The sequence below is a fragment of the Pseudomonas viridiflava genome (assembly GCF_003702045.1).
Classification (GTDB): Bacteria; Pseudomonadota; Gammaproteobacteria; order Pseudomonadales; family Pseudomonadaceae; genus Aquipseudomonas; species Aquipseudomonas viridiflava_C.
In genome coordinates, this window is sequence record NZ_RBTP01000069.1 from 283266 (window position 1) to 340936 (window position 57671).

General features: G+C 58.2%; 51 protein-coding genes and 2 pseudogenes (3 of these 53 running past the window's edge). 32 read left to right on the top strand and 21 right to left on the bottom strand.

The window, feature by feature from the left end:
• A protein-coding gene (gene rnpA / locus ALP40_RS22055) for a ribonuclease P protein component (RefSeq protein ID WP_147478351.1) crosses the window boundary here: on the top strand, window positions 1-5 show its end. Its footprint begins 397 nt before the window's first position; only the last 5 of its 402 coding nucleotides appear in the window; its start codon lies off the left edge, out of view; it ends in the stop codon at window positions 3-5.
• Window positions 1-243: the 3' portion of a membrane protein insertion efficiency factor YidD gene (gene yidD / locus ALP40_RS22060; protein ID WP_004882449.1), read on the top strand. The gene continues 3 nt to the left of window position 1, outside the view; 243 of the gene's 246 nt are visible here — the last part of the coding sequence; its start codon lies off the left edge, out of view; the stop codon is at window positions 241-243. Before rnpA ends, yidD begins: the two co-directional genes overlap by 8 nt.
• Window positions 244-245: 2 nt before the next feature.
• On the top strand, window positions 246-1931 hold the full coding sequence (gene yidC, locus ALP40_RS22065) for a membrane protein insertase YidC (protein ID WP_122210279.1): 1686 nt from the start codon (window positions 246-248) through the stop codon (window positions 1929-1931).
• A 78-nt stretch (window positions 1932-2009) separates the two neighbouring features.
• Window positions 2010-3380, top strand: coding sequence for a tRNA uridine-5-carboxymethylaminomethyl(34) synthesis GTPase MnmE (gene mnmE / locus ALP40_RS22070; RefSeq protein WP_122210280.1), 1371 nt, complete (start codon window positions 2010-2012; stop codon window positions 3378-3380).
• A gap of 613 nt (window positions 3381-3993) precedes the next feature.
• Window positions 3994-5886, top strand: coding sequence for a tRNA uridine-5-carboxymethylaminomethyl(34) synthesis enzyme MnmG (mnmG, locus tag ALP40_RS22075; RefSeq protein ID WP_122210390.1), 1893 nt, complete (start codon window positions 3994-3996; stop codon window positions 5884-5886).
• Window positions 5883-6539 (top strand): 16S rRNA (guanine(527)-N(7))-methyltransferase RsmG, encoded by a 657-nt coding sequence (gene rsmG, locus ALP40_RS22080; protein ID WP_181115376.1) that lies wholly within the window; start codon window positions 5883-5885, stop codon window positions 6537-6539. The genes mnmG and rsmG overlap by 4 nt, the downstream gene beginning before the upstream one ends.
• Window positions 6540-6557: 18 nt before the next feature.
• Window positions 6558-7349, top strand: a complete 792-nt coding sequence (locus tag ALP40_RS22085) for a ParA family protein (protein WP_083184967.1) — start codon at window positions 6558-6560, stop codon at window positions 7347-7349.
• 9 nt (window positions 7350-7358) lie between these two features.
• Complete coding sequence (locus tag ALP40_RS22090; protein WP_122210282.1) at window positions 7359-8231, top strand: ParB/RepB/Spo0J family partition protein; 873 nt, start codon at window positions 7359-7361, stop codon at window positions 8229-8231.
• Between the two features lie 146 nt (window positions 8232-8377).
• The gene (locus ALP40_RS22095) at window positions 8378-8785 is read left to right on the top strand and encodes a F0F1 ATP synthase subunit I (RefSeq protein WP_004882442.1); all 408 of its coding nucleotides are present in this window, start codon (window positions 8378-8380) and stop codon (window positions 8783-8785) included.
• Window positions 8786-8801: 16 nt separating this feature from the next.
• Window positions 8802-9671: a F0F1 ATP synthase subunit A gene (gene atpB, locus ALP40_RS22100; protein WP_122210283.1), complete on the top strand. Its 870-nt coding sequence runs from the start codon at window positions 8802-8804 to the stop codon at window positions 9669-9671.
• A 139-nt stretch (window positions 9672-9810) separates the two neighbouring features.
• Window positions 9811-10068 (top strand): F0F1 ATP synthase subunit C, encoded by a 258-nt coding sequence (gene atpE / locus ALP40_RS22105; RefSeq protein ID WP_002555987.1) that lies wholly within the window; start codon window positions 9811-9813, stop codon window positions 10066-10068.
• Between the two features lie 57 nt (window positions 10069-10125).
• Window positions 10126-10596 carry a F0F1 ATP synthase subunit B gene (locus ALP40_RS22110; protein ID WP_004882440.1) on the top strand — a complete coding sequence of 157 codons (471 nt, stop codon included), beginning with the start codon at window positions 10126-10128 and terminating at the stop codon, window positions 10594-10596.
• Between the two features lie 12 nt (window positions 10597-10608).
• Window positions 10609-11145: a F0F1 ATP synthase subunit delta gene (locus ALP40_RS22115; protein WP_122210284.1), complete on the top strand. Its 537-nt coding sequence runs from the start codon at window positions 10609-10611 to the stop codon at window positions 11143-11145.
• Between the two features lie 21 nt (window positions 11146-11166).
• The gene (gene atpA / locus ALP40_RS22120; RefSeq protein ID WP_025996048.1) at window positions 11167-12711 is read left to right on the top strand and encodes a F0F1 ATP synthase subunit alpha; all 1545 of its coding nucleotides are present in this window, start codon (window positions 11167-11169) and stop codon (window positions 12709-12711) included.
• 50 nt (window positions 12712-12761) lie between these two features.
• A complete protein-coding gene (atpG, locus tag ALP40_RS22125) occupies window positions 12762-13622 on the top strand; it encodes a F0F1 ATP synthase subunit gamma (protein ID WP_004882437.1) in 861 nt (286 codons plus the stop codon).
• 27 nt (window positions 13623-13649) lie between these two features.
• Window positions 13650-15029 (top strand): F0F1 ATP synthase subunit beta, encoded by a 1380-nt coding sequence (atpD, locus tag ALP40_RS22130; protein WP_025996049.1) that lies wholly within the window; start codon window positions 13650-13652, stop codon window positions 15027-15029.
• 44 nt (window positions 15030-15073) lie between these two features.
• A complete protein-coding gene (locus tag ALP40_RS22135; protein ID WP_004882435.1) occupies window positions 15074-15499 on the top strand; it encodes a F0F1 ATP synthase subunit epsilon in 426 nt (141 codons plus the stop codon).
• Between the two features lie 122 nt (window positions 15500-15621).
• Entirely contained in the window at window positions 15622-16989 is a 1368-nt protein-coding gene (gene glmU / locus ALP40_RS22140; RefSeq protein WP_122210285.1) for a bifunctional UDP-N-acetylglucosamine diphosphorylase/glucosamine-1-phosphate N-acetyltransferase GlmU, read from the top strand.
• A 335-nt stretch (window positions 16990-17324) separates the two neighbouring features.
• Window positions 17325-18092: a DeoR/GlpR family DNA-binding transcription regulator gene (locus ALP40_RS22145; RefSeq protein ID WP_122210286.1), complete on the top strand. Its 768-nt coding sequence runs from the start codon at window positions 17325-17327 to the stop codon at window positions 18090-18092.
• A 9-nt stretch (window positions 18093-18101) separates the two neighbouring features.
• Window positions 18102-19937 (top strand): glutamine--fructose-6-phosphate transaminase (isomerizing), encoded by a 1836-nt coding sequence (gene glmS, locus ALP40_RS22150; protein ID WP_122210287.1) that lies wholly within the window; start codon window positions 18102-18104, stop codon window positions 19935-19937.
• A 237-nt stretch (window positions 19938-20174) separates the two neighbouring features.
• A pseudogene (locus ALP40_RS22155) lies at window positions 20175-20798 on the top strand (glutathione S-transferase family protein).
• 279 nt (window positions 20799-21077) lie between these two features.
• On the opposite strand, the gene ALP40_RS22160 reads toward ALP40_RS22155, so the two are convergent.
• On the bottom strand, window positions 21078-21491 hold the full coding sequence (locus ALP40_RS22160) for a VOC family protein (RefSeq protein ID WP_122210288.1): 414 nt from the start codon (window positions 21489-21491) through the stop codon (window positions 21078-21080).
• A 55-nt stretch (window positions 21492-21546) separates the two neighbouring features.
• Between ALP40_RS22160 and ALP40_RS22165 the strand changes: the two genes are divergently transcribed.
• Window positions 21547-22470, top strand: coding sequence for a LysR family transcriptional regulator (locus ALP40_RS22165; RefSeq protein ID WP_122210289.1), 924 nt, complete (start codon window positions 21547-21549; stop codon window positions 22468-22470).
• Between the two features lie 251 nt (window positions 22471-22721).
• Here ALP40_RS22165 and ALP40_RS22170 read toward each other — a convergent pair whose 3' ends face one another.
• From ALP40_RS22170 to ALP40_RS22200, 7 genes are all read right to left on the bottom strand, one after another.
• The gene (locus tag ALP40_RS22170; protein WP_122210290.1) at window positions 22722-23762 is read right to left on the bottom strand and encodes an iron ABC transporter permease; all 1041 of its coding nucleotides are present in this window, start codon (window positions 23760-23762) and stop codon (window positions 22722-22724) included.
• The gene (locus ALP40_RS22175) at window positions 23759-24718 is read right to left on the bottom strand and encodes an ABC transporter substrate-binding protein (RefSeq protein WP_183136073.1); all 960 of its coding nucleotides are present in this window, start codon (window positions 24716-24718) and stop codon (window positions 23759-23761) included. The genes ALP40_RS22170 and ALP40_RS22175 overlap by 4 nt, the downstream gene beginning before the upstream one ends.
• 1 nt (window position 24719) lies before the next feature.
• The gene (locus tag ALP40_RS22180) at window positions 24720-25499 is read right to left on the bottom strand and encodes an ABC transporter ATP-binding protein (protein ID WP_122210291.1); all 780 of its coding nucleotides are present in this window, start codon (window positions 25497-25499) and stop codon (window positions 24720-24722) included.
• On the bottom strand, window positions 25499-27646 hold the full coding sequence (locus ALP40_RS22185; protein ID WP_259640740.1) for a TonB-dependent siderophore receptor: 2148 nt from the start codon (window positions 27644-27646) through the stop codon (window positions 25499-25501). Before ALP40_RS22185 ends, ALP40_RS22180 begins: the two co-directional genes overlap by 1 nt.
• Before the next feature lie 168 nt (window positions 27647-27814).
• Window positions 27815-28759 carry a class I SAM-dependent methyltransferase gene (locus ALP40_RS22190; RefSeq protein ID WP_122210292.1) on the bottom strand — a complete coding sequence of 315 codons (945 nt, stop codon included), beginning with the start codon at window positions 28757-28759 and terminating at the stop codon, window positions 27815-27817.
• Window positions 28756-30207 carry an iron-containing redox enzyme family protein gene (locus ALP40_RS22195; protein ID WP_122210293.1) on the bottom strand — a complete coding sequence of 484 codons (1452 nt, stop codon included), beginning with the start codon at window positions 30205-30207 and terminating at the stop codon, window positions 28756-28758. The genes ALP40_RS22190 and ALP40_RS22195 overlap by 4 nt, the downstream gene beginning before the upstream one ends.
• A gap of 176 nt (window positions 30208-30383) precedes the next feature.
• Entirely contained in the window at window positions 30384-30908 is a 525-nt protein-coding gene (locus ALP40_RS22200) for a CinA family protein (RefSeq protein ID WP_122210294.1), read from the bottom strand.
• Between the two features lie 242 nt (window positions 30909-31150).
• Here ALP40_RS22200 and ALP40_RS22205 point away from each other — a divergent pair, with 242 nt between their 5' ends.
• Window positions 31151-31666 (top strand): DUF4142 domain-containing protein, encoded by a 516-nt coding sequence (locus ALP40_RS22205; protein ID WP_122210295.1) that lies wholly within the window; start codon window positions 31151-31153, stop codon window positions 31664-31666.
• Between the two features lie 186 nt (window positions 31667-31852).
• Here the strand turns inward: ALP40_RS22205 and ALP40_RS22210 are convergent, their stop codons facing one another.
• Window positions 31853-32038, bottom strand: coding sequence for a hypothetical protein (locus tag ALP40_RS22210; RefSeq protein WP_122210296.1), 186 nt, complete (start codon window positions 32036-32038; stop codon window positions 31853-31855).
• 36 nt (window positions 32039-32074) lie between these two features.
• Window positions 32075-32956: a manganese catalase family protein gene (locus ALP40_RS22215; RefSeq protein ID WP_122210297.1), complete on the bottom strand. Its 882-nt coding sequence runs from the start codon at window positions 32954-32956 to the stop codon at window positions 32075-32077.
• 429 nt (window positions 32957-33385) lie between these two features.
• Here ALP40_RS22215 and ALP40_RS22220 point away from each other — a divergent pair, with 429 nt between their 5' ends.
• The 5 genes and pseudogenes from ALP40_RS22220 (at window position 33386) to ALP40_RS22235 (ending at window position 38566) form a co-directional block, all read left to right on the top strand.
• Window positions 33386-33610, top strand: a complete 225-nt coding sequence (locus tag ALP40_RS22220) for a DUF6555 family protein (protein ID WP_122210298.1) — start codon at window positions 33386-33388, stop codon at window positions 33608-33610.
• A gap of 101 nt (window positions 33611-33711) precedes the next feature.
• Window positions 33712-33933 carry a hypothetical protein gene (locus ALP40_RS22225; RefSeq protein ID WP_122210393.1) on the top strand — a complete coding sequence of 74 codons (222 nt, stop codon included), beginning with the start codon at window positions 33712-33714 and terminating at the stop codon, window positions 33931-33933.
• Between the two features lie 1372 nt (window positions 33934-35305).
• Window positions 35306-35422: pseudogene (locus tag ALP40_RS26250) on the top strand (HAMP domain-containing protein); the annotation flags it as partial.
• A 159-nt stretch (window positions 35423-35581) separates the two neighbouring features.
• Window positions 35582-36292 carry a methyl-accepting chemotaxis protein gene (locus ALP40_RS26255; RefSeq protein WP_409077537.1) on the top strand — a complete coding sequence of 237 codons (711 nt, stop codon included), beginning with the start codon at window positions 35582-35584 and terminating at the stop codon, window positions 36290-36292.
• A 360-nt stretch (window positions 36293-36652) separates the two neighbouring features.
• On the top strand, window positions 36653-38566 hold the full coding sequence (locus ALP40_RS22235; RefSeq protein WP_122210300.1) for a methyl-accepting chemotaxis protein: 1914 nt from the start codon (window positions 36653-36655) through the stop codon (window positions 38564-38566).
• 211 nt (window positions 38567-38777) lie between these two features.
• Here ALP40_RS22235 and ALP40_RS22240 read toward each other — a convergent pair whose 3' ends face one another.
• Window positions 38778-39566 carry an ABC transporter substrate-binding protein gene (locus tag ALP40_RS22240; RefSeq protein WP_122210301.1) on the bottom strand — a complete coding sequence of 263 codons (789 nt, stop codon included), beginning with the start codon at window positions 39564-39566 and terminating at the stop codon, window positions 38778-38780.
• 255 nt (window positions 39567-39821) lie between these two features.
• On the opposite strand from ALP40_RS22240, the gene ALP40_RS22245 reads away from it, so the two are divergent.
• The 4 genes from ALP40_RS22245 to ALP40_RS22260 are packed head-to-tail and all read left to right on the top strand — an operon-like array spanning window position 39822 to window position 44655.
• A complete protein-coding gene (locus tag ALP40_RS22245; RefSeq protein WP_122210302.1) occupies window positions 39822-41576 on the top strand; it encodes an ABC transporter permease subunit in 1755 nt (584 codons plus the stop codon).
• 24 nt (window positions 41577-41600) lie between these two features.
• Complete coding sequence (locus ALP40_RS22250) at window positions 41601-42902, top strand: AAA-associated domain-containing protein (protein WP_122210303.1); 1302 nt, start codon at window positions 41601-41603, stop codon at window positions 42900-42902.
• 50 nt (window positions 42903-42952) lie between these two features.
• On the top strand, window positions 42953-44017 hold the full coding sequence (locus ALP40_RS22255; RefSeq protein WP_122210304.1) for a sensor histidine kinase: 1065 nt from the start codon (window positions 42953-42955) through the stop codon (window positions 44015-44017).
• Window positions 44017-44655, top strand: a complete 639-nt coding sequence (locus ALP40_RS22260) for a response regulator transcription factor (protein ID WP_122210305.1) — start codon at window positions 44017-44019, stop codon at window positions 44653-44655. Before ALP40_RS22255 ends, ALP40_RS22260 begins: the two co-directional genes overlap by 1 nt.
• 28 nt (window positions 44656-44683) lie before the next feature.
• Here the strand turns inward: ALP40_RS22260 and ALP40_RS22265 are convergent, their stop codons facing one another.
• The 10 genes from ALP40_RS22265 to ALP40_RS22310 form a co-directional block, all read right to left on the bottom strand.
• Window positions 44684-46567 carry an acyltransferase family protein gene (locus ALP40_RS22265; protein WP_122210306.1) on the bottom strand — a complete coding sequence of 628 codons (1884 nt, stop codon included), beginning with the start codon at window positions 46565-46567 and terminating at the stop codon, window positions 44684-44686.
• A gap of 244 nt (window positions 46568-46811) precedes the next feature.
• The gene (locus tag ALP40_RS22270; RefSeq protein WP_122210307.1) at window positions 46812-48149 is read right to left on the bottom strand and encodes a hypothetical protein; all 1338 of its coding nucleotides are present in this window, start codon (window positions 48147-48149) and stop codon (window positions 46812-46814) included.
• Between the two features lie 11 nt (window positions 48150-48160).
• Window positions 48161-49462, bottom strand: a complete 1302-nt coding sequence (locus ALP40_RS22275) for a hypothetical protein (RefSeq protein WP_122210308.1) — start codon at window positions 49460-49462, stop codon at window positions 48161-48163.
• 497 nt (window positions 49463-49959) lie between these two features.
• Window positions 49960-51579 carry a glucan biosynthesis protein D gene (locus ALP40_RS22280; protein WP_122210309.1) on the bottom strand — a complete coding sequence of 540 codons (1620 nt, stop codon included), beginning with the start codon at window positions 51577-51579 and terminating at the stop codon, window positions 49960-49962.
• A gap of 364 nt (window positions 51580-51943) precedes the next feature.
• The gene (locus tag ALP40_RS22285; protein WP_122210310.1) at window positions 51944-52873 is read right to left on the bottom strand and encodes a phosphatidate cytidylyltransferase; all 930 of its coding nucleotides are present in this window, start codon (window positions 52871-52873) and stop codon (window positions 51944-51946) included.
• Window positions 52873-53493 (bottom strand): 1-acyl-sn-glycerol-3-phosphate acyltransferase, encoded by a 621-nt coding sequence (locus ALP40_RS22290; RefSeq protein ID WP_122210311.1) that lies wholly within the window; start codon window positions 53491-53493, stop codon window positions 52873-52875. Before ALP40_RS22290 ends, ALP40_RS22285 begins: the two co-directional genes overlap by 1 nt.
• An 8-nt stretch (window positions 53494-53501) precedes the next feature.
• Window positions 53502-53957 (bottom strand): hypothetical protein, encoded by a 456-nt coding sequence (locus ALP40_RS22295; protein ID WP_122210312.1) that lies wholly within the window; start codon window positions 53955-53957, stop codon window positions 53502-53504.
• Window positions 53958-54120: 163 nt separating this feature from the next.
• The gene (locus ALP40_RS22300; RefSeq protein WP_122210313.1) at window positions 54121-55476 is read right to left on the bottom strand and encodes a phosphatase PAP2/dual specificity phosphatase family protein; all 1356 of its coding nucleotides are present in this window, start codon (window positions 55474-55476) and stop codon (window positions 54121-54123) included.
• A complete protein-coding gene (locus ALP40_RS22305; RefSeq protein WP_122210314.1) occupies window positions 55473-57230 on the bottom strand; it encodes a bifunctional alpha/beta hydrolase/class I SAM-dependent methyltransferase in 1758 nt (585 codons plus the stop codon). Before ALP40_RS22305 ends, ALP40_RS22300 begins: the two co-directional genes overlap by 4 nt.
• Window positions 57231-57263: 33 nt before the next feature.
• Window positions 57264-57671: the 3' portion of a CDP-alcohol phosphatidyltransferase family protein gene (locus ALP40_RS22310; protein ID WP_122210315.1), read on the bottom strand. Its footprint extends 210 nt past the window's final position; 408 of the gene's 618 nt are visible here — the last part of the coding sequence; its start codon lies beyond the right edge, outside the window; the stop codon is at window positions 57264-57266.

A 57671-nucleotide genomic window follows, 5' to 3' on the forward strand; every position in this document is an offset into this window, starting at 1 on the left:
CGTAAACTGGCGCTCGTTCCGATCCAGTTTTATCGCTATGCCATTAGCCCGCTGATGGCCAGTCACTGTCGTTTCTACCCCAGTTGCTCCTGCTACGCGTATGAAGCCATCGATAATCATGGCCTTCTACGCGGCGGCTGGCTGGCAATGCGCCGCTTGGGTCGCTGTCATCCGTGGAATCCCGGTGGTTATGACCCGGTTCCACCTGTCCCCACCTCCCGTTCTTCTTCGATGGCCGAGTAATCATGGATATTAAACGCACGATCCTGATCGTCGCCCTGGCAATCGTGACCTACGTCGGGGTTCTGAAATGGAACCAGGACTACGGTCAGGCAGCCATGCCGACCCAGAGTGTTGCAACCAGCAATTCCGCACCGGGCATTCCGGATACGGCTGCTGGTAATAATGGTTCTGCCAGCGCCGATGTTCCTAGCGCCAATGCAACCAATGCCGCGGCTCCTCTTGAGACTCCGGCCGTAGCCAGCAAAGACCTTATCCAGGTCAAGACCGATGTGCTCGATCTTGCGATCGATCCGGTAGGTGGTGACGTTGTTCAACTCCGTCTGCCTCTTTATCCGCGCCGTCAGGACCGTCCCGATGTCCCGTTTCAGTTGTTTGACAACGGCGGCGAACGTACTTTTCTGGCACAAAGTGGCCTGACAGGCACCAACGGTCCCGATGCTCGCGCTGCCGGTCGTCCGGTTTACACGTCTGCGCAAAAGACTTATCAACTGGCTGACGGCCAGAACGATATGGTCGTTGACCTGAAGTTTTCGGAAAACGGCGTCAATTACATCAAGCGCTTCACGTTTAAACGCGGTCTCTACGACCTGGTCGTGACTTACGTTGTGGATAACCAGAGCGCGCAGCCTTGGTCCGGTAACCTGTTCGCGCAACTGAAGCGCGACGCCAGTTCCGATCCATCGTCGACCACAGCGACCGGTACCGCCACTTATCTGGGTGCGGCACTGTGGACTGCTGCGGAGCCCTACAAAAAAGTGTCGATGAAAGATATCGACAAGGGCCAGGTCAAAGAAACCGTTCAAGGTGGCTGGGTTGCCTGGTTGCAACACTACTTCGTGACCGCGTGGATTCCTGATCACAATGTAAGCAACGTGGTTCAGACCCGCAAAGACAGCCAGGGCAATTACATCATCGGGTTCACCAGCCCGACATTGACTGTCGCTCCGGGTGCCCAGGGCGAAACGACCGCTACCCTGTACGCAGGTCCAAAAAGCCAGGCGGTACTCAAAGAGTTATCCCCAGGTCTGGAACTGACAGTCGACTATGGCTTTCTGTGGTTCATTGCTCAGCCTATCTTCTGGCTGCTGCAACACATCCACGCAATTCTTGGCAACTGGGGCTGGTCGATCATCGTCCTGACCATGTTGATCAAGGGCCTGTTCTTCCCTCTATCGGCGGCCAGTTACAAATCGATGGCCCGCATGCGCGCAGTGGCTCCAAAGCTTGCGCTGCTGAAGGAACAACATGGCGATGATCGCCAGAAAATGTCCCAGGCCATGATGGAGCTGTACAAGAAAGAGAAGATCAACCCGCTGGGTGGATGCTTGCCGATTCTTGTGCAGATGCCGGTTTTCCTTTCGCTGTACTGGGTACTCCTGGAAAGCGTGGAAATGCGTCAGGCTCCTTGGATCTTGTGGATAACCGACCTGTCGATTAAAGACCCGTTCTTCATTCTGCCGATCATCATGGGCGCAACCATGTTTATTCAGCAGCGTCTGAACCCGACTCCGCCGGATCCGATGCAGGCCAAGGTCATGAAAATGATGCCAATCATCTTCACGTTCTTCTTCCTGTGGTTCCCTGCCGGTCTGGTTCTGTACTGGGTCGTGAACAACACCCTGTCGATCGCACAGCAGGCCTACATCACTCGCAAGATCGAAGCGGCTACCAAGAAAGCGGCTGCTTGACCTAACCTGTGAATAAGTTCTACAAAGCGCCCCCTCGTGGGGCGTTTTGCTATCTGTCAGTTGTCCAGGAGCCGGACCATGAACGTCCCTCGTGAAACCATCGCCGCTATCGCCACAGCTCAAGGCCGTGGCGGCGTCGGCATCGTCCGTATCTCGGGTCCTTTGGCCAGCAAGGCGGCACACGCCATCATCGGCCGTACACCCAAACCTCGTTATGCCCATTACGGGCCGTTCGCCGATGCATCCGGCCAAGTGCTGGATGAAGGAATTGCCCTGTTTTTCCCGGGTCCCAACTCCTTTACCGGCGAAGACGTACTGGAGTTACAGGGGCACGGCGGTCCAATCGTGCTGGACATGCTGCTGCAGCGTTGTCTTGAATTGGGCAGCCGCCTGGCACGTCCCGGGGAATTCAGCGAACGAGCATTTCTCAACGACAAGCTGGATCTGGCACAGGCTGAAGCCATTGCTGACTTGATCGAGGCAAGTTCTGCACAGGCTGCACGTAACGCATTACGATCGTTGCAAGGCGCGTTTTCGCAGCGTGTGGATAAGTTGACCGAGAAATTGATCAGCTTGCGTATCTATGTCGAGGCGGCGATCGACTTTCCGGAAGAAGAAATCGACTTTCTCGCCGATGGTCATGTGTTGAGCATGCTTGATGGCGTGCGCGCTGAGTTATCCACAGTACTGCGTGAAGCCGGCCAAGGCGCGTTGTTGCGTGATGGCATGACGGTAGTGATTGCAGGAAGGCCCAACGCCGGCAAATCCAGCCTGCTCAATGCCCTTGCAGGACGCGAAGCTGCGATTGTGACCGAGATCGCAGGCACCACGCGCGATGTGCTGCGCGAACATATCCACATCGATGGCATGCCGTTGCATGTAGTTGATACGGCGGGCTTGCGAGATACGCAGGACCAGGTCGAAATGATCGGCGTGCAACGTGCCCTCAAGGCTATTGGCGAGGCTGACAGGATTCTGCTGGTTGTCGACGCTACCGCTCCAGAAGCGAGCAATCCTTTTGCGCTATGGCCCGAATTTCTCGAACAACGGCCAGACCCGGCCAAGGTCACACTGATTCGAAACAAGTCGGACCTGAGTGGCGACGTCATTGGCTTGGAAACCAGCCCGGATGGCCATGTCACCCTCAGCCTCAGTGCCAAGGCAGGAGGGGAGGGACTTGAATTGCTGCGTGAGCACCTCAAGGCTTGTATGGGCTATGAGCAAACATCCGAAAGCAGCTTCAGCGCCCGACGTCGTCACCTTGAAGCGCTGCGCCACGCCAGCGACTCCCTTGAGCACGGCAGAGCACAATTGACGCTTGCAGGCGCTGGAGAGCTGTTGGCTGAGGACCTGCGTCAGGCGCAGCAGGCATTGGGCGAGATCACCGGTGCGTTTAGCTCTGATGATCTGCTGGGCCGAATCTTTTCCAGCTTCTGTATCGGAAAATAGTGCTTTAAAAGCTGACGCGCATCGACGTAGCGCGCGTCAGCTGTTTCTTTGCAGCTTCAGATAAGCTGTCACACCTCAGCAACCTTACGTATACCCCCTCCCGCAAAGGCTCAATCTTTCAAAAATTGATCGCCTTTGCGTAGCCGTGGGCACCTGATACACCCACCTCGGAATCATTACGCCACTCAATCTCGACGTTGCCAGACAAGAATCTGCTATTTTTTCAGAATTAAGCCCTGTGTATAACCAACCTTTAGCTCGGTTGATAACCGGGGGTGAAAGCTGAAGATAAACCCGCCTGTGGACAAGTAGTACTTTAATCCACAGGCTCAGGACAGTTATCCCAACCCCTCAACGGCACATGACCACAGACTTTTGAATCGCTGTACATAAAGTAGATAGAGGCGTGTAGCGATCTATCCACAGAAAATAAGCTCAGTAAGAATAAACATAAAAACAAGGCTTTATAAACTTTCTTTCCTTTTTATTTTCTTTATCCGCGAGTTTTCCACAGCTGGTTAAATTTTGTGCAACGGGTTTCATTCAGGTGGGGGAAGTCCCTATACTTGTCAGCTATCCCAATTTCCCATCGACAACAGGCACGAGGTGCGTGGTGGATTTCCCTTCCCGTTTTGAAGTGATCGTCATCGGTGGCGGTCATGCCGGTACCGAGGCCGCACTTGCGTCGGCACGCATGGGTGTAAAAACCCTGCTGTTGACGCATAACGTGGAAACCCTCGGTCAGATGAGCTGCAACCCCGCCATTGGTGGCATAGGCAAGAGTCATCTGGTCAAAGAAATCGATGCCCTTGGCGGCGCGATGGCTATGGCCACTGACAAAGGCGGTATTCAGTTTCGCGTGCTCAACAGCCGTAAAGGTCCGGCCGTACGGGCAACCCGTGCGCAGGCCGACCGCGTGCTGTACAAAGCCGCGATTCGCGAAACCCTGGAAAATCAGCCGAACCTGTGGATATTTCAGCAATCCTGCGACGACTTGATCGTCGAGCAGGATCAGGTTCGCGGTGTGGTCACCCAGATGGGGCTGCGCTTCATGGCCGATTCCGTGGTATTGACCACCGGCACATTCTTGGGCGGTCTTATCCACATCGGTATGCAGAACTATTCCGGTGGCCGCGCTGGTGACCCACCATCCATCGCGCTCGCACGCCGTTTGCGCGAACTGCCGTTACGTGTGGGGCGCTTGAAAACAGGCACGCCGCCACGTATCGATGGTCGATCTGTCGATTTCTCGGTAATGACCGAACAGCCGGGTGATACACCGATTCCCGTCATGTCGTTCATGGGGTCCAAGGAACAACATCCTGCACAGGTGAGTTGCTGGATTACCCACACCAATGCGCGGACACACGAAATCATCGCGTCCAACCTTGATCGCTCACCCATGTATTCCGGTGTGATCGAAGGGATTGGTCCGCGCTATTGCCCATCGATCGAAGACAAGATCCATCGCTTTGCCGACAAGGAAAGCCATCAGGTCTTCATTGAGCCGGAGGGTCTGACCACCCACGAGCTGTACCCGAACGGCATCTCAACATCGCTCCCGTTCGACGTGCAGTTACAGATCGTTCGCTCGATTCGCGGCATGGAGAATGCGCACATTGTTCGCCCGGGCTACGCCATCGAGTATGACTACTTCGATCCACGCGATCTGAAGTACAGCCTCGAAACCAAGGTGATTGGCGGTCTGTTTTTCGCAGGCCAGATCAACGGCACAACCGGTTACGAAGAAGCGGGCGCTCAAGGTTTGCTGGCCGGTACCAACGCGGCGCTGCGTGCGCAAGGTCGAGACAGTTGGTGTCCGCGTCGCGATGAAGCCTACATCGGGGTATTGGTCGACGACCTGATCACCTTGGGTACGCAAGAGCCTTACCGGATGTTCACTTCTCGCGCCGAATACCGTCTGATCCTGCGTGAAGACAACGCCGATCTGCGTCTGACTGAAAAAGGTCGGGAACTGGGACTGGTCGATGACGCACGCTGGGCTGCGTTTTGCACCAAACGTGAAAACATCGCACTGGAAGAACAGCGTCTGAAAAGTACCTGGGTTCGTCCAGGAACCGAGCAAGGCGATGCCATTGCCGCGCATTTCGGCACGCCGCTGACCCACGAATACAATCTGCTCAACCTGCTGACACGTCCGGAAGTGGATTACGCCAGTCTGATTTCCCTCACGGGTGAGGGCTGCAGTGATCCACAGGTCGCCGAGCAGGTGGAGATCAAGACCAAATACGCCGGTTACATCGATCGTCAACAGGACGAAATCGCCCGTTTGCGTGCGAGCGAAGACACAAAACTGCCTGAAGACATCGACTACGCCGGGATTTCCGGTCTGTCGAAAGAAATTCAAAGCAAGCTGGGGATAACTCGTCCCGAAACCCTCGGGCAGGCTTCGCGCATTCCAGGCGTCACGCCAGCAGCGATTTCTCTGTTGATGATTCACTTGAAAAAACGCGGCGCCGGCCGTCAGTTGGAGCAAAGCGCTTGAGTTCTATGGTCACTCCGCAACACGCCGAAGAGTTATCCACAGGCGCACGCGCTATGGGCATAGAGCTCACTCCGGGCCAGCACGAGCAATTGCTGGCCTATCTGGCGCTCTTGATCAAGTGGAACAAGGCTTACAACCTCACTGCTGTGCGTAACCCCGACGAGATGGTGTCCCGGCATCTGCTCGACAGCCTGAGTGTGATTTCTTTCATGGAAGGCGGTGCCGAGGGCGAGCGCTGGCTCGACGTGGGCAGCGGTGGGGGCATGCCCGGTATCCCGATGGCAATCATGTTTCCACAAATGAACGTCTCGCTGCTGGACAGCAACGGCAAAAAGACTCGCTTCCAGACCCAGGTCAAACTGGAGCTGAAGCTGGATAACCTCGAAGTTATCCACAGCCGGGCCGAGACGTACCAGCCTGAGGTACCGTTCAACGGAATCATTTCCCGTGCGTTCAGCAGTCTGGAAGACTTCACCGGATGGACTCGCCACATGGGTGACACCCAGACACGCTGGCTGGCGATGAAAGGGCTGCATCCTGCCGACGAACTGGTAGCATTGCCCTCGGATTTTCACCTCGATAGCGCACAAGCCTTGACCGTTCCAGGTTGCCAAGGCCAACGCCATCTGCTGATACTGCGCCGCACGGCATGATTGGGAACACAAGCGATAATGGCTAAGGTATTCGCGATAGCGAACCAGAAAGGTGGGGTAGGCAAGACCACCACATGTATCAACCTCGCCGCGTCACTGGTTGCTACCAAACGACGGGTGCTGTTGATCGATCTCGATCCCCAAGGCAATGCGACCATGGGGAGTGGTGTGGATAAACATAACCTCGAAAACTCCGTTTACGACCTGCTGATCGGGGAATGCGATCTGGCCGAGGCCATGCAGTTCTCCGAGCACGGCGGTTATCAACTGCTTCCGGCCAACCGCGACCTGACTGCAGGCGAAGTGGTGTTGCTGGAGATGCAGATGAAGGAGAGCCGTCTGCGCAATGCGCTGGCGCCCATCCGTGAAAACTACGATTACATCCTCATCGACTGCCCTCCATCGCTCTCGATGCTGACGCTGAACGCCCTGGTGGCGTCCGATGGCGTGATTATCCCCATGCAGTGCGAGTATTTCGCGCTCGAAGGTCTGAGTGACCTTGTGGATAACATCAAGCGGATCGGCGAACTGCTCAATCCGCAGTTGAAGATCGAAGGTCTGCTGCGCACGATGTACGACCCGCGCCTGAGTCTGATCAACGACGTCTCGGCGCAGCTCAAGGAACATTTTGGCGAGCAGCTATACGACACCGTGATCCCAAGGAACATCCGGCTGGCCGAGGCGCCGAGTTTTGGCATGCCGGTGCTGGCTTATGACAAGTCCTCCCGGGGAGCGCTGGCCTACCTGGCGCTCGCCAGTGAACTGGTCCGCCGTCAACGCCGCGGTGCTAAAACCGCTCAGCCAACCTAAGGAATTCCCATGGCCGTCAAGAAACGAGGTCTCGGACGTGGGTTGGACGCACTTCTGAGCAGTCCAACCGTCAGTTCGCTGGAAGAGCAGGCCATTAAGGCCCCTCAGCGTGAGTTGCAGCATGTGCCGCTGGACATGATTCAGCGTGGCAAGTACCAGCCAAGGCGCGACATGGACCCTCAGGCCCTCGAAGAACTGGCGCAATCCATCAAGTCCCAAGGCGTGATGCAGCCGATCGTGATCCGTCCGATCGGCGATAACCGGTTTGAGATCATCGCCGGTGAACGACGCTGGCGCGCTAGCCAGCAGGCAGGTGTCGAAACGATTCCGGCCATGGTTCGCGACGTGCCGGATGAAACCGCTATTGCGATGGCGCTGATCGAAAACATTCAGCGCGAAGACCTGAACCCCATCGAAGAAGCGATGGCGCTGCAGCGTTTGCAGCAGGAATTCCAGCTCACCCAGCAGCAGGTGGCCGATGCCGTCGGCAAGTCTCGGGTCAGCGTAGCCAACTTGTTACGGCTCATTGCGCTGCCTGAGGTCATCAAGACAATGCTGTCCCACGGCGACCTTGAGATGGGCCACGCACGCGCCCTGCTGGGTTTGCCGGAAGAGCGACAGGTCGAAGGGGCGCGACACGTTGTCGCACGAGGGCTCACTGTACGTCAGACAGAAGCACTGGTCAGACAATGGCTTAGCGGCAAGGAAACCCCTGCGGAACCGGCCAAGACCGATCCCGATATCAGTCGACTTGAACAGCGTCTGGCCGAGCGTTTAGGGTCTGCAGTCCAGATCCGGCATGGGCAGAAGGGAAAAGGGCAGTTAGTCATCCGTTACAACTCGCTTGACGAGTTGCAAGGTGTGCTCGCTCACATCCGCTGAAACAATTGCGCTGTAGCGTATAGTCGGAAATCACTACCTGACAGTTGAATAGGGACTTAACCGCCCCTATACTCTGCGCGCATTTTGTCGGCACAAATTATGCCAAGTTACAGATGATGGCGACCGACAGCCAAGGAGCCAATGCGATGGAATCACGCATGCCAGACCGCTTGCCGTTTCATCGCCTGGCGGTTTTTCCGGTTTTGCTGGCTCAATTGATCGTACTGCTGATAGCTGCGTTGGCGCTGTGGCAGTGGCGCGGAGTCGTAGCGGGATATTCGGGACTTTGCGGAGGCCTGATAGCCTGGCTGCCCAATTTATACTTTGCTCACAAGGCGTTTCGGTTTTCCGGAGCCCGAGCCGCTCAAGCCATCGTCCGGTCGTTTTACGCCGGCGAGGCGGGCAAACTTATTTTGACGGCAGTGCTTTTTGCACTGACGTTCGCAGGTGTGAAACCGCTGGCACCGCTGGCGGTTTTCGGGGTGTTCATGTTGATCCAGGTGGTCAACTGGTTCGCTCCCCTGCTTACGAGAACAAGACTTTCGAGACCTTAGGGCGTTTGAGGCAACCATGGCAGAGCAAACAGCTTCGGGCTATATCCAGCACCACTTGCAGAACCTGACATTCGGGCACCTGCCCAATGGCGAATGGGGCTTTGCCCACACCGCAGCAGAAGCCAAGGAAATGGGTTTCTGGGCTTTCCACGTCGATACTCTCGGCTGGTCGGTTGCGTTGGGTCTGATTTTCGTTCTGATCTTCCGCATGGCGGCCAAGAAGGCGACTTCCGGCCAGCCGGGCGCCCTGCAGAACTTCGTTGAAGTGCTGGTCGAGTTCGTCGACGGCAGTGTGAAAGACAGCTTCCACGGCCGTAGCGCGGTGATCGCGCCACTGGCCCTGACCATTTTCGTCTGGGTTTTCCTGATGAACGCCGTCGACCTTGTACCGGTTGACTGGATTCCTCAGCTGGCGATGATGATCTCCGGCGATGAGCACATTCCATTCCGTGCCGTTCCGACTACAGATCCGAACGCGACCCTGGGCATGGCCCTGTCCGTGTTCGCACTGATCATTTTCTACAGCATCAAGGTCAAGGGCATCGGCGGCTTCATCGGCGAACTGACCCTTCACCCGTTCGGCAGCAAGAATATTTTCGTTCAGGCACTGTTGATCCCGGTCAACTTCCTGCTGGAATTCGTGACCCTGGTGGCCAAACCGATTTCTCTGGCACTGCGTCTGTTCGGCAACATGTATGCTGGCGAGCTGGTATTCATCCTGATCGCCGTCATGTTCGGCAGCGGTCTGCTCTGGTTGAGCGGCCTGGGTATCGTTCTGCAATGGGCTTGGGCTGTGTTCCACATCCTGATCATCACCCTGCAAGCGTTCATCTTCATGATGCTGACCATCGTCTACCTGTCGATGGCTCACGAAGATAACCATTGAGATTCGCCTCCGGGCGTATCTGATGACCGTCTTGCCAGCCGCGAGACGGTGCCCGCAAGGGCTGATGTAACAAACGATTTTGCTTTACCGCTTTAATTAAAAAAACCTAACCAATACGACGTAAAAGTCGGGAGGAAAGATGGAAACTGTAGTTGGTCTAACCGCTATCGCTGTTGCACTGTTGATCGGCCTGGGCGCACTGGGTACTGCAATCGGTTTCGGCCTGTTGGGCGGCAAGTTCCTGGAAGGCGCAGCGCGTCAGCCGGAAATGGTTCCAATGCTGCAAGTTAAAATGTTCATCGTAGCGGGCCTGCTCGACGCCGTGACCATGATCGGTGTTGGTATCGCTCTGTTCTTCACCTTTGCGAACCCCTTCGTTGGTCAACTCGCTGGCTAATCACTCGAATTTTCGAGCTGATTGGTGTGATGGACAACGAACGAGCGAGGTGTTGGCGTGAACATTAATGCAACCCTGATTGGCCAGTCCGTTGCGTTCTTCATTTTTGTGCTGTTCTGCATGAAGTTCGTGTGGCCTCCGGTCATCGCGGCTTTGCACGAACGTCAGAAGAAGATCGCGGATGGACTGGACGCTGCTTCCCGAGCAGCTCGCGACCTGGAGCTGGCCCAAGACAAAGTGGGTCAGCAACTGCGCGAAGCTAAGGCTCAAGCAGCTGAAATCATTGAGCAAGCCAAGAAACGCGGTACTCAGATTGTCGACGAAGCCCGTGAACAGGCTCGCGTTGAAGCTGACCGTGTAAAGGCTCAGGCTCAGGCCGAGATCGAGCAGGAACTGAACGGTGTCAAAGACGCCTTGCGCGCCCAGTTGGGTAGCTTGGCAGTCAATGGCGCAGAGAAGATCCTGGGTGCCACAATCGATCAAAACGCGCACGCGGAGCTGGTTAACAAACTGGCTGCTGAAATTTAAGCGAGGGCGATCATGGCAGAACTGACCACGTTGGCCCGACCTTACGCTAAGGCGGCCTTCGAGCACGCGCAGGCCCACCAGCAACTGGCCAATTGGTCAGCCATGCTCGGCCTGGCTGCTGCGGTGTCGCAAGACGACACCATGCAGCGCATGCTCAAGGCCCCGCGACTGACGAGCGCACAAAAGGCCACCACTTTTATTGAAGTGTGTGGCGACAAGTTCGATGCCAAGGCACAGAATTTCATCCACGTCGTTGCTGAAAACGACCGTCTCCCGCTTCTGCCGGAGATCGCCGAACTGTTCGACCTGTACAAGGCCGAGCAGGAAAAATCGGTCGATGTGGATGTCACCAGTGCTTTCGCATTGAACCAAGAACAGCAAGACAAACTCGCCAAGGTTCTCAGTGCACGGCTCGGCCGGGAAGTGCGCCTGCATGCTGCGGAGGATGCCACCCTTATCGGTGGTGTCGTAATCCGCGCCGGCGACCTGGTTATCGATGGCTCAGTTCGCGGCAAAATCGCGAAACTAGCCGAAGCATTGAAATCTTGAGTTTGAAGGGGCAGCAGAGCAATGCAGCAACTCAATCCTTCCGAAATAAGTGAAATCATCAAGGGTCGCATCGAGAAGCTCGATGTCACCTCCCAAGCCCGTAACGAAGGCACAGTCGTCAGCGTGTCTGACGGTATCGTGCGGATTCACGGTCTGGCCGACGTAATGTACGGCGAGATGATCGAGTTTCCGGACGGCGTCTACGGTATGGCGCTGAACCTTGAGCAAGACTCCGTGGGTGCCGTTGTACTGGGCGCTTACACGACTCTGGCTGAAGGCATGAGCGCTAAATGCACTGGCCGCATCCTGGAGGTTCCGGTTGGTAAGGAACTGCTGGGCCGCGTAGTCGATGCATTGGGCAACCCAGTCGACGGCAAAGGTCCGCTGAACAACACCGAGACCGATGCGGTCGAGAAAGTTGCTCCAGGCGTGATCTGGCGTAAGTCGGTAGACCAGCCTGTACAGACTGGCTACAAGGCTGTCGATGCCATGATTCCAGTCGGCCGTGGCCAGCGTGAGCTGATCATCGGTGACCGTCAGATCGGTAAGACCGCTCTGGCCATCGACGCAATCATCAACCAGAAAGACAGCGGCATCTTCTGCGTCTACGTAGCCATCGGTCAGAAGCAATCGACCATTGCCAACGTTGTTCGCAAGCTCGAAGAAAACGGCGCACTGGCTAACACCATCGTCGTGGCTGCAAGTGCTTCCGAATCCGCTGCGCTGCAGTTCCTTGCACCGTACTCGGGTTGCACCATGGGTGAATTCTTCCGCGACCGCGGTGAAGACGCGCTGATCGTTTATGACGATCTGTCCAAGCAGGCAGTGGCTTACCGCCAGATTTCCCTGCTGCTGCGCCGTCCACCAGGCCGTGAAGCCTACCCAGGTGACGTGTTCTATCTCCACTCCCGTCTGCTGGAGCGCGCATCGCGTGTTTCCGAAGAGTACGTAGAGAAGTTCACCAATGGCGCAGTGACCGGCAAAACCGGTTCCCTGACCGCATTGCCGATCATCGAAACCCAGGCTGGCGACGTTTCCGCGTTCGTTCCGACCAACGTGATTTCCATCACCGACGGTCAGATCTTCCTGGAATCGGCCATGTTCAACTCTGGCATCCGTCCAGCTGTGAACGCCGGTGTTTCGGTATCTCGTGTGGGTGGTGCCGCTCAGACCAAGATCATCAAGAAGCTCTCCGGTGGTATCCGTACCGCTCTGGCTCAGTACCGTGAACTGGCGGCATTCGCCCAGTTCGCTTCTGACCTGGACGAAGCGACCCGTAAGCAACTTGAGCATGGTCAGCGCGTTACCGAGCTGATGAAGCAGAAGCAATACGCACCAATGTCGATCGCTGACATGGCGCTGTCGCTGTATGCCGCTGAGCGTGGGTTCCTGACCGACATCGAAATCGCCAAGATTGGCAGCTTTGAACAAGCGCTGATTGCTTACTTCAACCGCGATCACGCCGATTTGATGGCGAAGATCAACGTGAAGGGTGACTTCAATGACGAAATCGATTCTGGCATGAAAGCCGGCATCGAGAAGTTCAAGGCCACCCAAACCTGGTAAGCCGCAGCGGGGGCCGGAAGGCTCCCGCTTGCTAACCTGATAGGTGTTACATGGCAGGCGCAAAAGAGATTCGCAGCAAGATTGCGAGCATCAAAAGCACGCAAAAGATCACCAGCGCCATGGAAAAAGTGGCGGTCAGCAAAATGCGCAAGGCTCAAATGCGCATGGCTGCTAGCCGTCCTTACGCGGATCGTATCCGCCAGGTGATTGGTCATCTTGCCAACGCTAACCCGGAATATCGCCACCCGTTCATGATCGAGCGCGAAGTAAAGCGTGTCGGTTATGTCGTAGTGAGCAGTGACCGTGGTCTGTGCGGCGGCTTGAATACCAACCTGTTCAAGGCTTTGGTCAAGGACATGGCGGTAAACCGTGAAAACGGCGTAGAGATTGATCTGTGCGTGGTTGGCAGCAAAGGTGCGGCATTTTTCCGCAACTTCGGCGGTAACGTCGTCGCTGCAATCAGCCACCTGGGCGAAGAGCCGTCGATCAATGACTTGATCGGCAGCGTCAAGGTGATGCTGGATGCCTACCTGGATGGCCGTATTGATCGCCTGTCCGTGGTATCCAACAAGTTCATCAACACCATGACGCAACAGCCAACGGTGGAGCAGTTGATTCCGCTGGTGGCAACCCCGGATCAAGAACTCAAGCACCACTGGGACTATCTCTACGAACCCGATGCCAAAGAGCTGCTCGATGGCTTGATGGTTCGCTACGTTGAGTCGCAGGTGTACCAGGCGGTGGTCGAGAACAACGCAGCTGAACAAGCGGCGCGGATGATTGCAATGAAGAACGCCACCGACAACGCCGGTGATCTGATCAGCGATTTGCAGCTGATCTATAACAAGGCGCGTCAGGCAGCGATCACCCAAGAGATCTCGGAAATCGTCGGCGGCGCTGCCGCGGTTTAACGGTTCAAATATTAGAGGAACCAGCTAATGAGTAGCGGACGTATCGTTCAAATCATCGGCGCCGTGATCGACGTGGAATTTCCACGCGATAGCGTACCGAGTATCTACAACGCGCTGAAAGTACAGAGCGCGGCCGAAACCACCCTGGAAGTTCAGCAGCAGCTGGGCGACGGCGTGGTTCGTACCATTGCGATGGGCTCCACCGAGGGCTTGAAGCGTGGTCTGGAAGTAACAGACTCTGGCGCAGCCATCTCCGTACCGGTCGGTAAAGCGACGCTGGGCCGGATCATGGACGTACTGGGCAACCCGATTGACGAAGCTGGTCCGATCGCCACCGAAGAACGCTGGGGCATTCACCGTCCTGCGCCAACCTTCGCTGAGCAAGCGGGCGGCAACGATCTGCTGGAAACAGGCATCAAGGTTATCGACCTGGTTTGCCCGTTTGCCAAAGGCGGTAAAGTCGGTCTGTTCGGTGGTGCCGGTGTCGGCAAGACCGTAAACATGATGGAACTGATCCGTAACATCGCCATCGAGCACAGCGGTTATTCCGTGTTCGCCGGTGTGGGTGAGCGTACTCGTGAGGGTAACGACTTCTACCACGAGATGAAGGATTCCAACGTACTGGACAAGGTTGCTCTGGTCTACGGCCAGATGAACGAGCCGCCGGGTAACCGTCTGCGCGTAGCCCTGACCGGCCTGACCATGGCCGAGAAGTTCCGTGACGAAGGTAACGACGTTCTGCTGTTCGTCGACAACATCTACCGTTACACACTGGCCGGTACTGAAGTATCCGCACTGCTGGGCCGTATGCCTTCCGCAGTAGGTTACCAGCCGACCCTGGCTGAAGAGATGGGTACTCTGCAAGAGCGCATCACTTCGACCAAGAACGGTTCGATCACCTCGATCCAGGCGGTATACGTACCGGCGGATGACTTGACTGACCCGTCGCCAGCGACCACGTTTGCCCACTTGGACGCAACCGTCGTACTGTCCCGTGACATCGCCTCCCTGGGTATCTACCCTGCGGTCGATCCACTCGACTCGACTTCGCGCCAGCTGGACCCGAACGTTATCGGCCAGGAACACTACGACACCGCTCGCGGCGTTCAGTACGTGTTGCAGCGTTACAAAGAGCTGAAAGACATCATCGCGATCCTGGGTATGGACGAGCTGTCGGAGACCGACAAGCAGTTGGTTAACCGTGCTCGTAAGATCCAGCGCTTCCTGTCCCAGCCTTTCTTCGTGGCAGAAGTCTTCACCGGTGCTTCGGGTAAATACGTTTCCCTGAAAGACACCATTGCTGGCTTCAAAGGCATCCTCAACGGTGACTACGACCACCTGCCAGAACAAGCGTTCTACATGGTCGGCGGCATCGAAGAAGCGATCGAGAAAGCCAAGAAACTGTAATCCCGGCGCCCGGCAACGGGCGCTAATCAGGTTGAGGCAAGCAAATGGCTATGACAGTCCATTGCGACATCGTCAGCGCGGAAGGGGAAATCTTCTCCGGTCTGGTCGAGATGGTGATTGCGCACGGTAACCTGGGTGATATCGGTATCGCTCCAGGCCACGCGCCGCTGATCACTGATCTGAAGCCGGGCCCGATCCGCTTGATCAAGCAGGGTGGGGAAGCCGAGGTGTTCTACATCTCCGGTGGTTTCCTTGAGGTTCAGCCGAACATGGTCAAGGTGCTTGCCGATACTGTGCAACGTGCTGCCGACCTGGACGAAGCCTCTGCTCAAGCAGCCGTAAAGGCTGCCGAGAAGGCCCTGAACGAGAAAGGCGCAGACTTCGACTACGGATCTGCAACTGCTCGTCTGGCCGAGGCCGCAGCCCAGCTGCGTACCGTTCAGCAAATTCGCAAGAAGTTTGGCGGCTAACCCCGCTGCTTCATATGCGCGATTGAGAAAAAGGGTAGCCTCGGCTACCCTTTTTCTTTTTCAAAATACGCCCGTCCCCGGCCGCAGGCCTTGATTGCCGCGCCGCTCAGTTGGTAGTCCTCATGTCTCTCGATATCGTTATTCTTGCTGCTGGCCAAGGTACCCGGATGCGTTCGGCCCTGCCGAAAGTGCTTCACCCGGTCGCGGGCAACTCCATGCTCGGTCATGTTATCCACAGCGCACGTCAGTTATCCCCAGCTGGCATCCATGTGGTGATCGGTCATGGTGCCGATGTGGTGCGCGAACGCCTTGCAGCGGATGACCTTAATTTCGTCATGCAAGACAAGCAGCTGGGCACAGGCCATGCGGTGGCTCAGGCCACCCCGGCGTTGACGGCTGAAACCGTCCTGATCCTGTACGGCGACGTGCCGCTGATCGAAGTCGACACCCTGCAACGTCTTCTCAAGCTTGTTACCCCTGAGCAATTGGGTCTATTGACCGTCACCCTTGAAGACCCGACGGGCTACGGCCGCATCGTGCGTGACGCGCAAGGTCGTGTGTCCGCCATCGTCGAGCACAAGGACGCAACCGAAGCCCAGAAGGCGATCACTGAAGGCAATACCGGTATTCTCGCGGTTCCAGGTAAGCGTCTGGCCGAATGGCTGGGGCGCCTGTCCAATAACAACGCGCAAGGTGAGTATTACCTGACAGACGTGATTGCTATGGCCGTGAATGACGGTCTGGTGGTCGCCACTGAACAGCCGATCGACGCGATGGAAGTGCAGGGCGCCAATGACCGCAAGCAGCTCTCCGAGCTTGAGCGCCATTACCAGTTGCGCGAAGCCCGTCGTCTGATGGCTGTTGGCGTTACCCTGCGCGATCCGTTGCGTTTCGATGTTCGCGGACATGTGAGCGTCGGCCGTGATGTGCTTATCGACATCAACGTGGTGCTGGAAGGCAACGTCGTGATCGAAGACGACGTGATCATCGGCCCCAACTGCGTCATCAAGGACAGTACGCTGCGCAAAGGCGTTGTCGTGAAAGCCAACAGTCATATTGAAGGCGCGGTGCTGGGCGAGGGCAGCGATGCCGGTCCTTTCGCCCGTCTGCGTCCCGGCAGCGTGCTGGGTGCCAAGGCGCATGTGGGTAACTTTGTTGAGTTGAAGAATGCTGAGCTGGGTGAAGGCGCGAAGGTCGGTCACCTGACTTATTTGGGCGACGCTGAAGTGGGGGCACGCACCAACATTGGAGCTGGCACTATCACCTGCAACTACGATGGCGCCAACAAACACCGCACGGTGTTGGGCACTGACGTGTTCATTGGCTCCAACAACTCGCTGGTGGCACCTGTGGATATCTGCGATGGCGCGACCACCGCAGCCGGGTCGACCATCACCCAAACAGTTCCTGCGGAACAATTGGGCGTCGCTCGCGCACGCCAGCGCAATATCGACGGCTGGAAGCGTCCGGTGAAAATCAAGAAGGACTAGTTATCCACAGCCTGCCACATTCGGATCGTTCCTTACGCTTCGCGTGGTAACGCCGTTCCGGACGCCCAGCGTCGCATTTAGAGCGGACGCGGAGCGTCCTGAGCGGCGTTACCAAGCAGGGACAACGATCATTAACGTAACTTACTGAGTAAGCGTCATTTGTGGGAGGCGTCTTGCTGGCGATGGCGCCAGACAAGTCGCCTCCCATAATCCTCTATTTGTCCGCAATCCCTTTTACATGCCAGCCCACAGTGAACCCTTGTGACGCTTGACCAATCCTCCCAAATAGGTTTTGATTGCCTTCGTTATCTTTCGAATCGAAATTTAAGGTTTTCATGTCGAAGCGCAATACACCCCAACGTCGCCATAACATCCTTGCCTTGCTCAACGAGCAGGGCGAAGTCAGCGTGGACGATTTGGCAAAGCGCTTTGAAACTTCAGAAGTTACGATTCGAAAGGATTTGGCCGCACTCGAAACCAATGGCTTGCTACTGCGCCGCTACGGTGGTGCCGTCACGTTGCCGCATGAGCTGATCAGCGAAGGCACCCAACCCGTTTCAAAGTACAAACAAGCCATAGCTCGCGCTGCGGTCACCCGTATTCGCGAGCATGCCCGTATCATTGTGGACAGTGGCAGCACCACCGCAGCGCTTATCCCCGAACTGGGCGCGCAGCCCGGCTTGGTGGTGATGACTAACTCGCTGCACGTCGCACGCGCCCTGACCGATCTGGAGCATGAGCCCGTTCTGTTGATGACCGGCGGAACATGGGACCCGCACTCCGAATCCTTTCAGGGGCAGGTCGCTGAACAAGTGCTTCGTTCGTACGATTTCGATCAGTTGTTCATCGGTGCCGACGGCATCGATCTGATCCGTGGTACCACGACCTTCAACGAGTTACTGGGCCTGAGCCGCGTCATGGCTGAAGTTGCCCGTGAAGTCGTTGTCATGGTCGAAGCCGACAAGGTTGGCCGCAAGATCCCCAATCTGGAGCTGCCCTGGAGCAGTATCCATACCCTTATTACCGATGATCGTCTGCCCACCGAGGCGCGCGACCAGATACAGGCCCGCGGCATCAATCTGATTTGTGCCGCTGTCAGCTAGGAGAGAACCATGTGTGGAATCGTCGGCGCAGTCGCTGAACGTAATATCACGGCCATTTTGCTCGAAGGCCTGAAACGTCTTGAATACCGCGGCTATGACAGCGCAGGTGTGGCCGTTTTCAGCAACGAGGGCATTCTTGAGCGCCGTCGTCGTTCGGGCAAGGTCAGTGAACTTGAGCAGGCACTGGCAGGCGAGCCTCTGGTCGGCCGTCTTGGCATCGCCCACACCCGCTGGGCCACGCACGGTGCGCCCTGCGAGCGTAACGCCCACCCCCATTTCTCGGGCAACGAACTGGCCGTTGTTCACAACGGCATCATCGAGAACCACGAAGCCCTGCGTGAGGAGCTTAAAGCGCTGGGTTACGTGTTCTCGTCCGATACCGATACCGAAGTCATCGTTCACCTGTTGCACCACAAGCTCAAGGACACGCCGGATTTGGCTGTTGCCTTGAAAGCTGCGGTCAAAGAACTGCACGGTGCCTATGGTCTGGCGGTGATTAGCGCTGCCCAACCGGATCGTCTGCTGGCGGCACGCAGTGGCAGCCCGTTGGTAATCGGCATGGGCCTGGGCGAGAATTTCCTCGCGTCCGACCAGCTTGCATTGCGTCAGGTCACTGACCGTTTCATGTATCTGGAAGAAGGCGACATTGCCGAGATTCGCCGCGACAGCGTACAGATCTGGACCGTGGACGGTCTGCCGGTCGAGCGTGAAGTCGTGCAATACCACGAAGGGGCCGAAGCCGCTGACAAGGGCGCGTATCGCCATTTCATGCTCAAGGAAATTCACGAGCAGCCCAAGGTCGTGCAGCGCACGCTGGAAGGACGTCTGGGTCAGCAGCAAGTGCTGGTTCACGCATTCGGTCCACAGGCTGCCGAACTGTTCGCCAAGGTGCGCAACGTGCAAATCGTGGCGTGCGGCACCAGCTATCACGCCGGCATGGTCGCGCGTTACTGGCTCGAAGGTCTGGCCGGGATCCCTTGCCAGGTCGAAGTCGCCAGTGAATTCCGTTACCGCAAGGTCGTGGTTCAGCCTGACACCCTGTTCGTCTCCATCTCCCAGTCCGGCGAAACCGCCGACACCCTGGCCGCTCTGCGTAACGCCAAAGAATTGGGCTTTCTGGCCAGCCTTGCGATCTGCAACGTGGGCATCAGCTCGCTGGTGCGCGAATCCGACCTGACTCTGCTCACCCAGGCCGGACCGGAAATCGGCGTGGCCTCCACCAAGGCCTTCACCACCCAGTTGGTCGCCTTGCTGCTGCTGACCCTTTCATTGGGCCAGGTCAAAGGCTCGCTGGAAGAGGGCGTCGAAGCGCAACTGGTCGACGAACTGCGCCGCCTGCCCACCCGTCTGGGTGAAGCCTTGGCGATGGACACCACCGTCGAGAAAGTTGCTGAGCTGTTCGCCGAGAAACACCACACCCTATTCCTCGGACGCGGCGCGCAATTCCCGGTCGCGATGGAAGGCGCGCTCAAGCTCAAGGAGATCTCTTACATCCACGCCGAAGCCTACCCGGCCGGCGAACTCAAACACGGCCCGCTGGCGTTGGTCGACGCCGACATGCCGGTGGTCACCGTCGCGCCGAACAACGAACTGCTGGAAAAACTCAAATCCAACCTGCAGGAAGTCCGCGCGCGGGGCGGAGAACTGGTGGTGTTCGCCGACGAACAGGCCGGCATGAAAAACGGTGAAGGCACCCACGTTGTGGCAATGCCGCACATCATCGACGCCTTGGCCCCGATTCTGTACACCATTCCGCTGCAGCTGCTCTCTTACTACGTGGCGGTGCTGAAAGGCACGGATGTGGACCAGCCGCGGAATCTGGCTAAGTCGGTAACGGTGGAATAGTTATCCACAGGGCGGGATATAAATAATTTTTGAGAGTTAAAACTGTCGCAGGTTTCTCCAAAAAAGATGCCCGCCCGTCACTTAAGCAGTCCTCTGTATTTTTCAAGATCCGTTCGCTTATCAGAGGGCTTGAAAATAACCGATTCTTATGTGTGCCGCAGACTTCATTTGATTAAGGTCTGCGCCACTCATAATGGAAGTCGTTTAATCCGTGCCCAGCGATTGTAAGGAGATGGAATGCTACGGATATTGGGCAAGGCCTCATCAATCAATGTTCGAAAAGTGCTCTGGACCTGCGCAGAACTGGAAGTCCCGTTCGAACAGCAGGACTGGGGCTCTGGTTTCAGGGAAACAAACACGTCTGAATTCAAGGCATTGAATCCCAATTCGATGGTTCCAGTCATTGAGGACGATGGCTTCGTTCTGTGGGAGTCGAACACGATCATCAGGTACTTGGCGAACCGTAGCGGCGCCCTGCATCTTTACCCGGCAGAGGCAATTGCTCGAGCCCGGGTAGATCAATGGATTGACTGGCAAGCCACTGACCTCAACAAATCCTGGGGCTACGCCTTTATGTCGCTGGTCAGGCACTGCCCGTCCCATCAAGATCATGAGGCGCTTGCTGCCGGATGTAGTGAATGGACCAGGCACATGGCGATCTTGGATCGACAACTCGATGCCACCGGTGCGTATGTAGGCGGTAGCGAGTTTTCGCTGGCAGACATTCCGATAGGTCTGTGAGTAAATCGCTGGTTTGAAACCCCGCTGACTCATTCGCAATTCCCGGCAGTAGATGCCTATTACAAACGACTGAGCGAGCGTTCCGGCTACCGCCTGCATGGCCGAAACGGTACGCCGTGATTCCTATGCCTGTGCCCTTGAATATTGATTCAATCGTGGAGCCAGATCTCGTTGCTTGCCACTAAGAAGGCACGCGTTCTTCGGGCAAACACACGATCAGCTTAATGGGTGCGGCAGTTGCCTGCTCTAGCGTTGCATCCAGTGACGTTCAAAGAAGCATACAAAGCCCATAAACACTCATGATGGGTGCTACTCGATAGTTCGACTTCTCTACATCCAACAGCCGGATTTCGGGGGTTGAAATTGCCGGGCAGGGAATTCCGGATAGCAGAATTATGATCAATAGATCGCCCAGCACCCCGGCGTCAGAAGTTCGATCAGGTTTTTATCAGGATCGCGAAAGTAAATGCTAGACCCGCCCTTTGGCCATTCCGTGCGGCCTTCGATGCAGACGCCAGCCTGCTCAAGGCGCTCGACCCAGGCGTCCATCTCCTTGGCGTCGATGGCGAAGCATACGTGTATATGTCCATGCGCGTCGTGAGGCGGGATTTCTCCACCAGTCAGGTGCCTGGTTTCCAGCGAAGCGCCGCGCTTGAACAGCAGCAGCGTATTCAGGCCTCCTACGTTCAATGCGACCAGCACATCGCTTTCCAGCATGACCTCAAGGTCGAGTGTCTTGTAGTAAAAGTTTTTGGCCTCTGTAAGATCCTGCACATAGAGCGCTGTCTCAATGATCCTGTTGAGTCGTGGCATAGGCTGCTCTCCTTTTTTCGAAACAAAGAAACCCTTTAGGGTTAGAAGGCCATGGATGGTGAGCGTCTCGCTGCGCAACATCGATTTGAATTTGCTGGTGGTGCTGGACGCCCTGCTGACCGAAAAGCACGTGACCCGAACCGGGGAGCGTTTGCACTTGAGCCAGCCTGCAGTCAGTCACTCGTTGAGTAAGCTGCGCAGCTTGCTCGACGATCCGATCCTGATTCGAAAAGGCAAAGAGGTGCACCTGAGTGCGCTCGCCCGCTCTATCCAGATGCCTGTGAAAGACGTGCTGAGCCGAATCGAAATCCTGTTCGGCAACTCCATTGCTTTCGATCCCGCCAGTTCGCAACGGACCTTCAATCTGGCGATGTCCGACTACGGGGCGGCCATCGTGTTGCCTGGATTGCTGATGCGCTTGAGAGAGCAGGCACCCAATATCACGGTGGTCGTCACCCCAGGCAGCCGTTCCCTCATGCTCGAAGAGGTCGCGCAGGGATCGATCGATCTTGCACTGGGTGTTTTCCCCAACCTGCCTGCCGACATTAATCAGGCCATGTTGTTCGAGGAAACCTTTTCGTGCCTGCTTGACCGCAACACGCTGCCCGCCAATGGCGTGCTCGACCTGGAGAGTTATCTGCTGCGTCCTCACATTTCCGTGTCCATAGACGGCAGCATCGGCGAGATCGACAATCTGCTGCGAGTTCAAGGTTTGCATCGGCGCATCGCGGTCAGCGTGCCGCACTGGCGAACCGCCCCCCGGATGATCAGTCAGACGGACCTCATTCTGACCATCGCCACGCGTGCGCTGGATGAGACCGAAATTGACGAAACGCTCGTCAAACTCAGACCGCCATTGGCGATACCGCCGTTTCCTTTCGTGCAGATCTGGCACCCTCGCTTCAACGAGGACCCTGCTCATAAATGGTTACGCGGGCAGGTTGAACAGGTGGCGCTTCATCGCGAGCCCTCTGCCTGAGCCGGACTTAACCGGCTGGCGCACAGCGATGACTGAGCTGTAGAGCCGACAGAGATTTAGAGCAAAAGCAGTCACTACGCTTATCAGTCAGGTCCCTCTTTTTTTCAGTGTCACTCAGCCGCAAGGGTACTGACCAATTCCTGTTTCTGATGCGTGGTATTCGTCATGCTTATGAAATAGCGACTTTGACGCGGCACGCCAAAGGAAGGCGTGAAGTATGGGCAGGTTTTGTATTACTCCTCTGCCACTCTTCACCCCCGCCTCATCATAAAAATAAAAAACAGCCCTCCCAACAACGCCGTCGATATCCCGATGGGCAAATCTTCAGGCGCGATCAGCGTGCGCGACACGACATCCACCCACACCATCAACAGCGCCCCCAATAGCGCCGAAACCGGCAGGAGCCGTCGATGTTCCGAGCCCACCAGGCGTCGGGCAATATGCGGGACCATCAGGCCGACGAAGCCGATGGAGCCGCACAGGGCGACGAGTACGCCGGTCATCAGTGAGGCGATCAGGAAGACCAACAGGCGGACGTTGCGCACTTGCAGGCCCAGGCTCACGGCGGTCTGATCGCCGGCCATCAGGGCGTTCAAGGCACGGCCGAGTCCTTGCAGCAGAATCCAGCCTGCCAGTACGGTCACGAGGGGAACCGTCAACAGTTCCCAGCGCGCCAGGCCGAGGCCGCCCAGCATCCAGAACAGCACGGACGAACTGGCTCGGTGGTCGCCCAGAAACAGCAGCAGGTTGGCGATGGCCATCATCACGAATGACACGGCGACACCGCTTAACAGCAGGCGTTGGCTGTCGAGGCGGCCATTGCGGCTGGACAGCCACAGCACCAGGACCAGGCTGGCCAGCGAGCCTGCGAATGCGGCCAGTGGCAAGGTCAGGATGCCGATGATTTCGCCGACGTGCATGACCACCATCACGGCGCCGAGCGTGGCGCCCGAGGTGGCTCCCAGTAGATGGGGATCGGCCAGCGGGTTGCGGGTGACGGCTTGCAGCACGCAGCCGATGAGTGCCAGACCCGCGCCCGCCAGAGCGCCCAGCACTACACGCGGTGTACGTATCAGCCAGACGATGGTTTCCTGCCCCACCGTCCATAGGTGCGGCGCATCACCGAGGCCCGCGAGTTTGAACGTCAGGATGTCCGTGACCTGTTGCAATGGCACAGCGGCTGCGCCGAACGAGACAGACACCAGGCACGACATCAGTAACAAGACCGTCAGCGCGATCAGCAAACCGGTGTAGCGGCTCCGCCGTTCCGTCAGCCACTGCGACAGGGTCATCGCGTCACGCCATGAAAGGCCTTCGCCAGCGTCTCGATGGCTGTGACGTTGTCCAGTCCTGGCGTTACGGCAACGTATGGCAGTACGACGTAACGTTTGTGACGCACCGCATCGATGGATTGCAGGGCAGGATCGTTTTCCAGAAAGTGCTGCTTCTGGGCCGCGCTGACCTCGCCGTAATCGACGATCACGATGATCTCGGGATTGCTTTGCACCACCGATTCCCAGTTCACATGGGTCCAACTGGCGGCCACATCGCCCATCACATTGCGTCCGCCTGCTGCGCTGATCAGTGCTTGTGGAATGGCCAGGCGCCCGGCAGTCATGGGGCGGTCTTCGCCGCTGTCGTACAGGAACACTCGGGGAGACGGTGTGCCTGTCGCTTGCTGGCGAACCAGGTTAACCCGGCGCTGCATGTCGGCCACCAACGCGTGTGCGCGGTCCTGCACGTCGAATATGCGGCCCAGATTGAGCAGGTCGTTGTAGACATCGTCCAGCGTCGCTTCGGCGCGAGGCATGATCTGGGCGCAGGATTCGGTCAACTCATAGGTCTGAATGCCCAGCGTTGCCAGGCTTTGCGGCGTGACGTCACCGCCGACCCGCATGCCATAGTTCCAGCCGGCGAAATAGAAGTCGGCGTTGGCGTTGAGCAGGTTTTCCACCGACGGGTATTTGCTGGCCAGTTCGGGCAGTGCCCCCAAGTCGCGCAACAGGGCGGGATCAGGCTTGTTCCATCCGGTGATGCCGCTGTAGCCGACCATGTGCGATTGCAGGCCCAAGGCGACCATCATCTGGGTGAGGTTGACGTCGTTGCTGACGGCACGTTGAGGCGCAGCGTTGAATGTCACCGAACGGTCGCAGCTCTGCACGGTGACCGGGTAAGCCGTGGCTTGGGCTTGCACCATCGAGCTGGTCAGTAAGGCGGTCAGGGTCAGCCAAGTGAACAGAGGCTTCATTTCAGGGAATCCAGGTGATGCGTGGGTAATCACGCAGAGGATGACAATCGACCAGCGCGTTGGCACCGAACACGCTGAGCAGCAGGTCTGGGGTCAGCACGTCCCAGGGTGTGCCTTGGGCAACAAGCCGGCCGTGATGCACGACGTACAGCCGGTCACAGAACGCCGACGCCAGGTTCAGGTCATGAATGCTGGCCAGCGTTGCTACGCCGAGCTGTTTGACCAGCCCCAGCAGTTCAAGCTGATGACGCGGGTCGAGGTGGTTGGTTGGCTCGTCCAGCACCATCAATTGCGGCTCCTGGACCAACGCCCGCGCCAGCAGGCAACGCTGTTTTTCACCGCCGGAGAGGGTGTCGAAGCGGTGCTGTTCGTAGCCTTCAAGCCCGACCGCTTTCAGCGCACGCTGTACGATGGCGCGGTCGTGGGGGCTGTCTGCCGCGAAAAAGCCCTGATGAGGCGCACGACCCATAGCGGTGACATCCAGCAACGTCAGGCCGAACGCATCGGGAAACTCCTGAGCGACCACGGCGACATGCTGTGCGCACCAGCGCGGGCTGCGGCTCCAGAGGTCATGGTCGGTCAGCGTAACCTTGCCGCTGTGCGGACGGCTGTAGCGGAATGCGCAGCGCAGCAGGCTGGTCTTGCCGCTTCCGTTGGGGCCGATCAAACCCACGAATTCGCCTGCGGCGATGTGCAGATCAATGTCCTTGAGGGCGAAATGCTCGTGGTCGCAAACCGAGGCCTGCTCCGGGGCCCATGCCAGTTTTTCCAGTGCGAGCATCAGAAGCTCAGGTCCGCGGTGACGTACAACGAACGCGGCTCCCCGAGAATCCACTGCTGGCCTTCGTTGTACTGACTGGCCGCATACAGACGGTCGAACAGATTGCGCACTTGCAGGCCTAGCGTGGTATTGCGCAGCGCTTTCCACGAGAGGCTGGCATCGGCCACGGTATAGGCGGGTATTTCACGGGTGTTGGCGAGATCGGCATAACGGCTGTCGACATAGCGCAGCCCGCCGCCAACCTGCAGGGTGTTTCCTATTTGTTTGTCGAGCCAGAGGTTGGCGGTGCGCTTCGGCACATCGACCGGCGTATTGCCATCGCGCGACACGGCTACGCCCGAAACGCTCTGATTGAATTGATCGTAGTGGGCGCGCACGAATGCCGCGTTGGCGGTCAGTGCCCAGTCCTGCGGCAGTTGTAGCTTCAGGCTCGCTTCCAGTCCGTTGGAAGACTGCTGTCCGACCTGTTGGGTGAGGTCAGGATTGCCGGCATCGGTGGTGAGCAGCTTCTTCTTGACGATGTGGTAGGCGGCCAGCGTCCATTCCAGACGCTCATCCCACAGCGCCTGTTTGAAGCCGATTTCCGATTGCCGAGCGGTGGCCAGATCGAATTGCTGCTGGCCCGGATTGAGCGAAATCAGACTGCCGACGCCGTCGGTGCTGGTCGAGTATTGCGCGTAAGTCGAACTGTTCGGGGTCAGTGCGTAAACCAGTCCGACTTTCCAGTTATTGCCTATCAGGTCTTTTTCGGTTCGGCTGTCGTCACGCAAGGCGTTGCGCTCAATGTTCACGTAGTCACGCCGCATGCCGGTGATGATCGATAACTGATCGGTCAGCAGGGTGCGGTTTTCGCCGAAGACCGACAGTTGCCGCGTCGTGCTTTTGAACAGTTCAGAGTAGGGCGACGCACTTTGGAAACGACCGGGGGCCGGGTTTTCGATATCAATCGGATCGCCAGCCGGATTCACGTCATCATAAGGCGAATTGTTGGTCAGCTTGAAGCGGATGCGGTTGACGTCCATGCCCAGCACGCTCTGACTTTCAAGGCCAGCCAGACTGTGCTTGAAGGTGAAGGTCTGACGATCGCCTACCTGTTCCTGATTGTGTTTGATGCTGAAGTAGCCGCTGCGCGACAGTTGCTGCGTGGCTGCATCCCAATTGTAGTTTTCCGCGTTCTGCCAGCGTCGGTGCGATGTCAGGTAATACAGCTCGTTGGATGACGTCACCTGATCGGAGATCTGCCAGTCGGTGGTCAGCCGCGTCCACTGATCGTCGTAGCGTTGTACATCATTCTGAATGTTGTAGTTCTTATCCCGCAGGCCCTCGTGGTAACGGCCATCAATTATCGGCACGCCGAAGTAATTCATCGGGCGCTGTTTGCCGCCGTCGTGGGCGAGGGTGTAGGACAGATTGTCACTGGCCTGCCAGCGCAATGCGCCACTGAAGAAGGTGCTGGCCGAATCTCCGCGATCTACCCAGCCGTTGCTGTCGAGCCGATTGAGGTTCAGGCGGTAGCTCAGCTGATCGGATAACGAGCCGCCGCTGTCGAGTGCTGCCTGACGGCTGTCGTAAGAGCCATAACCCAGACGAAGATGGTTCTGGATATCGCCTTCAAAGGGCTTCTTGGGGATGACATTGACCACCGCGCCTGTCGCGCCTTCACCATAAAGCACCGACGCTGGGCCGCGTAGCACTTCAATGCGCTCGATAGCCCAGGTATCGACCGGCATCGTGACGGTGCCCATGGCGCTGTACATACGGCTGCCGTCATACAACTGCATCACCGATCCCTGCCCGGTAAAACCGCGAGCAGACAATGCAGTGCCTCCGTCGCCTGGTGTGCCGATTGCCGTGATGCCTGTGCTGCGTGCCACGGCTCGCTGCACATTGGCGTCACCCCGGTTGCGCACGTCATCGCCGCTTATCGAACTTGTACTTGCAGGGGTCTGCAAAGCTGTCAATGGCAAGCGTGATCCTGCGCCGGTCAAAGCGTCTAGCGTCTCACCTTCCTGTGGGCTGGAGGGGGATCTGATCATGGACGGCGCGAGTTCTATCTGTTGCGCAGCGTGAGCACAAGCGGCGCTACCACCCGCCAACAGACACAAGGTGGTGACGGTGCAACGGGAGCGTGAAGAGGGGCGAATCATGGGCGTGGGGTCGCTCGGAAACTACGGCTGAGGGTTTAAAGTGTTATAACATAACACTTGAGGGTCCTCATTCCATGCTTTTCGATGCGTCAAAAGCACAATGCCCGAACATGAGTTCGGGCATTGTGCAGAGATTCAGCTTTTTTGCGGTTGTGGATAAGTCGCGCTTCACGTACGCCGCGTCACCACCAGTTCCACTGCGGCAATCCGCTCGGCATCTTCATAGCCCTCTTCAAGCAGCTCTTCTCCAAAGACATCCGGGTCCAGTTCGCGGTAGGTCCAGGCCAGTTCGGCGTGATCGATCACCTCTTTGACGGCTTCAAAAAACGGGTCCCGCTCGCCCGTCATGGCGACACCGGTATAGAGCAGCAGAGAGCCGCCCGGCGTGAGGCGATCCACGGATTCGCGCACGATACGTACCGAAAGGTCAGCGCCCAGCGAATCACCGCCGTGTCGATAAGCGCGCTTCTGGGTATCTTTCATGTACGGCGGGTTGGCCACGATCAGGTCGAAACTGTCGGTCAGGCCAGTGAGAATGTCGCTCTGGCTGCACGTCAGGTTTTCAAGCCCGGCAACATCGGCGTTGATCTGGGCGAAGTGCAGCGCCTTGGGATTGATATCCACCGCATGAACCTGCGCCTCGCGACGGGCATGAGCGATGAGCAGCCCACCGGCACCGGCGCCACAGCCGATGTCCACGGCCCGTTTGATCGGGTGCGATGTGCTTTGCAGATGACGGCTGATGGACTGGGCGAACCGGTACGTGTCAGGCCCGAAAAATACCGAGTCTTCATCGTGGGTCGGGTAGGCCGAATGCACCAGCAGCAGGTCATTGAGGCTTGAAAACCGGACTTTGCTTTTCAGTCCATCCTCGCTTCGCTGCACAATGCCAGCCTCCAGCAGACCTTGCGCCTCTGAAACCGGCAACATGGATTCGGGGATGATCCGACTCCAGCCAAACACGTCACGCAGCGATAACGCCGTACGGTTTTCCGGGCGTTCGTTGACGCGCTGGTGGGTCAACGGCGTCGGTGTGATGAATCGATAACCTCCGTTTTTCAGCCGCTGAGCGAGGGCAATCAGTGCCGTTCTGTCGGGCAGCGTCGGGTTCATGCTTGAACTCCAGTCATACGCTCGGCCATGTGCGAAACGAACAGGCGAGTGGCATAGAGCCCCGCATTGCTGGCGTGCCGCGCAGGCGACATGCTTTCGATCAGCGTGGGCATTTTCTCTGTCGCAGCAACCGATTCGAGTTTCACATGCAGTTCGCGCACATCCGGATCGGCATCTGCCGCAGCCGGAGACGCGGGTGCTGGAGCGGCCAGACCTGCGCCTGAGACATTGCGGAACCGTGAGCGAAACGCTTCCGGCAAACGCTTGCCGTTGGTCGGTTGAGCGCTGCCATCGGCCAGCCAGTCACCGGCGATCCAGTCGTGCACCAGTTGTTTCTCATAGCCGTTGAACACACCAAACATAGGCGCGCCCACGCCTTCGAACAGTTGCCAGAACCGACTGTGAATCGGGTCCTCATGGCGCTTGATCCAGCCCCGGTTTTCCAGAACGCTGAGAAATTCCGGGATCTGGTCGGGCTTGGCGAGCCATTCATTGACGGTCTTGCCGTCCAGGCGGCAGTAGTCGGAATGCATGTGCTGACCGAAGGTGCGTTTGCGCTCAAGCATGGCGATCACTTCCTGTTCCAGATCGAACGACTGGATGACTGCCGATGAACCGATGCCCAGTTCGTTCAGCTTGTAGCCGCTGGCGACACGGCGGTAAAACGCGTCACGCTCCTGACCCACTGGCAGCAACGCCATGACGCTCTGCGCGGCTTTACGGGCATGGCCCGTGCTGGCGTTATCGATAGTGACGTGCAAGGTGAAGTAATAAGGATCGATGCCCAGCTCGTTCAGCTCGAACGAGGTAATGAGCAAGTGCAGGGGCAGTTGTTCGTAGCCCAGGTTGTAACCGATCACCTCCGGCAGAAACTCATCGCTCAACTGCCCCAGCGACAACTGAATGGCGCCTTGCAGATACGCTTCATCCTGCAGCGGCGCGGTCGTGTCGCAATCCAGGTCGGCCAGCAGCTTGCGGTACAGCGATACATGGTTCTGTGCCTGTTCGCCGTCGCCCAGCTCTTCAAGGTAGGTGCGGATCAGCCCATGAAAGCGGTAATCGGCCCAATGGGACAGCAACCCATATAGCCAGGCACCGTCGACCAGTTTTGTAGGCGCCACCTGTTGGATGAAGTACATCGCATGGGCTTTGTTCTTGAAGAAGCGTCGTGGCTGACCTGCGCGGCGTTGTTCCAGGTACAGCGCGTATTGATCGGCGACCTGGGCGACATTCTGCTCGATCCAGCGCTCCAGCGCCTCAGGCTGCTGCGGAAGGTCACAAGACTCTCGGTCAGCCAATGCCAGGCAACGCTCCAGAAAGGCGGCCGCTTCGTTTTGCTGGTCTGCATTGCCTTCGGACATCAAGGATTGATAGACAGCCTTGGATTCTTCTTCCACTACAGTTGGTTTGACAACAGTGGTGCCTGTCATCAGTTGAAGAGACGTCATAAAAATCTTACCTCGGCAGTTGAGAGTCGCGAGAGAAGCGGTCGCACGAGACTTTCTGTTGTTCTATGGAAAAAAGAACACTTCCCGCTTGGGAAATTCAGCAAAATTTGCCGAGGACCGATGGATGGTTCGTCGTTGGGAACGATGAAGATCGAGCGGGGTTAAGGATTCGGATTTCACGCTGAATTCGGAATATCGGATCCGCTCGGCGCTGCACTTAATAGATGTCGATGAAACTCAGGAATTCTCTCCAACGCATAGAGCGCGGCGTTGTGCTGAACCGTTTCCCGCTCTCCTGAAAAATGATGCCGGTGCGTCACGACGTGTTGCTGTCCTTCATGCACGAATCCCCAGGCAAAACACACGGTGCCCGCAGGTATACCATCCACATCATCCGGTCCGCAGATGCCCGTGGTTGCAACGGCCACCGTGGCAGGGCTTTCGCGAAGGGCGCCCAAGACCATCTCCCGCGCCACCTCACAACTGGTCAGGTTGAACTGTTCGATAGTATCGGCACTGACGCCCAGTACCCGTTGCTTGGCTTCGGGTGAGTACACGACATACCCGCATTCGATCAGGGAGCCGCTACCGGGAATCTGCGCCATCAGCGTAATGATTTCACCCGCTGTACAGGATTCGGCAGTTACCAGTAACAACTGTTCATCACGTAAGTAAGACACCACTTCTTCGACGATCTTCATGGTTGAGCCTGCCGTCTTGGTTGTTCACGCAGGACGAGCTGTTTGCCGTCCGGTCATTGATCGATGGACACAGCAGGCACTGTCCCGTTCCGAAAAACTGATCTGAAAACCGATCAAGTGCAGGCCGATTTTGAGGGTGTGTACCAACGGTCAAAAAGGCTGAACGCAGATTTTCAAGAGGGGTCGTAACTGTCGTGTCGTCGTTGACGACGTATCTGGCCCATAAAAAAGGATGACCGAAAATGAATCGCTATTTTCGTATGAGCGCTCTCGCTGTAATGCTTTCCCTAGGCTCCCAAATGGCCTTGGCCGCTGATGACTCTGCGGACTTCGTTGATAACGCTGCTGCCAAAGGCATTGCAGAGGTTGAAGCTGGCAAGATGGCCCAGCAGAAGAGCCAGTCTGCGGATGTAAAAACATTTGCAGAACACATGATCAAAGAGCACACCGAAGCCAACGGCAAATTGCAGACGATTGCTCAAAGCAAAAAACTGAAAGTGGCGGATGACGCCATGCTGATGGACAAGGCGAAGGCGATGATTCTCGATTTGCGCGAGGAATCGTTCGACAGGTCCTATGCGAATAACCAGGTCATGGCGCATGAACAGACTATCGATCTGTTCAAGAAGCAGGCGGCCGAAGGGACTGACCCTGATGTGAAGGCGTTCGCCGAGAAGATGCTGCCAACGTTGGAGAAGCATTTGGCAGAGGCAAAAAAACTGTCTGCTGCTCACGGTGGTGAGGCCGCCAAGCAGTAACGTTTCCAGTCAAGCCGCATGACCGGTTCTTTTTACAGGCACCGGATCATGCGGCCATTTTATGCACGTCCTTTCAGTGATTATGAATGCTCTTGGCGCATGGAAAAACCGGCCCGAAGCCGGTCATATTCATGGCGCTTGAGCGTGCCTCGTCATTAAACGAGGCCGCTCATCGTTATCGGAGCATTACCGACTGGGCAAGTTATTCTCCAGCAGCGATGCAACACCAAATGCTTTGGTAGCCATCACAACCTGAAATCCCCGACGGGCCAAGCGAGCCTGTGCTTCAAAAGACTGAAGTCCTTTATCAAATACGGCGTCGCTCAATTCAACCCCAGGCATTGTTGCAGCGCGTGAACGGTTTATTTTCATGATGTTCGTCCTCAACCACTGTTGAACCTTCGGGTATTAAAGCTCTTTGCCTTGTACGAAACCCGATCCCAGGTCCGCACCGGTAATAGGATTAGCTTCCGGGTCAGACATCGTCCGCGTTTTCATCGCTTCCAGAACCTGGGCATCCTCAGCGCTCAATGTCACCGACGCAGAACCGTCGCCACCATCGACTGCCGGTTGGGGTGATTCAACGTATTCCCATTCGCCGCCCTGGTTCCAGGCGCCTCGTACATTGGGCTCGCCAGACATGTTGAAGTATTTGTTGGTGAACTCAGGCATGCCGGGCAGTTTACCCTGCGGGAAGTTGGGCTGAATGGCATGCAGCGCTTTCTCGAAGGACAGTTGGTGAGCAATTTCACGCGTCATCAGAAAGCCCAGCGCTTCTTTCACGCCCGGGTCGTCAGTCACGTTCATCAGACGCTCGTACACGATTTTGGCGCGTGCTTCGGCGGCAATATTGGAGCGGAAGTCCGCAGTCGGCTCGCCGATGGTATCGATGTAGGCAGCGGTCCACGGCACGCCTGCGGAGTTCACCAGCGGTGCACCTGCTCCATACAGCAGGCTGGTGATGTGCGAGTCATTACCTGCGCCGTTAAGCGACCGATACAACTCGCCTTCCTCCTCGATACCTTCGGCCAACTGGCCCTTGGCACCCTTGTTGAGCATGACAATAATCGATCCTACGATTTCCAGATGGCTCAGTTCTTCGGTAGCGATGTCCATCAGCAGGTCTTTGCGACCTGGATCATCCTCACTCAAACCTTGAGTGAAATAGCGACCTGCTGCGGCAAGCTCGCCCTGAGCACCGCCGAACTGTTCCAGTAAAAGGTTGGCAAGTCCCGGATTTGGACGGGCTACACGTACGGTGTACTGAAGGCGTTTGTTATGTATGAACATATCGATTCCTCAGGCTGACTTTCTGGGTAAGCGTCTACTCATTTGGATGAGCTCGTTACAACGCGGTCAAGAGTTATGAGAGAGCGAGGCCGGGAACGTTACTTAAAATCGGACTGTTACGGGATGAACGGTTGTAATAATTGAGTTCAATAGAGTTTCGTTATTTCCCACGTGTGGGTGCAGAAAAGCCTTAAACGTCGCAGAGCACCTGAAAACGCGGGGTGTATGAATGCATGCCGGCGCCTGCGGGAATACGGCTGTTTTCGCCATTATTAAAAATACCTATGGTTCAACTTTGTCTACTTCCATCCTTATGAAGGTGTGAGGAGGGTGGCTATCTGATGTCGCGCTAATTACAACTAAAAATACTGGGAATTTTTTTAAATGAGCATGATCTGTTTTGCGAGTGAACAAAGCAGGAGTAACAAAATGGCTGATGAAAAACACTACCGTATCGATTACTTGCTGCACGGTAGCTACAAAACCTTCTACATCAGAGCCGTTGATATGGACAACCAGGAAGCGTGGCACTGGGCGTCGGTGGATGCCGGTTTTGGTGCCATTCCCAAGTATCGGTCCGACCGGGTTCCAAAGCTGAGCAAGCCTCAGGCTGAGAAGCTTGGGTTGTCGAATGTGGAATGGAAGAGGGCGTAAGGTTTCACTGATAGGCGACAAACGACCTTCACCACGTGCAGTCCTGATGTCGCACAGTGGTGGATGGAGGTGATGTGATTGACTTGATTCAATGGCCAGCGATGGCCGTGACCGTACTGGCGGCCTGGTTCATGGGGTCCCAGCAACCTCGAAAACGGATGATTGCCTTCTGGTGTTTCATTCTCAGCAATATTCTCTGGATCATCTGGGGCCTCCACGCGCGGGCCTACGCGCTTATCGTGCTGCAGGTCTTTCTGTGTGCGATCAATCTGAGGGGTTTCAAAAAGAATCGGGACGGTGCCAAAGGCGGTTCCGGGCGCTGACGTCTGGCCGTCGAGCCAACGTTTTTGAACCGTCTTTATTCGAAACAGTGGGTTACACAAAGTCTACGTTCTTAGCGTTGACAGACTTCCGTTGCTGTCACGCATCTACACCTCACGTTTCCTGCCAGCAGGCCGATAGGTCGGTATCAGATTGCATCATCCCCATTGAACTAACCAATGAGGGCTTGGCTCTGAGGTAATGGCACTATGCCTTCATCTGGTCAGGTACACCTTCCCATTTGTAAACGTGACTCACAGTCCCACCTGTCGCGACGTAAAGAAGGGAGTTCTTTCAGCCGGATCAGGCCCCCTATTAAAAGAGAACGATATGAATATTCTGTCGCCCGGCATCTACCTGACAAACCGTCTGCGCTTTCCTGCCAAATTCACTGTTCTTGCCATCATCATTATCATCCCGCTGCTGGTGCTCGGGATGCGGGTGTTCAACAGCCTCAACGCGAGCATCGACACCGTTGCGCAAGAGCGGATGGGACGTGAATACCTGCATGTCGTGACGCCGGTTTTACGCCTTTCCATGTTGCAACGTGCGCTGACCAACCGCGTGCTGACGGGCGATACCTCCGCTACCCAAGACTTTGCCGCCAACCGCAGTCAGCTTGAAGCGGCGCTCGCCACTCTGGCTGACATCGACGCTCGTCAGGGCCGCACGTTTGAAACTGAAAACCGTGTTCAACGCCTGCGTGACGGTGCCCGCGCCATCATGGACAGCGTCAAGCCAGGCGTTTCGCCGGAAGATGCGTTCGCTCAGTGGAATGAGCAACTGACCCAGACCCTCAATTTCATCTACTACCTGTCGGCCACTTCCGGACTGGTGCTGGATGAAGATTATGCGTCGTTGTTCCTGATCGACCTGAGCACTATCCGCATGCCCCGTCAGATCAACATGGCCGGCCAGATTCGTGGTGTGGCTGCCGGGCTGAGCACAGGGCAGAACCTGAGCCCCGCCATGCGCGGCTCGCTGGACAGCCTGTTCAAACAGGAGGCGCAGACTCGACTGGAGCTGGAGCAAAGCGTCCGCCTGCTCAAGCGCCGTGCGCCTGAGCTGACCGAGCGTGTCAATGCACCCATCGTTGCCGCGGTCGCCGCGATGGACAGTTATCGTGACGACCTCAAGGCTTATGTGACCGGTACCACGCTTTCAGCGCAGCAAGGACAGTCGTTCAGTGCTCGTGGTAACGCGGTGGTTGCGGGTTTCTACAAGGCTCAGGATGAAATCCAGACGGCGCTGCAGGGCGAACTCGATTCACGCTATGACGCGTTGCTGCTGCAACGTGAAATCGTTATCGCGATGTGCGTGATCATGGGATTGATGCTGCTCTATGCGTTCTGCAGCATCTACCGTGCATTGCGTATGGCCATCGACGGACTGCTTGAAGTGACACGCCGCCTGGCTGCCGGTGATTTGGGCGCCCGCGTGACGGTCAGCAGTCAGGACGAAGTGGCCGACATCGGCAATGGCCTTAACCTGATGGCGGAAGCTTTCTCCGGCTCGATTTCACACATGGATCGCACCTCTTACGAGCTGTCTGAAGTGGCCGCTCGACTGGGCAACTCCATCAGCCTGGCCAAAGAGTCGATGAACGCTCAGCAGGCTGAAACCGAGCAGGTGGCCACCGCCATCAACGAGATGACCGCCAGTGTCGCTGACGTGGCGCAAAACACCGAAGGCGCAGCGCAGGCGGCTGACGAAGCCAACAGTGCGTCGCGCAATGGGCTGCGTGTCATGCACCAGGCCCATTCCACGATCCAGGCACTGGCCGAGGAAGTGGAACTCAGCGCTCAGAAAGTCCAGGCGCTTGCGTTGCACAGCCAGTCCATCGGCGGGGTGATTCAGGTGATCAGCACCATCGCCGACCAGACCAACCTGCTGGCACTGAACGCTGCCATTGAAGCGGCGCGTGCCGGCGAGCAGGGCCGCGGCTTTGCGGTCGTCGCTGACGAAGTGCGCACGCTGGCATCGCGTACTCAGGCCTCGACCGAGGAAATCCGCAACATCATCCAGCAGTTGCAGGGTGCGACGGAGGCGGCCGTGCAGCAGATGCAGGCCGGTCAGCAAAAAGCGCAAGCGTGCATCAGTGCCGCTGGCGAGGCCTCGGGCAGTCTGTCGAGTATCAGTCAGGGCGTTGAGCGTATCGTGGAAATGAACACTCAGATCGCAAGTGCCGCTGTGCAACAGCATGCCGTGTCCGAAGACATCAACCGCAACGTGATGGGCATTCGCAGCAGCTCCGGCACCCTGATGCAGGGCATCGAGAACAACGCCACCACCGCCAGCGAACTGGGCCGCGTGGCCAGCGAAATGCGCACCGTGGTGTCGCGCTTCAAGCTGGGTGCCTGATCTGAACTGGACGAAGTGACCTTATAGTGGAAGCGGGCCGAACGGCGTTACGTTTGTCCGCGAAAAGGCCTTACATCCGACGAATATGCAGCGACTGAAGCGCTGCATTCGCGGACAAGTCCGCTCCCACACGCTGCGTCGAAGACGTGGTGGGGCCTCTCACCGTGCTCTGTCAGCCCGCCACAGCGCTGTGGCATAACACAGCCAATCCTCCCGAATCAGCGGACTTGCCGCTGATTCTGTCTTTTTGGTCAAGTTTTACCTGATGCCAGCCGATAGCTCTAGCGCGCAGGTTTGCTGTTCATAAAAACAAATCTTCAGCTCTTTCGTTGCGCATAAAAAGCATTTTCAGGAGATTGCATGAACAGTAGTTTTGCGAACATCAGCGTCAACACGAAGTTGGCCCTGGGTTTTGGAGCCGTCCTTTTCTTCACTGCCATACTCGCCCTGGTCGGCTGGACCAGCCTCGACAAGCTCATTTACCGCACCGACAGAATCGGTGACATCACCCGGCTCGGCGACAAACTGACCGACCTGCGCATCGCACGGCTGCAATACATGCTGACTGACGGTGACGAAACCGCCGCCCAGAACATGCAGGGCAAGCTGGATATCTTCAAGAAGCACCAGCAGTCGTTGCTGACGACCTTCACCAACCCCGTCAACATCAAGCCGCTGAGTCAGCTTAGCGATGTGATCCGCGATTACGAAGCGTCGTTGAATCAGATGCGTGCGGTCTATCAGAACGCTGGCCGGGTGCGTAACGAGATGGTCGCCAATGCCACCGTCGCCACGCAGGCAATCGATGCGCTCAACAGCGAGGTCCTGCGAATGGATCCCTCGGACCCCTCCCGCTTTGATCAGGTTCAGTTAGTGAACACCGCTCGGCAGGACCTGACGTTGGTGCGCTACGAAGTGCGCGGTTACACCAGCAAATCCGATGAGAAGTCGCAAACGGCAGCCTTCCAGCAGCTGGACGCCGCCATCCAGCATCTGGACGGTCTCAAATCTACGTTTGGCGCGACCAGAATCGCGCAGTTGGAAAAGGCGCTGCGCGATTACCGCAGCTCGGTCGAAGCCTTCAAAGCCACGACCTTAGAGGCCGCTGCTGTGCGCAAAGACCTCACGACGCAAGGCGCGACCATCGTCAAGCTGGGCGATGAGCTCTACAGTCTGCAAATGAAGTTGGGCGATGCGGACACTGCGCAGGCGCGCAACCTGCAGATCGGCTGCATTTTGCTGGTGTTGGCGCTTGGTATTCTGTCGGCGGTTGTCATCACGCGGCAGATCACGCGTCCGTTGCAGGAAACGCTGGCCATTGTCGACCGTATCGCAGCGGGCGATCTTACCCACACGGCAATCATCACCCGACGCGACGAGTTGGGTGTGCTGCAACAGGGTATTCAGCGCATGGGCGCGACCTTGCGTGATCTGATTTCCGGCATTCGCGACGGCGTGACGCAGATCGCCAGTGCCGCCGAGGAGCTGTCGGCGGTTACCGAGCAGACCAGCGCAGGCGTAAACAGCCAGAAGGTCGAAACCGATCAGGTCGCTACCGCGATGCATGAAATGTCGGCCACTGTGCATGAGGTGGCGCGTAATGCTGAGCAGGCATCCGTTGCCGCCTCCGACGCCGACAAGGAAGCCCGCGCCGGTGACAAGGTAGTGGGTGAGGCCATCGGCCAGATCGAGCGACTGGCCAAGGAAGTAATCCGCTCCTCCGATGCCATGACCGTGCTCGAACAGGAGAGCGACAAGATCGGCAAGGTCATGGACGTGATCAAGGCCGTGGCCGAGCAGACCAATCTGTTGGCGCTCAACGCCGCCATCGAGGCCGCACGGGCAGGCGAAGCGGGGCGTGGATTTGCCGTCGTGGCGGACGAGGTGCGAGGCCTTGCGCAACGCACGCAACAATCGACCGAAGAGATCGAAAGCCTGGTCGCCGGTCTGCAGAACGGTACACGCCAAGTGTCGGAGATCATGCTGGGCAGCCGTACGCTGACGGACAGCAGTGTCGAGCTGACCCGCAAGGCCGGTGTGTCGCTGGAAAGCATCACCCGGACGGTGTCCAACATCCAGGCGATGAACCAGCAGATCGCTGCAGCCGCCGAGCAACAAAGCTCGGTGGCCGACGAGATCAGCCGCAGTATCGTCAACGTGCGTGATGTGTCTGAACAAACGGCCGAAGCCAGCGAAGAAACCGCCGCGTCCAGCGTCGAACTCGCGCGCCTTGGTGGGCAGTTGCAAATGCTGGTCAGCCACTTCCGGGTGTGAGGGCTGAGTGAGCCGGCGAGAGTGTCGCTGCATCTTGCCGCAAACACCGGACCGTTGGCAGGCAGCTAGGCAGGCAGACAGAGAGAGAGTCGTGGGAGCGGACTTGTCCGCGAAAGGGCCAGTACATTCAGTCGAGATATTGCGTTTGAAGCATGGCTTTCGCGGACAAGTCCGCTCCCACAAAAATCGAATTCAGCGCCGATCTTTTGGTTCAGCAAGACGTGCCGCTGGCGACGCACGCTTTCGTGGATGCGGTGGGCAGGTAGCTGTCTCGAATGCGCTGCAGTTCGCCGCGGCGCTGCATGTCGAGGATGGCGGCATTGATCGTCGGCAGCAGTGAGGCATGTCTGCTCAACAGCATGATCGACAGGGTCGATTCATTCAGCAGAGCGCCCTGGCGAAACGCGTGAGGGTCGATCTGGTGTGTACTGATCAGGTAGTCATACAAGTCATCGACCATAGCGACCGCGTTCACGCGCTTGTTGGCGAGCAATTCCAGTAATGCCGAGTCCTCCGAGGTTTCAAGACGGGTCACGCGCTTTTCCGCGAAGGCAGAGTCCAGCGCGCGATACGTGTAACCCCGAATCATGCCAATCGTTACATTGCGCAATTTGCTTAATGGCACGTTTGAAAGTGGATCATCGGCGGCAAAGTACAAGTGTTCGCGCACCGCCAGATAAGGCACCGAAAATACATACTTGCTCGCATTATCCTCATGGGTCCAACCCGGTGATTCGGCATAGCTGATATCGATCTGTTGCTTGTCCAGCATCACTTGCATGCGGTTGGCAGGGTAGGAAATAAACTGCACATCGATGTTTGCCTGTTTGAATACCTGACGGGCAATGTCAGTGGACACACCGCGCAGGGTGTTGTATTCGTCGGTGTAGATGAACGGGCGCCATTCGGTGCTGGCGGCCACGTAAGGCTGGGCTTGCGCCACACTCAGGAGTGGCAGCCACACCATTGCGCAACTCATGAACAGAAAACGAAATACCATCGCCAGCTATCCTTTTCGCCGTTTCACCTGGCCATTATCGGGGTGTCCGTTGAACTGTATATACCTTGGTATATGACATTCATACTTTCGAATCGAAACCGTCTACGTTTGCAGGTTTTAAACGCCCGTCCAAAGTCGATAAGCTTTCACTCAACTTCTGGCTAACCGCCTACTGCCATTTATCTGTATCCGCTGACAGCCCGTTTTCTGAAACGTGGTCGGTGCGAGCCCGTGCAGCCGTTTTGAGGTGAGCAAATGCATTCGATTTTTCAATCCGGTAAAAGCCTGCGGGCGACCCGAATGGGCGATGCGAGGACGCGCATGCCTTATGGGGTCGATATCGTTTGCCTGGGACTGCTGGCGCTGGTGGTCGCGCTTTTAGGACACGGTATCGGACAGATGCTTCAGCCGCTTTCCCTGCTGACATCCAGCCCAATGACCCTGGATCCGGCACAACTGCCGGAATATGCGCTGCGTACGACCTTGCGCATGTTCATCGCCCTGGCCGCGTCGCTGCTCTTTACCTTTGTCGTGGCAACGCTCGCCGCCAAGAGCCGCAAGGCCGAACAGGTGATCATTCCGGCGCTGGATATTCTGCAATCGGTGCCGGTGCTGGGTTTTCTGACCTTCACCGTCACGTTCTTCATCGGGCTGTTTCCAGGGCGGCAACTCGGTGTCGAGTGCGCGGCGATTTTTGCCATCTTTACCAGTCAAGCCTGGAACATGGCGTTCAGCTTTTATCAATCGCTGCGCACAGTGCCCAATGATTTGAGTGAAGTCAGTCGCCAGTTCGGCCTGTCCCCAGTGCTCAGGTTTGTGCGGCTGGAAGTGCCGTTCGCCATTCCCGGGCTGGTCTGGAACATGATGATGTCGATGTCCGGCGGCTGGTTTTTCGTCGTGGCCTGCGAGGCCATTTCGGTCGGCGATACCACTGTCAATCTGCCCGGCATCGGCTCTTGGCTGGCGCTGGCGATCGAGCAGAAAGACCTCACTGCGATTGCCTGGGCGGTCGCTGCGATGGCGCTGGTGATCCTGGCCTATGACCAATTGCTGTTCCGGCCGGTGGTGGCCTGGGCTGACAAGTTTCGTTTCGAGCAGACCGCTTCGCAAAAGCGTCCACGTTCCTGGATGTACAGCCTGCTAGGGCGCTCCCGCCTCGCGCCGCTGCTGGGCGCCGTGTTGGCCGCGCCGTGGAAAGGGCTGATGCTGATCGACTGGAGTGTGTTGACGCGCCTCTGGAAAGTCCGCCCGACGGCAGGCGTTACCCGGGTTCTCGATACCCTCTGGCTTGCGCTGGTGATTGCCGGCTGTGTCGCCGCCAGCGTTTACCTGTTTCGGTTCATTGAGGCCTCTCTGGGTTTCGCGGACCTGGTGAGTGCATTCGGGCTGGGGCTGACCACCATGCTGCGTGTGATCGTGCTGATTATCGTGGCCAGCGTGATTTGGGTCCCGATAGGCGTCTGGATCGGCCTGCGTCCGGTGTGGGCCGAGCGGCTGCAACCCATCGCACAGTTTCTGGCGGCGTTTCCTGCGAACGTGCTGTTTCCGTTCGCGGTGATCGCCATCGTCGGCCTGCACCTGAACCCCGATATCTGGTTGTCGCCGCTGATGGTGCTGGGCACCCAGTGGTACATCCTGTTCAACGTGATCGCCGGGGCCAGCGCCTTGCCGACCGACCTGCGCGAGGCGGCCACGATGTTCAACATGCGCGGCTGGCAGTGGTGGCGTCGAGTGGCGTTGCCGGGGGTGTTTCCGTACTACGTCACGGGCGCACTGACGGCTTCAGGCGGTTCGTGGAACGCCAGCATCGTGGCCGAGGCGGTGTCTTGGGGCGACAAGCATTTGCAAGCGACCGGGCTGGGTTCCTACATCGCCAACGCCACTCAGGCGGGCGATTACGCACGGGTCGCGATGGGTATCACCGTCATGTCGGTCTTCGTGATCGCGTTCAATCGGCTGTTGTGGCGCCCGCTGTACGGGTTCGCCGAGCGACGTCTGAGTCTTGTCTGATTTTTGTTTGAGGAGGGTGCCACGATGATGGCTGTCGAAAAGCGTTGCCTGGTGGATGTGCAGAAGGTTCGACATGTGTACGGCAAGGCCAGCAAAGAGCGCCTGGTGCTGGATGACGTGACGCTGCAACTCAACGAAAACGAAATCATCGGCCTGCTGGGCCGCTCCGGCTCGGGCAAGTCCACGTTACTGCGCTCCATTGCCGGGCTGGTGGTGCCGACTGAAGGCCAGGTGGTGTTCCCCAATCGGGCGCAGGGCAAGGCCATGTCGGTGGGCATGGTGTTTCAGAGCTTTGCGCTGTTTCCCTGGCTGACGGTGCTGCAGAACGTCGAGGTCGGGCTGGAGGCGCAAGGGGTACCCGCTGCGGCCCGACGCAAGCGAGCGCTGGCGGCCATTGACCTGATTGGTCTGGACGGTTTCGAGAGTGCCTATCCCAAGGAGCTGTCTGGCGGCATGCGCCAGCGTGTCGGTATGGCGCGTGCGCTGGTGATCGACCCGGACGTGCTACTGATGGACGAACCGTTCTCGGCGCTCGACGTGTTGACGGCCGAAACCCTGCGCACCGATCTGCTGGACATGTGGAGCGAAGGCCGCATGCCGATAAAGTCCATCCTGATGGTGACGCACAACATCGCCGAAGCCGTGCTGATGTGCGACCGCATCCTGCTCTTCTCCTCTAATCCGGGACGGGTGATCAGTGAAATCAAGGTCGATCTGCCTCAGCCGCGCAACCGCCAGGACCCGGTCTTTCAGGCACTGGTCGAAGAAATCTATGTGCTGATGACTCAGGACAGCGATGCGGGCGAAACCCGTCAGGGGGTGTTTCCAGGCACCGGCCTGGGCATGGTGCTGCCGCAGGTGTCGACCAACGCGTTGGCAGGTCTCATCGAGGCGATTCATGCGCCGCCCTACAGCATGAAAGCCGACCTGCCGGAACTGGCCAGCGCGCTGCATTACAACGCCGACGAGCTGTTCCCGATTGCCGAGGTGCTGCAACTGCTGCGTTTCGCTGAACTCAAGGGTGGCGACATTCGTCTGCTGCCTGCGGCCAATCGGTATGCGCTGGCCGACGTGGACGAGCGCAAACACTTGTTCGCCCAGCACCTGCTGAGCTTTGTGCCGCTGGTGGCGCATATTCGTCGCGTGCTGGACGACCGCTCGACGCATACTGCCCCGGCGCGCCGTTTTCGCGACCAGCTGGAAGACTTCATGTCTGAAAGCGATGCTCGCCAGACCCTGGACGCGGTCACTCAGTGGGGACGCTACGCCGAACTGTTCGCTTACGATGAGCTGGCTGATCAGTTCAGTCTGGATAACCCTTCCTGATGCGTGTCAGCCATACTGCGCTGGCCTTTTGAAAGAGCGAGACGTTGCAGATGCGCGAGCCTGAATCCTTTGGCAAGGCCGCGATGGCGATCAGGTTGGCCGCCTTGCTGGGGCTGGCAATCGTCATTGCCATTGCCGACACCCTGACCGATCTGGAAATTGCCGTGGGCGTGTTCCAGATCGCCGTCGTGCTCATGGCGGTCAGATTCCTGCCGGTTGGCGGGGTGATTGCCGTCGCGCTGACGTGCATGGGGCTGACGGTGCTCAGCTATGAGCTGACCATTTCCCGGGGCAGCGAGGCGGCGCTGATCAACTGCCTCATCAGTCTGGCGGCGATTGTCATGGCGACGTACCTGGCGCTGCGCATGGCGATGGCCATTCGGTCGGTTCACGAAGCGCGCTCGCAGTTGGCGCAGATTGCCCGGGTCAACATGCTAGGCGAGCTGACCGCGTCCATCGCCCATGAAATCAATCAGCCGTTGTCGGCCATCGTCACCAGTGGCAATGCCTGTACGCGCTGGCTGTCGGCCGAACCGGCCAATCTGGATCGGGCGCGCCAGGCGCTTGCGCGCATGATCGGCGATGCCAACCGCGCCGGGGACATCATCGTGCGGGTGCGGGCGCTGGCCAAGCGGTCGGCGGCGCACAAAGAATGGATCAACGTGGCCGACACCGTGGCCGAGATCGTGTCGCTGGCCCACAGTGAAATCGACGAGCAGCAAGTCGTGCTCGCGGTCGAGGTGTCGGAAGGGTTGCCACCGCTATTGGCCGACAGGGTGCAGATTCAGCAAGTGCTGTTGAACCTGATGCTCAACGCGGTGGACGCGATGAGAAAGGTCGAGCCCGGTCAGGCCCGTTTGGCGGTGACAGTGGACGTTAACGCGGGAGGGGAGGTGAAATTTTCGGTGCGTGACAATGGCGTCGGGGTACCGCCTGAAAACATCGACCGCATCTTTGACGCGTTCTACACGACCAAGGAGGAGGGAATGGGGATAGGCCTTGCAATCAGCCGGTCAATCATCGAGGCACATGGCGGACGTATCTGGATAACGCCTAACTCGTCAGTCGGTGCTACGTTTCACTTCACGCTGCCTACCGGAAAGATGGATTCCTGATGACCACCACCCACACTGCTGCGCAGGCTGAAGAACCGATTATCTACGTCATCGACGACGATCTGTCGGTGCGCACGTCGCTGGAGGATCTGTTGGCCTCGGTCGGGCTGTGCAGCCAGCTGTTCGGCTCCACGCAGCAGTTCATCGATACGCCGCGCTCCGATGCTCCGGGCTGCCTGATTCTGGACATCCGGATGCCGGGCATGAGCGGTCTGGATTTTCAGGAGCAGATGACCCGGTTGGGGATTTTTCTGCCAGTGATCTTCATCACTGGGCATGGCGACATTCCTATGTCGGTGCGGGCGATGAAAGCCGGGGCGGTGGAGTTTCTGACCAAGCCTTTTCGTGAACAGGACTTGCTGGACGCCATTCAGCAGGCGCTGGCGCTGGATCGTGTGCGTCGCCAGAGTGCGGCGGTCGAGGCCCAATTGCAGCGTCGGTACGCCAGCCTCAATCAGGGCGAGCAACAGGTGATGACGCTGGTGGTCAGCGGGCTGCTGAACAAGCAGATCGCCGCTCGACTGAACGTCAGCGAAATCACCGTCAAAGTCCGCCGCGGCTCGGTCATGCGCAAGATGGAAGCCGACTCTCTGGCTGAACTGGTCAGGTTTGCCGAGCGTTTGCAGACGGGGGATTGAGTGGATGGAGCGGACGCTGCACACGGCGCTAATTCACCAATTCCGGCAACACATAGTTCTTCACCACGAACAGCGAGCCTTCGGTACTCAAGTGCCCCGAATCGATTTGCAGCAGCGAGTCGGTATCTGCAAGACGCACCAGGCAAGCATCGGCCACGCACAGTTTGTCGATCAGTGAAACGAACTGGATATCCGCCGTCTGGGCCAGTTGTCGAGTCGCCTGGTCCACTGCCATGACGCTTTGGTCGAGGGCCGGGTCGCTGATGTGTGATTCATTGAGGCCCCAGTGACGGTTGGCGATGACACTGGGCAACGATGGACTCCACTGCGGTAACGGGCCGATCAGCACCACATGTTTCACGCCATAGCCCTTGAGCCGGATCGCAATGCCGTTCCAGTCGGTCTTGTCATGGCCGTCCTTTTGCGCGATGACCACGATGGCCGGGTGCAGCGTTTCGATGCTGTGCAACGCCAGCCGGTTGGAGTAATCACAGGCCCTGCTGGTCGGCGACGTTCTGCCTTGATGAACGCTCAGGCTGGGGCGACAACTGGCAGACGCGACCTGATAGAACGGTGTGTCTTTGGCCAGCACGGTACGCAGGCCCAGCGACAGCGCCTGCGCATGCGAATCCCCCCAGAGGAATACGCCGCCTTCACCCTGCTTGCGCGTACACGACTCATCAATGCCCGACTGCCCGCGCTGCGTGAACGCAGAAAACGCGTCGCACTTGAGCCAGTAAGGCTCGTACAGGTTCTGCTGCCGGTTGACGTAGTCTTGAATGAACGACGCTTTGTCGGACAGGCTGATCTCGCGCATCGGCGAAACCATCCCCTGCGTCGCACTGACCGCTGCGCCGCCCACAAACACCAGGCCCATCAGGGTGCCCAGCGTGGCGAATGTCCAGCGGGCGTCGGGGCGTGAACGCCCAGTGGGCTTCTCGATCAGCCCATAGGAGGCCAGGCTGAGCAGCGCAGCGATGCCGATACCCAGCAGCACATTGCGGATGTCGCCCAACCACCCTGCGTAGTTCATCAACACCACCACCGGCCAGTGCCAGAGGTACAGCGAATACGACAGCTTGCCGGTCCATTGCGAAAGCGGGTTGGCGGTCACCAGTGAGTCCTGACGTGCGGCGATGATCACTGCAAAGGTCCCCAGCACCGGCATCAGCACCAGATACCCCGGCCACAGGTCCTGCACCGACACCAGAAAGAAACTCGCCAGCATGAGCATCAGCCCGACGCCCTCAAGCACGCGCTTCTGCACGCGCCGCAATGTGAAGGGAAACAGGCAGGCCACGCCGCCCAACAGCAATTCCCACGCGCGTGTGGGCAACAGGTAAAACGAAGCTTCCGGCCAGCGTGCCGAGGCAAATACGCACAAGGCAAAGCCCGTCAGAGTGCCGCCCAGCATCCACCAGCGCAAATTTCTCAGCGCCACGAAACGGCTCAGCACCAATAAGGCCATCGGGTACAGCAGGTAGAACTGCCATTCGACCGACAGTGACCAGGTGTGCAGCAGCCATTTTTCGTGGGCATTGGCCGTGAAGTAGCCCGCTTCGCGCCAGTAAACGAAGTTGGAGACGAACCCCAGGCTGCTGGCGACGTGCGTGCCCAAGGCGCTGTAGTCCAGCGGCAGCAGGTAAAACCAGCCGAGCCCGAGCAGCGTGCAACACACCATCGCCAGTGCCGGAATGATGCGCCTTGCCCGGGACCTGTAGAACGAGGTCAGGCTGAAGGTGCCGGTTTTCAGGCCGCGCATGATGATCCCGGTGATCAGGTAACCCGAGATCACGAAAAACACATCCACCCCGGCAAACCCTCCGGGCAGCCACGCGGGATGGAAATGGAACAGCAGCACGGCGATAACCGCGATGGCGCGCAGGCCATTGATGTCTTTTCTGAAGTCCATGAGAAAGTGCCGGCCAGTGGATGATCGGGGAGGGGGTTTCAGGTGGTTAAGCGGCAGAACCCGCTAAGTCTTGCGGGTGAAGAAACCCTGGTAGTAGGAGCGGACCGGACAGCCTTCGCGGACAAGTCCGCTCCCACGAGGGTCGTGCTCCCGCGAGCAAGTCGCGTACGGCGTTCAGTTTCTGTGGGAGCGGACTTGTCCGCGAAGGCTTGGGCTGACTCATCACAGGCAGGTCGCCGGACACTCATTCTTTGCGAGCCAGATGCTTGCCACTTCTCTGCGGACTCAGCCGGATGATCTTGGGAAAGTGGGTCAGCTTGATCGACGCCGAACACCGGTCGCCCTGGCAGGACCATGACTGCGCACTGCCGACCTCGCCGACCTCGCCGCGCTCGGCGTGAACGGTGTCGATCATCCGCACCGGACCTTTAAGGGGGCCTTGGCTGACCACCTGCACATCACGCGGCTGACCGATGGCCCACGCGACCAGCACCCGCTCGCTGCCCTTGTTGAAGTGCAACTGGTAAAGCGTGTCCGTCAGGGAGCTGGCCGATGCGTCGTAAGTGAAGTCGCGAACCACCGGAGCGATTGCTTTCATCATGGTGTAGGCGGGTTTGGGCGACAGGTCTTCATTGAGCAGCCCGAAGTTGTGTTCCTGGTCGTAGCGGTCCGGCCCGTCGTTGTAGAGGTCGAACCACCACATGCCTTTGACGTTGGGCACGGTGCGCGCGAGCAGGTAGATCCGCGCCATGTACAGCGCCTGGGTCGTCTCACTGTTGCCGCAAGGGCCTTGATGGCTAGGCCAGCCCATTTCGGTCAGGTAGATGGGCACGTCACGGCCCGCCTTGGTGCGGATGTGCCGTTCGTAATCGGCCATCCAGCGCACCCAGGCTTCGGGTGTGTTGCCATCGTTGGCCGAGCAGTGGGCGTAGGGATGCACCGACAGACCGTCCACAAGGTCCAGCGCGCCGCTCTCGATCAAGGGGTCGGCAAACCCGAACCTCATGCCGTCCGGCGTCACCGATCCTGCCAGGATTTTCGCGGGCGGGCCTGCGACGTTGCGGGTGTTCTTGCGAATGATCGGCACGGTTTTCTGCACCAGCTTCACGTAGTCCAGCGCCAGTTGACGGTCGCCGGACGCTTCAAGGTCCCACTCGTTCCAGATCTCGTAATAGCTGACACGGTTGCCGAGCATACGGGTGACGTAATCGACGTAGTTCAGAAACGCTGTCCTGACCTTGGGTGTGCGAGGTTTCTGGTTGTCGTGGAAATACGTGCTGTAGCCCAGTATCGCCAGGCGGCTCATGTCTCGCTCTTTGGCGATGGTCAGGTAGTTGCGCCATTGAGGGGGGATGCGCCATTGATAAGGCGTCGGCGCTGCGGTTGACCAGAAGATATCGTCCTTGACCGCATTGAATCCGGCCTGCGCAGACAGATCCAGCGGCGCCCTCAGTGGGTGCTCGTAGTTCATCAGGTGCGTCGAAATGCCAACAATGAACGGTGCCTCGGCGTAGGCCGGTGTTACGCAGACCAGGCATCCCGTCAGTACCAGACGCACCGCGTGGCGTAAGGAAAACGTCATGGCGGGCTTCCTCAGCGCAGTTGGGGAAGAGGGGTCAGTTGCAAATCGGCCGGCCGAGACGTCAGGGCATCCTTTTTTTCACTGATGACATACCCGATGGCCAGGCCTGCAAACAGGTTGGCCACGGCGACCTCGAACATGTCCGTCGTCCAGCTGATCAGGCACCAGCAGACACTGATGGACAGCAACATCCGACCGACCCGGCTTTCGTCCTCGATCAACGTGAACAGCAGGGGAATCTGCAGCGCGTACAGCAACCCGCCGACCACGCCGAGCATCGCCCACAGGTACAGGGCCGAATTGTCCATGCCCAGGAATATCCCCGCGCCCTCCACCGGGAAAATGGCCATTGTGCTGCCGACCATGCCGAATCCTGCACCGGTTATCACCCAGCCTTCGCGGGTCAGGGCATTGATCACGTTGGGCCAGGTGTTGATCAGCCGGTCGTAGAGCGAGGCCAGTGAGCTGCCGCTGCTGCTAACCGTACGCGCATCGAAACTGATCACCAGCCCCAGCGTCGGCAACAGCAGACCGACGAACACCACCAGCACACACAGCATCCGGCAGGTCCAGCTCATGCGCTGGATCAGCAGCAGGCCCATTGTCAGCGCGAACGCACCGGCGGGCGCCTTACTGGTGGTCAGCACGATGGCGTACAGCGCCACCGCACTGAGCAGCATCATCACCAGTCGCGAGCGTAGAAACATGAACAGGTACAGCGTGTAGAACGCGATCAGGATCGACAGCACATTGGAAACCCGGGCAAAACCGGCTAGGCGGTCCACGTCGTCTGCGCTCCAGGTGGTGTTGGCGCTCAGCTCGGTTTCGCCCACGTTGTAGCTGTAGCCTTTCCACGGCACGGCGGTGAACTTGTCCAGCGCCACACCTACAAGCGAGGCGAGCAGGCAGAAGCCGATGGCCCAGCAGAGGATTTTTCTGCGATGGATCAGATGCTCACTGCACACCAGGCCGAACACCAGCGGGCTCAGAGCGAAGAGGCTGAACGCCAGATTGTGCGGGCTGGCGCGGTGCAGCATGGCGAGCAATCCGGAAATGACCAGCAGCACGACAAACGTCCAGAACAGGCGTCCGGCCTTGAAGGTGCGCAACTCCAGCGCGAACAACAGAATGCACGCAGCTTTGGGCAGGTAAAGCAGCGGGCTGATGCCCGCTTTGTCAAAGTAGAAACGCAACGCGCCGGAGAAGGTTTCGACCAGAAGCAGGCTGATCGCGACCCACACCACGACGGTCGATTTATCGAAAGAAATGATCGACGACGAATCGCCGGCACTGTTCGCTGGATTCAGCTCCATGATGTCTGCCTTTTGGATGGCGTCAGGAAATTCGAACGGACAAAGCTACCGCCGACGACCGCGACGGGCGGGTCGATAGAAGGGGAAGCCTGTAGGGATCAAGAGAAGTCTGGAGCGAATGCTCGCAACGGCGTGACAAGACGTATATCAGTCGCAGTTAGGGAACCTGTCAATTATTTCGTCAGGATTGGCGAATTATCCGATGAGTGCCGCACCCTGAAACGTCCGATGATGTGACGCAGAGCGTCACGGGCGCCCGTAAAAAGCGGAAAAAACAGGGGCGGCGGTTCAAAGCATCCCTGTGGGAGTGAGCTTGCTCACGAAAGCGATGGTCCAGACACGCTATCTTCAGGGGCTGCACCGGCCTATTCGCGAGCAAGCTCGCTCCCTCGGGATCAGTTATTCCTGATCGTTCCCAAGCTCGCGCGTGGTAACGCCTCTCAGGACGCTCCGCATCCGCTCTGTGGCGTGACGCGGAGCCTAGGCACGATCACCGATCAGGGGTACTTGCGACGATCAGGAGCGGGCGGGAAGTACTGGTACAACCACGTTTCGCTCAGGGTACGGTCGCCGGTGCGGATGAACATGCGCATTTCCACCGGCTCCACCGAGTCGCTGTCGGGCACCCAGTCGAAAGTGATGCGATAGCCCTTGATGTCCGGCAGCACGAGGATGTTGAAGTCCTGCACCTTGCCGTGGGTCACGGTCACGATCGGCTCAATGCCGGTGCCTTCGGGCAGGCGATCCAGACCGCCGCCGTTGAAGTCCACCGCAAAGCGGCGAGCCCAGGTTTTCGGGTAATGCTCGCCCGGTGCCCAGCCTTCCAGGAAACCGCCCATGCCCGAACGTGTCGCGTGGACCTGAGCCAGCGGCGTGCTCACCGGCGGCAGCGGGCTCCAGAACAGCTTGTAGCCATAATTCAACGAGTCGCCAGCCTTGACCGGCGTCTTCGGTGTCCAGAACACCACGATGTTGTCCATCGTCTCGCCGGTTGTCGGCAGCTCCAGCAGGCTCACCTCGCCTTCGCCCCACGGCGTGATCGGCTCGACCCACAGGCTTGGACGGCGGCTGTACCACACCACCGTGTCCTGATAGCTGGAGAATTCGTGATCGCTCTGCACCAGCCCGAAGCCTTTCGGATCATTGTCGGAGAACGCGCTGAACTGCGGTTTGGCCGGGTTGTTCAACGGACGACAGATCCATTCACCGTTGCCACGCCACATCGACAGACGATCCGAGTCGTGAATCTGCGGGTGAATGGTGTCGCACATGCGGCGTTCGTGGGTGCCGCAGCTGAACATGCTGGTCATCGGCGAAATGCCGAGCTGCTGGATGTCGACACGGGCGTTGATGTGCGCGTCGATCTCCATAACCACCTGGCCCGCCTGGCAGTCGATGTCGAAGCGATAAGCGCCGGTCGCGCTCGGCGAATCGAGCAGGGCATAGACCACGAAGCGGGTGGCGTTCTTGTCCGGCGTCTCGAACCAGAATTTGGTGAAGTCCGGGAATTCCTCTTGACGCTTGGCATAGCTGTCGATGGCCAGACCGCGTGCAGACAAGCCGTACTGCTTGTTGCTGTCGACTGCGCGGAAGTAGCTGGCGCCCAGGAACGAAACCACGTCGTTGATGGCGATTTCAGGCGCCTTGAACAGCTTGAAGCCGGCAAAGCCCAGATCGCCCTTCACCAGATTCTTGTCGATGCCGCTGCTTTCGTAGTTGAACAGGTCGTGGCGGAAATGCACTTCGCGCGCCTGCTTGCTCTGCGGGTCGACGCTGTACATGCGCACGGGCGTCTTGAAGCCCGCGCCAACGTGGAAGAAATGCACGTCCAATTGACCGTGGACGTCTTTCCACAAGGAGTGTTCGGGGTCGTAGCGAATGGCGTTGAATTGCTGTGGCGTCAGGTTCGCCAGTACCGGTGGCAAGACCTGCTTGGTGCTGACATAACCTTTGCCAGCCAGCTTCTTCGCGTGGGCCTGCAACTCTGCAAAATCGAAGTGTTCGATTTCACCATCCGCCGCTGCGGCGAGTGCTCGGGCAGCAAAAAGCCCTGAAGCCGACACGCTGCTATAAGCGGCCAACGCCACGGAAGCTTTCAAGAGATTCCTGCGATTCATAAGGGTGAAGCCTCTAGGTAATTCTGTGCGTCCTGCACAAAAAATGGCGCGCCAACGACTCCTTGCCGAACGCAAACTACCCACAACAGATAACAAAGACGAGATCCGGTTCGAAAATTGGCCGAAAAAAAACGCCGCCCAGGGTGAATGAAAACGGCGTTGGCCACATGAAACGGTCGATTTTCAGGTCTGTGTCGATGACCCGATTTCGCTCATCGCCGCTTGGCGCAAGGCCTGCGAGTGAATCGGGTATGGATGGCCATTCGACGGTTCGTGTTTGCAGCGCGCCGAAACCGTGATGGCCATGCAATATTCAGCAATCATTTTGCCGTCCGGCAGAACTGCCAGACACGCGTCAGGGACCTCACGTCCACCAGTAACGCACCAGGTGGAAGAAGATCGGCGCGGCGAAACACACTGAGTCCAGCCGGTCGAGCATGCCGCCGTGACCCTCGATCATGTGGCCCCAATCCTTCACGCCTCGGTCGCGTTTGATGGCCGACATCACGATGCCGCCCGCGAAGCCCAACAGGTTGATGAGCAGTGCAATCAACGCTGACTGCCACGGATTGAACGGTGTGATCCACCACAACGCTCCGCCAATCAGCGACGCCAGCACAATGCCGCCGACGAAGCCCTCGACCGTTTTGGAGGGCGACAGGTTGGGCGCGATCTTGCGCTTGCCAAACAGCTTGCCGCACACGTACTGCAGCACGTCCGAGATCTGCACCACGATCACCAGATAGGCAATCAGCAATAGGTTGCGACCTTCGTAGCCCGCGATGTCCAGTGTCAGCAATGCCGGCACGTAGGAGACGCAGAACACCGCGATCATCAGGCCCCACTGCACCTTGGATGCACGCTCCAGGAAGTGTTTGCTGTCGCCGCCCAGCGACGCCAGGATAGGCAGCAGCAGAAACACGTAGACCGGAATGAAGATCGAGAACAGCCCGTACCAGTTCATGGCGATCAGCACGTACTGAAGCGGCAACGCCAGGTAGAACGCTGCCACCAGCGCGGGGTAGTCGCTGCGCCGGGTGGGCGTCAGGGTCAGAAACTCGCGCAGTGCGTAGAACGACACCGCGTAGAACAGCAGGATGACTGCGCCCTGGCCAAGCCAGAAGGCAATGCCGATCACCACCACCATCACCCACCACGCATTGATCCGTGCGTTGAGGTTGTCGATGACCGAGTTGGGACCGTCCGCTCGCCGCTTGAGGACGTAGCCGATCAGCGAGGCCAGCAGCAGGACCGCGCCGATGCCCATGAACAGCAGTTGAGTCTGGTTATCCATTACAGCGGCTCCGGTGCCAAGGCCAGCAGTGCATCACGACTGCGGGCGAGGAATTGCTCTTTGCTCTCTTCACTGTCCAGCCGCAGCGGTGCGCCGAAGCTGGTTGTGCATAACAACGGCAGCGGCAGCATTCGGCCTTTGGGCATGACTCGGTTGAGGTTGGATATCCACACCGGCACCAGATCCACCTGGGGATAACTTTTCGCCAAGTGATACAGCCCGCTTTTGAACGGCAGCAGGCCTTCGTCCGGGTTACGCGTGCCTTCTGGAAACAGGATCAACGAGTCGCCGCTTTCCAGGGCCTCAAGCATCGGCTGAAGAGGGTTGCTCTCCGGCGTACTGCGCGTACGGTCGAGCAGCACGCCGTTGAACACGCGGTTGATGATGTAGCGCCGCATGGGGCTGGACTGCCAATAATCAGCGCCTGCGACGGGCCGGGCGGTCTTGCGCAGGGCCGGGGGTAGCGATGCCCAGAGCAGCACGAAGTCGCCGTGGCTGCTGTGGTTGGCGAAGTAGATTCGCTGTCGCGGTTCAGGCGTGCAGCCCAGCCACAGGCTGCGAGCGCCGGTGATACTGCGCGCACCGGCAGTGATGATCGTGGCGACCAGAGGTTCGAGCATGACAATTCCTATTGAGCGAAGGACAGCCAGGGGAAGACGAATATGACGCCCAGCAGCCAGAGCAACTGCAGCACGATGTAACGGATTTGAAGACGCAACTGTCTGAGCGCACCCTGAGTACGAAGCGCCCACGTGCGGCCGCCTTTTTCCGCAGGCTGCAACCTGAGGTCGACCAACACCTGATCCAGTTCATGGGTGCGATCGCTCAACTGGCTGGGACGATCAGCCATGTGCTGGAACAGATCGGCATCGAACGCGACCCGGAACGCCTGGGATTTTGCCAGCGCGCCGGTCAGTACCATGCAGGCCACAAGCACCATCATGAGAATGTTTGCAGAACCTATCCACAGCTGCATCAGGCCAAACAGCAGGCTCAACAGCAACAGCCCTGTGGATAAATAATCCAGTGATCGACCGCGACGAAGCAGCGCGGCGACCACATGCAATTGCATTTCCAATGACATGATTGAGCACTCCTGTGGATAAGAGGGTTCTTACTGCATGTATAAAACTATCGTGGGAGACGGCTTGCCAAAGTGCTGCATCCGCAGACAGGTCCGCTCCCACAAAGTTTGCTGCGCGACAGCGCTACGTCGATGACGCCGTGAGGCCTCCCACCGTCCTGTGTCATCTCATGACCCGCGGTGTGTCGGCTACAGGCGCTTTTACTGAATATCCAGCGAAGGCATTCAAGATATCCACATGCCCGCTACGTAGGACAACACTCGGCCTGGCCCGGCGAATCAGCTCGACCGCGTTATCCACAGATCGCGCTCGTCCGCTGAGCAATAACCAGGCAGCCACGGCCATTGCGCTGCGTGAATAGCCCAATGCGCAGCACACCAGCAATGGGCCATGCGAGCGCAAGCGCTCAATGGCTTCAGCCGCACGCTGACATTGCTCCACAGTCAGCGGCGCCAGATCCAGCGCGGCGACCTGTTGATAATTTCGCGCACCCGCTTTCAGCGGTAACTCAGCACACATATCCACAACCGCATTGAAGGGTTGCAACTGTTTTTGGTTCGGAATACGGCCCAGCCAGACGTTGTCCACAACCTGATCGGGACTGGGTCGTTTATTTGTCCACAAGCGCGAATTTATCCACGCCCCGATCAAGTAAGGTGCCATCAGCCAGCAGGACGCTGGGGATAACGTTCCATCGGCGCGTTTTTGAAAACCCGCGGCACCGAACAGCAGATAATTGAGGGCGACCAACAGCAGGGACAGTGCAGGCCACGCCAGCCAAAGCCAGCCGCCGCCCAGCGTGAACACCGGGATCGCCAACAGCAGCGCGCCGATGCCGTAATACAGCGCCAGCTTGAGGCGTTGTGTCTGTTGCGTCACGCGTGCGGCCAGTAGCGGACTGCGGCCTTGGTCCGGCCAAAGCCAGATGCACAGCCAACCGGCGAGCGCGCCTGTGGGTAAGTCGATGAAGTGATGCTGGTAGGTGGTCAGTACTGACACGCCGATCAGTGCGAACCAGATGTGCAGCAACCCGCGCCATGCGACGTGGAAGTGTCGCGCGTAGCGGTCGTAGCAGACCCAGAGCACCACCAGCAACGCGATGTGCAGCGATGGCGCCTGATTGAACGGCTTGTCGAACCCGGCCAGCACCGCGAACAGCCAGCCGAACAGGCCATCCAGTTCCGGGCGCTCGAAGGTAAAACGCAGCGGCCAAAGCAGAAAGCAACTGACCGCGATCAATTGCGCGCTGAACAGGCGTAACGCGTGGGTATCCAGCTCCCGGCGAGTGAGGCAGGCCAGCAGCGAGAATCCGTAAAGCAGGTCGATGGACCAGTAGGGCACGATGGTCCATGCCCAGAACGGCATATGGCTTTCCCAGCCAAATGCCAGGCTGCCGACGTCATCACGCTGGGACGTGTACCAAGTGGCAAAGCCGTAGCTGGCGAAGAAGAACGGCGCCAGCACCAGCAGCCAGACGACCGCTCTTTTCCACAGGCCCGGCTCCCGAAGCCTGCTCACTGGATGCGCTGCGCAAGGGACACCGTAAAAATCCCCCATTCATCCACACGCTGGGTGATCTTGCGAAAGCCTGCTGCCTCGACCAGTTGATCCATCTCCGACTGGCTGCGACGGCGCATGACCCAGGCCTGCCCTTGCCGATGGCTGGTCAGGGCGCGGGCGATCAGCTCCAATTGCGGGTGCCACGGCTGACCGGTGTACACCAGATAACCACCAGGCTCGATAGCGGCTGCAAGACCGGCCAGCGAATCGCCGACCATCCGGTTGCTGGAGAACAGCTCATACAGGCCCGACACCACCGCCAGCGTCGGCTTGGGGTCGAGCGCCGACAGATCGTCACGGTCAAAAGCGTCGCCTTTGACGAAGCGTGCCACCTCTTCGAGGTCTTTCTGCTCGATCAATAGGCTGCCGTCGCGCACGTTGATGTCGCTGTAGTCACGTAGCAGGATCGACTCTGGCAGCGGATCGACGCCCTCAAGCGACTCCAGAATGTAGCGGCCATGCCCGGCGGCGATATCGACGATACGCACCGGCTTGCCCTGATTGCGCAGGTGCGCCATCGCCAGGCGCAGCAATTCTTCGGCATGCAGCTTGCGCTGACGGATGCCGCGCCAGCCGATGGATTGCAGATAATTCTTGTCGATCATCCGGCCCAGCGCGCCGGTGCCGGTGGGTTTGTTGCGATAGACATAATCCAGTGTGCTGCCGGAATCGAAACCCGTATCGAAGCCCAGTTTCACGCCTGTGGATAACTTGCTGCCCAGGCGCATGCTGGCGCGCGTCATGCGCCAGTACAAATCGCGTAACGAATTACGGGGCAAGGGCGCAGCGAGTTCTTCGGACTCGGCGCAGGTTACGCCCAGCGTGTCGGCGTCCAGCAGGGAAGGGCGCGCCACTGGCGTTTCGAAGTTCTGCAGTACGAAGCGCCGTGCTCGGCTGACCGCGAGATGACGATCCCGCTCGCCCAGTGTGTCGTGGAAGAATCCCGGCAGGATGTGTTTCTCCTTGCGCACGCTGCCCAACCGGTCGAAAAACTGTTCCTGCGGACCGCGATGCACCACGAAGTCCGAGCCGGATATCAACAACTGCGTCGGAATCTGGATGGCCTGTGCATCGGCAACCACCCGGTCGGCGGCTTCGTAAAGGCCCAGCAGCACGTTTACCGAAATCGCCTTGGTGATCAGCGGGTCGCTTTCATAAGACGCGATGCGCTGTGGGTCGTGGCTCAGGAAGCGTGCCTTGACGTAGCTGTTGACGAAGAAGTTGCCCTTGAACTTGCGCAGCAGTGCCAGCCCCGAACGGGCAAAGGGCACGTACAGCTTGACCTTGAAGGCGGGCGAGGCGAGGACCAGCGAGCGGATCTTCGGCGCGTAGTCGTGAGCCCAAGTGGCCGCAATGACCGCGCCGACGCTCTGGGCGATCACCGCCATGTTCTCTTCAGGGATGTCGAAGGTCGCGCTCAGGTGGTCGACGAAGGTCTGCACGTCCCGCACGCTGGTCGCAAAGCTTGGGCTGTCACCGCGAGCACCGGGCGACTGACCATGGCCGCGCGCATCCCAGGCGAAGAAATCGAAACCCGGCAGGTCCAGTTCATCGACCAGATGCGCGATGCGTCCCGAGTGTTCATGACCCCGGTGGAACAGCACGACGGCTTGTCGCGGCGCGTCGTCGACCTGCGTAACCGCAGGCCAATGGCGGTAGAACAGCTCTACCCCGTCATGAGTCGTGAAGCGCCGATCATTCATCTCACGCATTGCAACTTCCTTAGGCCGGAGGCTTTTGGCTGCTTATTCTTGAGGGGCGGTGCGTTCTTGCAGGCCGCGCCGAACGCGGTTGTACAGGGTATAGATCAACAGTGCGCAGACGATGGCGAGCACTATATTTATCCACAGGGCAGCGAGCCAGCCAATGGCAACGCCGGCCCCCAGTACGCCGAACACCAGCGCACGGTCGCTCTTGCCCATCGGGCCGTCGTAGCGCCGTGATGCGCCGACCATCGGGCCGAGCACGCCTGCGTATTCAGTGAAAATCGCCAGCAGGGTCACCGCCAACACCAGTACGAGGCTGACATCAGGGATCAACGCGAAGGGCAGAAACAGCGCCGTATCGGCGACGACATCGGTCAGCTCATTGAGGTAAGCCCCGAGTCGGGATTTTTGGCCGAACTCGCGTGCGAGCATGCCATCGATGGCATT

What these genes read in the sequence shown, in the direction of transcription:
- ALP40_RS22115 (WP_122210284.1), top strand. Translation starts at nt 10,609, where the DNA reads ATGGCAGAACTGACCACGTTGGCCCGACCTTACGCTAAGGCGGCCTTC.
- ALP40_RS22250 (WP_122210303.1), top strand. Translation starts at nt 41,601, where the DNA reads ATGATGGCTGTCGAAAAGCGTTGCCTGGTGGATGTGCAGAAGGTTCGA.
- ALP40_RS22085 (WP_083184967.1), top strand. Translation starts at nt 6,558, where the DNA reads ATGGCTAAGGTATTCGCGATAGCGAACCAGAAAGGTGGGGTAGGCAAG.
- ALP40_RS22145 (WP_122210286.1), top strand. Translation starts at nt 17,325, where the DNA reads ATGTCGAAGCGCAATACACCCCAACGTCGCCATAACATCCTTGCCTTG.
- ALP40_RS22290 (WP_122210311.1), bottom strand. Translation starts at nt 53,493, where the DNA reads ATGCTCGAACCTCTGGTCGCCACGATCATCACTGCCGGTGCGCGCAGT.
- ALP40_RS22190 (WP_122210292.1), bottom strand. Translation starts at nt 28,759, where the DNA reads ATGAACCCGACGCTGCCCGACAGAACGGCACTGATTGCCCTCGCTCAG.
- yidC (WP_122210279.1), top strand. Translation starts at nt 246, where the DNA reads ATGGATATTAAACGCACGATCCTGATCGTCGCCCTGGCAATCGTGACC.
- ALP40_RS22160 (WP_122210288.1), bottom strand. Translation starts at nt 21,491, where the DNA reads ATGCCACGACTCAACAGGATCATTGAGACAGCGCTCTATGTGCAGGAT.
- atpB (WP_122210283.1), top strand. Translation starts at nt 8,802, where the DNA reads ATGGCAGAGCAAACAGCTTCGGGCTATATCCAGCACCACTTGCAGAAC.
- atpG (WP_004882437.1), top strand. Translation starts at nt 12,762, where the DNA reads ATGGCAGGCGCAAAAGAGATTCGCAGCAAGATTGCGAGCATCAAAAGC.
- glmU (WP_122210285.1), top strand. Translation starts at nt 15,622, where the DNA reads ATGTCTCTCGATATCGTTATTCTTGCTGCTGGCCAAGGTACCCGGATG.
- ALP40_RS22210 (WP_122210296.1), bottom strand. Translation starts at nt 32,038, where the DNA reads ATGAAAATAAACCGTTCACGCGCTGCAACAATGCCTGGGGTTGAATTG.
- ALP40_RS22295 (WP_122210312.1), bottom strand. Translation starts at nt 53,957, where the DNA reads ATGTCATTGGAAATGCAATTGCATGTGGTCGCCGCGCTGCTTCGTCGC.
- ALP40_RS22220 (WP_122210298.1), top strand. Translation starts at nt 33,386, where the DNA reads ATGGCTGATGAAAAACACTACCGTATCGATTACTTGCTGCACGGTAGC.
- ALP40_RS26255 (WP_409077537.1), top strand. Translation starts at nt 35,582, where the DNA reads ATGACCGCCAGTGTCGCTGACGTGGCGCAAAACACCGAAGGCGCAGCG.
- ALP40_RS22180 (WP_122210291.1), bottom strand. Translation starts at nt 25,499, where the DNA reads ATGCTCGCACTGGAAAAACTGGCATGGGCCCCGGAGCAGGCCTCGGTT.
- ALP40_RS22265 (WP_122210306.1), bottom strand. Translation starts at nt 46,567, where the DNA reads ATGGACTTCAGAAAAGACATCAATGGCCTGCGCGCCATCGCGGTTATC.
- ALP40_RS22090 (WP_122210282.1), top strand. Translation starts at nt 7,359, where the DNA reads ATGGCCGTCAAGAAACGAGGTCTCGGACGTGGGTTGGACGCACTTCTG.
- atpE (WP_002555987.1), top strand. Translation starts at nt 9,811, where the DNA reads ATGGAAACTGTAGTTGGTCTAACCGCTATCGCTGTTGCACTGTTGATC.
- ALP40_RS22200 (WP_122210294.1), bottom strand. Translation starts at nt 30,908, where the DNA reads ATGAAGATCGTCGAAGAAGTGGTGTCTTACTTACGTGATGAACAGTTG.
- ALP40_RS22215 (WP_122210297.1), bottom strand. Translation starts at nt 32,956, where the DNA reads ATGTTCATACATAACAAACGCCTTCAGTACACCGTACGTGTAGCCCGT.
- mnmE (WP_122210280.1), top strand. Translation starts at nt 2,010, where the DNA reads ATGAACGTCCCTCGTGAAACCATCGCCGCTATCGCCACAGCTCAAGGC.
- ALP40_RS22185 (WP_259640740.1), bottom strand. Translation starts at nt 27,646, where the DNA reads ATGATTCGCCCCTCTTCACGCTCCCGTTGCACCGTCACCACCTTGTGT.
- ALP40_RS22305 (WP_122210314.1), bottom strand. Translation starts at nt 57,230, where the DNA reads ATGCGTGAGATGAATGATCGGCGCTTCACGACTCATGACGGGGTAGAG.
- ALP40_RS22170 (WP_122210290.1), bottom strand. Translation starts at nt 23,762, where the DNA reads ATGACCCTGTCGCAGTGGCTGACGGAACGGCGGAGCCGCTACACCGGT.
- ALP40_RS22225 (WP_122210393.1), top strand. Translation starts at nt 33,712, where the DNA reads ATGGCCGTGACCGTACTGGCGGCCTGGTTCATGGGGTCCCAGCAACCT.
- ALP40_RS22135 (WP_004882435.1), top strand. Translation starts at nt 15,074, where the DNA reads ATGGCTATGACAGTCCATTGCGACATCGTCAGCGCGGAAGGGGAAATC.
- atpA (WP_025996048.1), top strand. Translation starts at nt 11,167, where the DNA reads ATGCAGCAACTCAATCCTTCCGAAATAAGTGAAATCATCAAGGGTCGC.
- ALP40_RS22285 (WP_122210310.1), bottom strand. Translation starts at nt 52,873, where the DNA reads ATGGATAACCAGACTCAACTGCTGTTCATGGGCATCGGCGCGGTCCTG.
- ALP40_RS22255 (WP_122210304.1), top strand. Translation starts at nt 42,953, where the DNA reads ATGCGCGAGCCTGAATCCTTTGGCAAGGCCGCGATGGCGATCAGGTTG.
- ALP40_RS22205 (WP_122210295.1), top strand. Translation starts at nt 31,151, where the DNA reads ATGAATCGCTATTTTCGTATGAGCGCTCTCGCTGTAATGCTTTCCCTA.
- atpD (WP_025996049.1), top strand. Translation starts at nt 13,650, where the DNA reads ATGAGTAGCGGACGTATCGTTCAAATCATCGGCGCCGTGATCGACGTG.
- ALP40_RS22095 (WP_004882442.1), top strand. Translation starts at nt 8,378, where the DNA reads ATGGAATCACGCATGCCAGACCGCTTGCCGTTTCATCGCCTGGCGGTT.
- ALP40_RS22165 (WP_122210289.1), top strand. Translation starts at nt 21,547, where the DNA reads ATGGTGAGCGTCTCGCTGCGCAACATCGATTTGAATTTGCTGGTGGTG.
- ALP40_RS22275 (WP_122210308.1), bottom strand. Translation starts at nt 49,462, where the DNA reads ATGGAGCTGAATCCAGCGAACAGTGCCGGCGATTCGTCGTCGATCATT.
- ALP40_RS22245 (WP_122210302.1), top strand. Translation starts at nt 39,822, where the DNA reads ATGCATTCGATTTTTCAATCCGGTAAAAGCCTGCGGGCGACCCGAATG.
- ALP40_RS22240 (WP_122210301.1), bottom strand. Translation starts at nt 39,566, where the DNA reads ATGGTATTTCGTTTTCTGTTCATGAGTTGCGCAATGGTGTGGCTGCCA.
- ALP40_RS22235 (WP_122210300.1), top strand. Translation starts at nt 36,653, where the DNA reads ATGAACAGTAGTTTTGCGAACATCAGCGTCAACACGAAGTTGGCCCTG.
- ALP40_RS22270 (WP_122210307.1), bottom strand. Translation starts at nt 48,149, where the DNA reads ATGACGTTTTCCTTACGCCACGCGGTGCGTCTGGTACTGACGGGATGC.
- ALP40_RS22260 (WP_122210305.1), top strand. Translation starts at nt 44,017, where the DNA reads ATGACCACCACCCACACTGCTGCGCAGGCTGAAGAACCGATTATCTAC.
- ALP40_RS22175 (WP_183136073.1), bottom strand. Translation starts at nt 24,718, where the DNA reads ATGAAGCCTCTGTTCACTTGGCTGACCCTGACCGCCTTACTGACCAGC.
- glmS (WP_122210287.1), top strand. Translation starts at nt 18,102, where the DNA reads ATGTGTGGAATCGTCGGCGCAGTCGCTGAACGTAATATCACGGCCATT.
- ALP40_RS22195 (WP_122210293.1), bottom strand. Translation starts at nt 30,207, where the DNA reads ATGACGTCTCTTCAACTGATGACAGGCACCACTGTTGTCAAACCAACT.
- ALP40_RS22280 (WP_122210309.1), bottom strand. Translation starts at nt 51,579, where the DNA reads ATGAATCGCAGGAATCTCTTGAAAGCTTCCGTGGCGTTGGCCGCTTAT.